Here is a 57,671-nt window from a genome sequence, read left to right as displayed (position 1 = left end):
CTCACCGTCGCCCTGGACTACGACCCGGCGGCCTTCGACGCCGCGACGGTCGAGCGGCTGGGCGGGTGCCTGCACGTCCTGCTGACCGAGATGGCGGCCGATCCGGACCGCCGCCTGGGGGACCTGCCGCTGCTCACCGCGGACGAGCGCGGGCGCATCCTGCGGGAGTTCGGCGGAGCGACCGCCGCACCGCCGCGGCGCGTACTGCCCGAGGTGTTCGAGGACCAGGCGGCCCGCACCCCGCACGCCACCGCCGTACTGGCCGGGTCCGACCGGCTCACCTACCGGGAGCTGAACGAGCGCGCCAACCGGCTGGCCCGGCTGCTGATCGCCTCGGGCGCGGGCCCGGAGCGGTTCGTCGCCCTCGCGCTGCCCCGCACGGCCGATCTGATCGTGGCCCTGCTGGCCGTGCTCAAGAGCGGCGCGGGCTATCTGCCGGTCGACCCCAAGTACCCGGCCGAGCGGGTCTCCTTCCTGTTCGACGACATCGGACCGGACATCGTGCTCACCACCGCCGCGTCGGCCGGCCGGCTGCCCGAGGGGCCCGCCGTCCGGATCGCGTTGGACGACCCCGGTACGGCGGACCGGCTCACCGGGCAGTCACCCGCCGACATCGGCGACGGCGAGCGGACCGGTGCGCTGCTGCCCGCCCACCCCGCCTACGTCATCCACACCTCGGGCTCGACGGGACTGCCCAAGGGCGTGGTGGCGACCCACGGGTCGGTGGTGGCACTGGCCGACTGGGCCGCCGGCGAATTCGGCGGCCGGGGCCTGTCCCACGTCGTGGCGTCCACATCGCTCAACTTCGACGTGTCGGTCTTCGAGATCTTCTGCCCGCTGCTGTCCGGCGGCTGCGTCGAGATCGTGAGCGACCTGCTGGCCCTCGCCGAACGCTCCGCCCCCTGGACCGCGAGCCTGCTCAGCGCCGTCCCCTCCGCCCTCGGCCAGCTCCTCGCCGAGGACACCGTCCACGTCACGGCGGACACCGTGGTGCTGGCCGGTGAGGGACTCGCCGCCCGTACCGTACGAGAGGTCCGCGCCGCCGTCCCCGGCTGCCGGGTCGCGAACATCTACGGCCCCACCGAGGCCACCGTCTACGCCACCGCCTGGTACTGCGACCCCGCGGATCCGGACCGCACCCCGCCGATCGGCAGCCCGGTCGCCGGCGCCCGGGCCTACGTCCTCGATCCGTATCTGCGGCCCGTCCCGGTCGGCGTACCTGGCGAGCTCTACCTTGCCGGTACCGGCGTGGCGCGCGGGTACTTCGCGCGGCCCGGACTGACCGCAGGGCGCTTCCTGGCGGATCCGTTCGGCCCCGCGGGGGAGCGGATGTACCGCACCGGCGACCTCGTGCGCTGGGACACCGAGGGGCAGTTGGAGTACCTCGGCCGCAGTGACGACCAGGTCAAGGTGCGCGGCTTCCGCATCGAACTGGGCGAGGTCGAGGCCGCACTGGCCCGGCACCCCGAGGTGGCCGAGGCCGCCGCGCGGGTCGTCGAGACCGACGGCCACAAGCGGCTGGTGGGCTATGCCGTCACCAGGGGCGCGGCGGGCGCCGACCCGGCCGCGCTGCGTGCCTTCCTCGCCCGGAGCCTGCCCGACCACCTGGTCCCCGCGGTCGTCGTCCCCCTGGAGAAGCTGCCGCTGGGAGCGACCGGCAAACTCGACCGGCGTGCCCTGCCGGCGCCCGACTGGGCCGCCCCGGCCGCCGGTTACGTCCCGCCGCGCACGGACACCGAGAAGGCGCTCGCCGGGATCTGGGCCGATGTGCTGGGCGTGGACCACGTGGGCGCCGAGGACAACTACTTCGCGCTCGGCGGGGACTCGATCCTCAGCATCCAGATCGTCTCCGCGGCCCGCCGCGCCGGCCTCGCGCTGACCCCGCGCCATCTGTTCGTCCACCAGACCGTCGCCGCCCTGGCCGCGGCCGCCGGGGAACTGCCTGCCACGGTGTCCACCGCCGAACAGGGCCCGGTGGTGGGCGAGGTGCCGCTCACGCCCGTCCAGCACTGGCTGTTCGACAGCGTCCCGGACAGCCCCGGGCACTTCACCCAGTCGCTCTCCTTCCAGCTGGCCGCCGAGGTCGACGAGGGCGCGTTGCGAGCCGCCCTGGCCGCGGTGCTGGAGCATCATGACGCCCTGCGCACGGTGTACGAGACCACCGGCGACGGCCGCCGGCGCCAGTACAGCGCGGCGCCCGGTGCGGCACCCGCCCTGGCGGTGCACGACCTGTCCCGCCGGGCGCCGCAGGACCGCGCCGCGGAGCTGCGCGCGCTGACCCGGGAACTCTGCGCGGGCTTCGACCTGGCCGAGGGGCCGTTGCTGAAGACCGCGCTGTGCCATCTGGGCGACCAGGACCGCCCCGTCCTGCTGCTGGCGGCCCACCACCTCGTCGTCGACGCGGTGTCCTGGCGCATCATCCTGGAGGACCTCGACACCGCCTACCGCCGGGTGCGCGCCGGGGACCGGGCCGGGCTCGGCCCCAAGACCACCTCGTTCCGCGCCTGGGCGCAGCGGCTGCACGACCACACCGCCGCCGGCGGCTTCGACGACGAACTCGCCCACTGGAACGGGCCGGACGGCCTGACGGACCTGCCCACCGACCACGCGGGCCGCAACTCCGCGGACTCCGAGGACACCGTGACCGTCCGCCTGGAGGCCGAGGAGACCCGCCGGCTGCTCCAGGACGTGCCGGACGTCTACCGGACCCGGGTCAATGACGTCCTGCTGTGTGCTCTGGGCCGGGTGCTGGCCCGCTGGACCGGGCACGACCGGGTACGGATCGGGCTGGAGGGCCACGGCCGCGAGGAGATCTTCGACGATGTCGACCTCTCCCGCACCGTCGGCTGGTTCACCACCATGTTCCCGGTCGCGCTGGATCTGCCGCCGCACGCCGATCTCGCGACGGCGCTGAAGTCCGCCAAGGAAGGCCTGCGGGCGCTGCCCCGGCACGGCCTGGGACACGGCGCGCTGCGCCATCTGCGTACCCCGGCGCCCACCGGACTCCCGGCCGACCCGCAGATCTCCTTCAACTACCTCGGCCAGCAGGACTGGAGCGCGTCCGGGGGCGACGGCCTGCTGCACGCACCGTACGGCGCGCTGGAGGGCGACATGGACCGGGCGGCCGACCGGCCGCAGCTGATCGATGTCGTCGGCCTGGTGGCGGACAAACGGCTGGAGTTCACCTGGTCGTACTCGACGAACCTGCACCTGCGGTCCACCGTGGCCGCGCTGGCCGAGGAGATGACCGCGGAGCTGCGGGAGATCGTGCGGCACTGCGCGGAACCGGACGCCGGGGGCCGCACGCCCTCCGACTTCCCGCTGGTCCGGCTCGACCAGGAGACCGTCGACCGGCTCGTCGGCGACGGCCGGGACGTCACGGACGTCTATCCGCTCACCCCCACCCAGACAGGACTCGTCTTCCACGGGCTCGACGAACCCGGCCAGGGGCTCTACGTGGAACAGGCCACCTTCGTCCTGGACGGCATAGCCGACCCCCGGCTGCTGGCCGCCGCCTGGCAGCAGGTCGTCGACCGCACCCCCGTGCTGCGCAGCGCGGTGGTCCTGCACGAGGTGCCGGTACCCCTCCAGACCGTCCGCCGCTCCGTCTCCCTGCCCGTCACCGAGCTCGACTGGAGCGCCTTGACGCAGGAGCGGCGCGACGCCGAACTGGCCCGGCTGCTCGCCGACGACCGGGACCGCGGGCTCGCCCTCGACCGGGCGCCGCTGCTGCGGCTCACCCTCATCCGGCTCTCCCCGGCCGAGGTACGGGTCGTCTGGACCTTCCACCACGTGCTGCTCGACGGGTGGAGCGTCTTCCAGGTCCTCTCGGACGTCTTCTCCTGCCACGCGGCCCTGACGCAGGGCGCCGACCCACAGCTGCCGGACCGCAGGCCGTTCGCGGACTACGCCGCCTGGCTCGCCGCCCATGACACGGCCCCGGCCGAACAGCACTGGCGCGAGGCGCTGGCCGGTCTGTCCGCACCCACCCCGCTGCCCTACGACCGGCGACCGGCGCCGGGTGCCGCCACCCGCGCCGGCACCTGGCTCTCGCAGCGGCTCGGCGCACCGGCGAGCGCCGCGCTCCAGGACTTCGCCCGGCGCCACCACCTCACCCTCAACACCGTCGTCCAGGGGGTCTGGGGCCTGCTGCTGTCGCGCTGGAGCGGAGCGCGCGAGGTGTGCTTCGGCACGACGGTCTCCGGCCGGCCCGCCGACCTGCCCGGCGCCGACTCCATCACCGGCCTGTTCATCAACACCCTGCCGGTGCGGTGCGACGTGGACGGCGGTGCGGCCCCGGCCGACTGGCTGCGCGGTCTGCAGTCCGTGCAGGCGAACGCCCGCGGTTTTGAGCACGTCCCGCTGTCCGACCTGCGCAACTGGAGCGAACTGCCCACGGGAGCAGCGCTGTTCGAGAGCCTGGTGGTCTTCGAGAACTACCCGATCAACGACACCGCGGCCACCGCACACGGCGTGCGCGTCCGTGATCTGCACGCCCTGGAGGCCACCAACTACCCGCTCACCGTGGTGGTCTCGCCCGACACCCGGCTGAGCGTCGAACTCGGCTATGACCCCCGGTACTTCGAGGAGTCCACCGCCCGGTCCCTGGCCGCGCAGCTGATGCACACCCTGGGCGCCCTGGCGGCACCCGGCGGCGCGACGACCGTGGACGGGATCGACATCTTGCCGCCGGACGAGCGCGAGCGGCTGACCGGGCGCTCCGCGCCGACGGCCGGCGACGCGGTGCAGGCGGCCACCCTGGCCGCGCTCGTCGAGGCCGCGGTCGACCGGTGGCCGCACGCCCCCGCGCTGACCGCACCGGACCTGCAGCTCTCCTTCGCACAGCTGGAGGCGCGGGCCAACCGCCTCGCGCATCATCTCCTCACCCGGGGGACCGGCCCCGGCGACCTCGTCGCCCTGGTCCTGCCGAGGTCGGCCGACATGGTCGTCGCCCAGCTCGCGACCGCCAAGGCGGGCGCCGCCTACCTGCCGGTGGACCCCGGGTACCCGGCCGAGCGGATCGCGCTGATGCTGCGCGATGCGGCCCCGGCCGTCACCCTGAAGGCCGCCGAGGTCCAGGACCTCCTGGCCGGGGACGACGCCACACCCGGACACCGTCCCACCGACCGGGACCGGGTCCGCCCGCTCGACCTCGACGACCCGGCCTATGTGATCTACACCTCCGGCTCCACCGGCACCCCCAAGGGCGTGGTCGTCACCCACCGCGGCCTGGCGGACTTCGCCGCCGCCGAGGCCGACCACTACCAAGTGCGGCCGGGTGACCGTGTGCTGGCCTTCGCCACCCCCAGTTTCGACGCCTCGGTGCTGGAGCTGTGCATGGCCCTGCCGGCCGGTGCCTGCCTCGTGGTGCCGCCGCCCGGTCCGCTGCTCGGCACGCACCTGGCCGAGGTGCTGCGCGGGGAGCGCATCACCCACACCCTGCTGCCGCCCGCCGCGCTCGCCACGGTGCCGCCCGCCACCGCGGGGACGCTGCCGGACCTGCGCACGCTCATCGTGGGCGCGGATGCCTGCGGCGCCGACCTGGTCGGCCGCTGGGCCCCGCACCACCGGATGATCAACTCCTATGGGCCCACCGAGACCACGGTGGTCGCCACCTGGTCAGGACCGCTCCTGCCCGACGGCGCCGCGCCCCCCATCGGACGCTCGCGGCCGGGCAGCCGCAGCTATGTGCTCGACGGGCGGCTGCGACCGGTCGCCGACGGCATCCCCGGCGAACTGTGGGTCGGCGGACCCTCCCTGGCCCGCGGCTACCTCCACCGCCCGGGGCTGACCGCCACGCGGTTCACCGCCGACCCGTACGGCGCACCGGGCGACCGGATGTACCGCACCGGCGACCTGGTCCGCCGCGACGCCCGCGGCGAGCTGCACTACCTCGGCCGCACCGACCACCAGATGAAGCTGCACGGCCACCGGATCGAGGCGGGCGAGGTCGAGGCCACCTTGGTGCGCCACCCGGCCGTGCGGGACGCCGTGGTGGCCGTACGGGAGGACGAGCCCGGAGCACCGCGCCTGGTGGCCCATCTGCTCGCCGCACTCGACACCGACGTCCCGGCCGGCGCGGAGCTGCGCGCGTTCGCCGCCCGGACGCTGCCCGGCCACATGGTCCCCTCGGCCTTCGTCGTCCTGGAGCGCTTCCCGCTCACCGAGAACGGCAAGACCGACCGCGCGGCCCTGCCCGCACCCGGGCCGGACCTGCCCGAGCCCACCGCACACGTCGCCCCGCGCACCCCCACCGAACAATTCCTCGCGGACGTCTGGGCACAGGCCCTGGAGACGGCCGTGGGCGCCGAGGACGACTTCTTCGCCCTCGGCGGTGATTCGCTGCGCAGCCTGCTCATCGCCTCCCGGGTCAACGAGACCTTCGGCGTGGACCTCACACCCCGCGACGTGCTGACCGCCCGCACGGTCGCCGCCCTCGCCGAACTGGTGGAGGAGCACGTCCTGCGCGAACTCGAAGACGCCGCCCGCGGCAACAGCGACCACAACGAACGGTGAGGAACGACGACATGACGTCTTCGCATTCGAAGAAGGACCGTGCCGCGGCCCTGCCGCAGGAGTTGCAGGAGGCGCTGCGCCGCCGCCTGGCGGGGCAGGCCCCGCCGGCCGCCAGGGCCCGGCAGCAGATCCCGCGCGCGGACCGGTCACAGCCCCTGCCGCTCGCCTTCGCCCAGCAGCGCCTGTGGTTCCTGGACCAGCTCCGGCCCGGCGACTCCCGCTACAACAGCGCGGTCGCCCTGCGGCTGACCGGCACCCTGGACGGGGCCGCGCTGTCCCGGGCGCTCGACGCCGCCCTGGAGCGCCACGAGTCGCTGCGGACCACGTTCGACGACATCGACGGCCGGCCCGTGCAGACCGTGCACCCGGCCGCCCCCGTGCCGCTGCCGGTACGCGACCTGAGGGAGGAACCCGCACCCGACGCGGGGGAGGGGACCGGGCCGGGCCCCTCGGCGCTGGACGACCTGCTGCTGGCGGAGTACTCCCGCCCGTTCGACCTGCGGACCGGTCCGCTGCTGCGGGCCCTGCTGGTACGCCTGGCCGAGGACGAGCACGTCCTGCTGCTCACCGCGCACCACATCGTCACCGACGGCTGGTCCATGGGCGTGCTGCTGGACGAACTGTGCACGCTGTACGACGCCCTGGCCCACGGCGAGACGCCCGCGCTCGCCCCGGTGGCGACGCAGTACCCGGACTTCGCCGTATGGCAGCGCGAGCGGCTGTCCGGCGCCCTGCTGGAGGAGCAGCTCTCCTACTGGACCAAGCAGCTGGACGGGACCGTGCCGTTGGAGCTGCCGCTCGACCGGCCCCGCAGCGGTGAGGAGTCGGGGGACGGCGCGGTCCACGAGTTCCGTGTCCCGGCGGCCACGGCGGCCCGGCTGCGGGAGGTGGCGGCGCAGCAGCACACCACCCTGTTCGCGGCGCTGATCGCCGCGTGCCAGGCGCTGTTCGCCCGCTGGTCGGGACAGGACGACATCGCCGTCGGGTCGCTGACCCCCGGGCGCGGACGCACCGAACTGGAGCGCGCGGTCGGCCTCTTCGTCAACACGGTCGTGCTGCGCGCCCCCGTCGACACCGCACGCTCCTACCGCGAGCTGCTCGATGCCTCCGCCACCGCCGTCCTCGATGCCTTCGCCCACGACGACACCCCCTTCGAGCGGCTCGTGGAGGCCGCGGGGGCGGTACGCGAAGCGGGCCGCAACCCGCTCTTCGATGTCATGGTCCTGCTCCACCCCGCCCCGCCCGCGGCCCCCGGCCTGCGGGGGATGGCGGCCGGGACCGTCACCGTGCCCCGCCGCGCGGCCACCTTCGATCTGAGCGTCGAGTTCGTGCCCGACGGGGACGGGCTGACGGGCCTGCTGGAGTACCGCACCGACCTCTTCGACGCCTCGACCGCCGTGCGGATGGCCGAGCAACTGGTCATCCTGCTCGGGGGAGTTGCGGCCGAACCGGACCGGCCGCTGGGTGAACTGTCCCTGCTGTCGGAGCGGGAGCGGCGGCGCCTGACCACCGAATGGAACGACACCGCACTGCCCGTCGCACCCACCACCTATCCCGCCGCCTTCGAGGCGCAGACGGCCCGCACCCCGCACGCGACGGCACTGGTGGCCGGGGACACCACACTGGACTACGCCGCGCTCAACGCCCGCGCCAACCGGCTCGCCCACCACCTCATCGACCGGGGGGCGGGCCCCGAACGGCTGGTCGCGCTGCATCTGCCGCGCACCGCCGACATGCTCGTGGCGATCCTCGCCGTCCTCAAATCCGGCGCCGCCTACCTGCCGCTCGACCCCGAACTGCCCGAGGAGCGACTGCGGTTCCTGATCGAGGACGCGCGGCCGATGCTGGTGCTCGACGAGGCGGCCCTGCACGCGGTACCGGCATCGGCCCGCGCGAGCGACCCCACCGACGCCGACCGGCGCGCGCCGCTGCACCCCGGCCACACCGCCTACGTCATCTACACCTCAGGGTCCACCGGCCGCCCCAAGGGGGTGTCCGTGGAGCACCGGTCGCTGATGAACCTGCTGGCCGGCCACCGGCACGGCTTCGTCGCCGCGGCGGGCGGCGGTCCCCTGCGGGTGGCCCTGACCGCGTCGTTCTCCTTCGACACCTCCCTGGAGGGCGTGCTGCTGATGGCCGACGGCCACCGGCTGCACCTGGTCGACGAGGCGACCCGGCTCGATCCGGCCGCCCTGGTCGAGTACGTCGTCGAGCACCGCGTCGACTTCCTCGACCTGACCCCCTCCTATCTGCGCCAGCTCCTGCCCGCCGGGCTGCTCACCGACCCGCGCCACCACCCGCGGCTGCTGATGCTGGGCGGCGAGGCCGTCGGCACCGCGCTGTGGCGGGAGCTCGCCGGGCTGCCCGACGTCGCCGCGTACAACTTCTACGGGCCCACCGAGTGCACGGTCGACGCCCTGGCCTGCCGTATCGACGGGACCGGGCGGCCGGTGGTGGGCCGGCCGCTGGCCAATGTGCGCGCCCATGTCCTCGACCACCGCCTCCGGCCGGTCCCGCCCGGCGTCGGCGGCGAACTGTACCTGGCGGGCGACCAGGTCGCCCGCGGCTATCTGCACCGCCCCGGCCTGACCGCCGCACGGTTCGTGGCGGACCCGTTCGGGCCGCCGGGCAGCCGGATGTACCGCACCGGAGACCTGGCCCGGTGGACCGCCGACGGACGGCTCGACTACCTCGGCCGCGCCGACGACCAGGTCAAGATCCGCGGCCACCGCATCGAGCCCGGAGAGGTCGAGGCGGCACTGCTGGCCCTGCCTGCCGTCGCCGAGGCGGCCGTCCTCGCCGTCGCCGACGAGCGCGGCCACGCCCGGCTCGCCGCCTACCTGGTGCCCGCCGCCGGGACCGGGCATCCCGCCGCCTCCGAGCTGCGGGCGGCCCTGCAGCGCACCCTGCCCGGCCATATGGTGCCCGCCGCCTTCGTCGTCCTGGACGCCCTGCCGCTCACCACCAGCGGCAAGCTGGACCGCCGCGCGCTGCCCGCCCCCGACCTCGACGCGGCCCCGCGCGAGCGGGAGTTCGTGGCGCCGCGCACCCCGGCCGAGCGGGACCTGGCCGGGATCTGGTCCGCGGTGCTCGGCATCGCGCAGGTGGGGGTCACCGACAACTTCTTCGAGCTGGGCGGCGACTCGATCCTCAGCATCCAGGCGGTCTCCCGGGCCCGCGCCGCCGGACTGCGCCTGACCTCCCGCGACGTCTTCCTGCACCAGACCGTCGCCGAGCTGGCCGCCGCCGTGGACCTGCGCACCGCCCCGGCACCTGCGGCGCAGCAGTCGGACGACGCGGGCCCTGCCCCGCTCACCCCCATCCAGGAGTGGTTCTTCGCCACCCACGGACCGCTGCGGCACTTCAGCATGTCGATGCTGCTCGACCTGCCGCACGACCTCGACCCGGACGCCCTGGAGCGGGCCCTGCACGCGGTGGCCGCCCATCATCCGGCGCTGCGCACCCGCTTCGTCCGCAGCGGCGACACCTGGCGCCAGCTCCCCGGAGCCGCCGTGGCGCCCGGCCTCCTGGCCACGCACGACCTGTCCGGGACCACCGGCCCCGCCCGGGACGCCGCGCTCACCGAGGCGGCCGACGCCGCCCGCGCGGACCTCGACCCCGCCACCGGCACCCTGCTGCGCGCCGCCCTGCTCCTGGCGGAGCCGGGCAGCCGGCCGCAGCTGTTCCTGACGGCCCACCACCTGGCCGTCGACAGCGTCTCCTGGCGCATCCTGCTCGCCGACCTGGAGCGCGCCTACCGCCGGGCCGCCGCGGACGAGCCGGTCCAACTGGAGCCCACCACCACGCCGTTCACCACCTGGGCGGCGCAGCTGGCCCGGCACGTACAGGACGGCGGACTCGACGACGACCTGGCGTACTGGAGAGCCGAGAGCGAAGCGGCGCGCACCCCGCTGCCGGTGGACCGCCCGGGCAGCGCACTCGCCGGCTCGGTCCGCACCGTACGCGCACGACTCGATCGCGACACCACCGAGGCCCTGCTGCGCCGGGTGCCCGGCGTCTACCGGACTCAGGTGAACGACGTACTGCTCAGCGCGCTGGGCCGGGTGCTCGCCGACTGGGCGGACACGGACCGCGTGACGGTGGCCCTGGAGGGGCACGGCCGGGAGGACATCGACGACCACGACGACAGCGAGGCGGCCGGCGCCGGTGACGCCGCCGATCTGTCCCGGACCGTCGGCTGGTTCACCACCCAGTACCCCGTCACGCTCACCCTGGAGGGCCCGTCGCGGGAGCCGGACTGGGGCGCGACGCTCAAAGCGGTGAAGGAACAGCTGCGGGCCGTCCCCCGCCGCGGCCTCGGTTACGAGGCGCTGGCCCGCCTGGGCTCACCGGACCCGGCCGCCCGCACTCTGCGCGAACTCCCGCTGCCGCAGGTCTGCTTCAACTACCACGGCCAGTGGGAGAGCGCGCACGGCCGGGACTTCGCGCCCGCCGGCGAGGCCCCCGGACGCGATATGGCCGCCGGTGCGGCGCTCGATCACCTGCTGGACGTCTCGGCCGTGGTGGCCGACGGCGTGCTGGAGCTGACCTGGCACTACAGCGACCAGGTGCACGACGAGAGCACGGTTCGGGAGCTGGCGGACGGTACGGCCCGCGCGCTGGCCGCGATCGCCGCCCACTGCGCGCGGCCGGACGCGGGCGGCCGCACGCCCTCCGACTTCCCTCTCGCCCGGCTGGACCAGGCCGGGGTGGACCGCCTGGCCGGGGACGGGCGCGCCGTCGAGGACATCCTCCCGCTGACCCCGCTCCAGGAAGGCATGCTCTTCCACCGCCTGGTGGGCGGGGCGGACGACGTCTACCTCGACCAGGCCACCCTGCTGCTGGACGGCGTGGCGGACCCGCGGGCGTTCGCCCGGGCCTGGCAGCGGGTCGTCGACCGGACGCCGGCGCTGCGCACCTCGGTGGTCTGGGAGCAGGTGCCCGTACCGCTCCAGATCGTGCACCGGCGCGCGACGGTGCCGACCGTCCACGTCGACTGGCGTGAGCTGGACGACGAACGGGGTACGGCCGAACTCGCCCGGCTCCAGGCGGAGGACCTCGCGCGGGGACTGGACCTCGGCACCCCACCGCTGATGCGGCTCACCCTGATCCGGCTGCCCGGTGGCAGGCTGCGGCTGCTGTGGACCTCGCACCACCTGATCCTGGACGGCTGGAGCCTGGCACAGGTCCTGACCGAGGTGTGCGAGGAGTACGCCGCACTCGTCGCGGACCGCGCGCAGACGCCACCCGTGCGCCGGCCGTTCGGCGATTATGTGCGCTGGCTGTCCGGCCGGGACGGACGCGAGGCCGAGGAGCACTGGCGCACCGTCCTCGCGGACTTCGCCACCCCGACGCCGCTGCCCTGCGACCGCCCGCCCCGCGAGGCCCACCGGGCCCGCTCCGCCGCGGTGCTGACGGCGAGCCTGCCCGTCGAGCTGTCCCGGGAGCTGCTGCACACCGCCCGGCGCAGCGGACTCACCCTCAACACGGTCGTACAAGGCGCGTGGGCGCTGCTGCTGGCGCGCTACAGCGGAGAGCCGGACGTGGTGTTCGGCACCACCGTGTCCGGCCGCCCCGACGAACTCCACGGCGTCGAGTCCATGGTGGGGATGTTCATCAACACCCTGCCCACCCGGGTACGGGTCGACGGACACCGCACCGCCGCCGACTGGCTGCGCGACCTCCAGGACGCCCAGTCCGAATCCCGGCGCTTCGAGGCCGTGTCGCTGGCGCAGCTGACCTCGCTCAGCGAGGTACCGGCGGGCACTGCGCTGTTCGACAGCATGGTCGCCTTCGAGAACTACCCGTTCGACGACGCCCGGACCTCCGGTGCCGGAATCCGCATCCTGGACGTCGCCTCGCGGGACGCGACCAACTTCCCGCTGGTCCTGCGCGCCCACCACAGCGACCGCCTCGGCTTCGACCTCGCCCACGACCCGGATCTCTTCGACGCCGGCACCGTCCGCGCGCTCGCCGACCGGCTGTGCCTGCTGCTCGCGGAGATCGCCGCCGGCCCGGACCGGCCGCTGCGCGAACTGGCGTGGACGACCGCCGAGGAACGCCGGCGGATGCTGGTGGACTGGAACGGCACGGAGCAGGGGCGGCCCGAGCAGACCCTGGTGGACCTGTTCGAGGCCCAAGCGGTCCGCACGCCCGACGCCACCGCGGTGACCTGCGCGGGCACCACGCTGTCCTACGCCGAACTCGACGCGCGGGCAGGCCGGCTGGCCCACCGGCTGGCCGAGAGCGGCGCCGGCCCCGAGCGCTTCGTGGCCCTCGCCCTGCCCCGCTCCCCGGACATGATCGTGGCACTCGTGGCGGTGCTGAAGACCGGCGCCGCCTACCTGCCCGTCGACCCGGAACTGCCCGGCGGCCGCATCGCCCACCTGCTCACCGACGCCGCGCCGGCCCTGCTGGTGACCACCGCAGCCGTCGCCGGGCGGCTCGGCGACGCCGCCTGTCCGCGGCTGCTCCTGGACGATCCCGAGGTCCGCGCCGACCTCGCCCGGCGCCCCGCCACCGGCCCGGCACCGGCCCGACGCCCGCTGCCTGAGCACCCCGCCTACGTCATCTACACCTCGGGCTCCACCGGCCTGCCCAAGGGCGTCGTCGTCCCGCACGCCAACGTGGTGCGGCTGTTCTCCCGCACCCGCGACTGGTTCGCCTTCGACGAGCACGACGTGTGGACGCTGTTCCACTCCTACGCCTTCGACTTCTCCGTGTGGGAGATCTGGGGCGCGCTGCTGCACGGCGGGCGGCTCGTCGTCGTCCCGCACGAGGTCGCCCGTTCCCCCGAGGAGTTCCTGCGCCTGCTGGTGGACGAGCGGGTCACGGTGCTCAACCAGACGCCCTCGGCGTTCCACCCCCTGATGCGCGCGGACGCCGAACACCCGGAGCTCGGGGCGCGGCTGGCCCTGCGGCGGGTGGTCTTCGGCGGGGAGGCGCTGGACCTGGGACGGCTCACCGACTGGTATGAGCGGCACCCGGACACCGCGCCCGTCCTGGTCAACATGTACGGGATCACCGAAACCACCGTGCATGTCTCCTACGCGCCCCTCGACCGCGCCACCGTGACCGGGGCCACCGGCAGCGCCATCGGCCGCGGCATTCCCGACCTGCGGGTCCGGGTGCTCGACGCCGGGCTCGCCCCGGTGCCGCCCGGCGCCGTCGGTGAGCTGTACGTGGCCGGGGAGGGCCTGGCCCGCGGCTATCTGAACCGGCCGGGCCTGACCGCCGCGCGCTTCGTGGCGGACCCGTTCGGGCCGCCCGGTACCCGGATGTACCGCACCGGCGACCGGGCCCGGTGGCGGCCCGACGGCACCCTGGAGTACCTCGGCCGGGCCGACCAGCAGGTCAAGATCCGCGGGTTCCGGATCGAACCCGGCGAGATCGAGGCCGCCCTGACCGCGCACCCGGACGTCGCCGAGGCCGTGGTCGGGGTGCGCGAGGACACCCCCGGGGTGCGGCGGCTGGTGGCCCATGTCGTGGGCACCGGCCAGGGCGCCCCGCCGTCCGCCGCCGCGCTGCGCGCCCACCTGACGGACACCCTGCCCGCACACATGGTGCCCGCCGCCTATGTCGCCCTCGACGCGCTGCCGTTGACCGTCAACGGCAAGCTCGACCACCGGGCCCTGCCCGCCCCCGGCCCGGACGGCTTCGCCGCCGACGGCGACCGCACCGCGCCGCGGACCGAGGCGGAGCGCCTCGTCGCCCGGGCGTGGGCCGAGGTCCTGGACACCGCAGAACCGGGCGCGGAGGACAGCTTCTTCGCTCTGGGCGGCGACTCGATCCTCGCCATCCGCGTCACCTCCCGGCTCCGCGCCGTCTTCGGCACCGAGGTCTCTCCCCGGTTGCTGTTCACCCACCCCACCGTCGCCGCCCTGGCCGCCGCCCTCCCGGACCCGGCCGAGGCCCACCGGGCACCGGACGACACGATCCCGCCGGCGGACCGCGCCGCCGCACTGCCGTTGTCGTTCGCCCAGCAGCGCCTGTGGTTCCTGGACACCTTCGAGCCGGACAGCACCGAGTACCTGACCTTCTTCGTGCTGCGTCTGCGCGGTCCCCTCGACGAAGCGGCGCTGCACACCGCCCTGGACGCCCTGGTGGCCCGGCACGAACCGCTGCGCACCACCTTCGCCGAGCAGGACGGCCACGCCCGCCAGCACGTCCACGCCCCCCAAGCGGTGGATCTGCCGCTGCACGATCTGTCGGACACACCGCCGGAAGACCGCGACGGCGCACTCGACGCGCTGCTGGCCCGCGAGGGCGCCACCCCCTTCGACCTGGGCACCGGGCCGCTGCTGCGGACCCGGCTGGTCCGGCTCACCGCTGACGAGCACGTCCTGACCCTGGCCATGCACCACATCGTCACCGACGGCTGGTCCACCGCGGTGCTCGGCCGGGACCTGGGCGAGCTGTACGCGGCGGCCCTGCACGACCGACGCCCGGACCTGCCCCGGCTCCCGCTGCAGTACGCCGACTACGCGGCCTGGCAGCGCACCCGGGCGGCCGAGGCCGACGCCGCCCAACTCGCTTACTGGCAGCAGAAGTTGTCGGACCTGGCACCGCTGGAGCTGCCGACCGACCGCCCGCGGCCCGCCGTGCGGACCAAGAACGGCGCGCTGCTGGAGTTCTCCCTGCCCGCCCCGTTGACCGAACGACTGCGGGAGACCGGCCGCCGCGCCGACGCCACCCTCTACATGACACTGCTCGCGGCCTGCAAGGTGCTGCTGGCCCGCTGGGCCGGCCAGGAGGACGTCGCGGTCGGCACCGTGGCCTCCGGACGGGAGCGCCCCGAACTGGAGCACCTGGTCGGGATGTTCGTGAACACCCTGGTGCTGCGCAGCCGGGTACGGGCCGACCTCCCGTTCACCGCGCTGCTGTCCGAGGTGCGCGCGACCGTGCTGGACGCGTTCGCCCACCAGGACGTGCCCTTCGAACGGCTCGTCGACGTGCTCCAGCCGGAGCGGGACACCAGCCGCACCCCCCTCTTCCAGGTCATGGTGGCCCTGCACAACCTGGGCGGCGAGGCACCGCACCTGCCGGGACTCGACGTCGAAACCCTCCAGCCGCCGGGCCGGCACGCCGCCTTCGACCTCGGCTTCGACTTCGTGGCGCGCGACGGCGGGCTCACCTGCTTCGTCGAGTACAACACCGACCTGTTCGACGCGGACACCGTCGAGCGGGCGACCGCACGGCTGCGCCTGCTGCTGGCGGCGGTCGCTGACGAGCCCGGACGGACGGTGGGCGAACTGCCGCTGCTGTCCGACGCGGAACGGCGGCGGGTACTGGAGGAGTGGCAGGGCGCACCCCTGCCTGTCCCGGACAGCACCTTCGTGGACCTGTTCGAGGCCCAGGCGGCCCGTACCCCGCACGCCACGGCGCTGGTGGCACGGGACGCCACGCTCGACTTCGCCGCCCTGAACGACCGTGCCAACCGGCTGGCCCACCACCTCATCTCGCTGGGCGTCGGTCCCGAGCGGGTGGTCGCCGTCCAGCTGCCGCGGACCTCGGACATGCTGGTGGCGCTCCTCGCCGTCCTCAAGGCGGGCGGCACCCAGCTGTCCATCGACCCCGAACTGCCCGCCGAACGCGTCGCGTTCCTGCTCTCGGACGCCGCGCCGCAGACCGTCCTGACGGCCGAGTCGCTGCGCGACGCCCCCCTGGGCCGGCAGCCCGGCCACAACCCCACCGACGCCGACCGGGCCTCGGCCCTGTGCGGGGCCCACACGGCGTACATCAACTACACCTCCGGCTCCACCGGCCGGCCCAAGGGCGTCGCCGTCGAACACCGCCAGCTGGTCAATCTCTGCCACGACCACCTGGCCGGGCTCATCACCCCGCACGCCACGGACGGACGGCCGCTCCGCTTCGCGATGAGCGCCGCCTTCTCGTTCGACACCTCATGGGAAGGCCCGCTGCTGCTGGCGCTGGGCCAGGAGGTCCACCTCGTCGACGAGGACGTACGCCTGGACCCGGCCGCCTTCGTCGGTCAGATCGCCGGAAGCCGCCTGGACTGCGTCAATGTGACACCGTCGTTCCTGCACGAGCTGATGGCCGCCGGTCTGTTCACCGGCGACCACCACCGCCCCCGGATCGTCATGGTGGGCGGCGAGGCCGTCGGCACCCCGCTGTGGCGGGAGCTGCGGGAGACCGAGGGCGTCACCGCCTACAACGTCTACGGCCCCACCGAATGCACCGTCGACGCCGTGTACGGCCGCTTCGCCGACCACGCGGAACGTCCCGTGATCGGCCGGCCGGGCCGCAACCTGCGTGCCTATGTGCTCGACGACGCTCTGCGGCCGCTACCGGTCGGGGTGCCGGGGGAGCTGTACCTCGGCGGCGCCCAGGTCGCCCGCGGTTACCTGGGACGGCCCGGGCTCACCGCCGCGCGCTTCGTCGCCGACCCCTTCGGCCCGCCCGGCGCCCGCATGTACCGCACCGGCGACCGCGCGCGCTGGGACCGGCAGGGGCTGCTGGAGTACCTGGGGCGCACCGACGAACAGGTCAAGGTCCGGGGCTTCCGGATCGAGCCCGGCGAGATCGAGGCCGCCCTGCTCGGCGACCCCGCGGTGGGTGACGCCGTGGTGGTGGCCGTCGAACACGGCGGCCGGCCACGGCTGGTGGCCTACGTGGTGCCCGCCGGGTCGCTGACGCCCCCGGCGGAGGAGCTGCGGGTCCGGCTGCGCCGGACCCTGCCGGACTACATGGTCCCCTCGGTGTTCGTCCCCCTGGAGCGGATACCGACGACCAGCAGCGGCAAGACCGACCGGCGCGCCCTGCCCGCGCCCCCCGCCCAGCCCGACACCGCGACCCGGTACGTGGCCCCGCGCACCGAAACCGAGACCTGCCTCGCCGGCATCTGGGCGGAGGTGCTCGGCGTCCCCCGGGCCGGCGTCGAGGACAACTTCTTCGCCCTGGGCGGCGACTCGATCCTCAGCATCCAGATCGTCTCCCGGGCCCGCCGGGCCGGACTCGGACTCACCTCCAAGGACGTCTTCCGCCACCAGACGATCGCCGAACTCGCACTGCGCACGGCCTCCGTGAACCCGCCGCCCGCCGACGGCGCCGGGGCTCCGGACGGACCGGCGCCGCTCACCCCCATCCAGCACTGGTACCTCGACGGCCGACGGCCCTCCGACGCGCTGCGCTTCACCATGACCAACCGGCTGGAGCTGGCCCCACAGAGCGACGAGCCGTCGCTGCGGCACGCCGTCGACGCGCTGGTGGCCCACCACGAGGCGCTGCGCACCCGGTTTTGCCGCACCGACGGCACCTGGCACCAGGAGGTGCTGCCGACCGCTCCCGGGGACGTCTTCTCGCGCCACGACCTGACCGGTCTCGACGCCCCCGGGCGGGAGGAGACCGTCCAGCGCGCGACCGCCGCCGCACAGACCTCCCTCGATGTCACCGAGGGCCGGGTCGTGCGGGCCCTGTTCTTCGACTGCGGACCCGCTCTTCCCGCGCAACTCGTGCTCACCGTCCACCACTTGGCCGTCGACGGGGTGTCCTGGCGCATCCTGCTGGGCGACCTGGAGGCCGCCTACCGCAACGCCGCCGCCGGGCGGCCGCCCGCCCTGGCCCCGGCGAGCAGCGGCTACGGACACTGGGCGGCCCGTCTGGAGCGGCACACCCGCTCCGGCGCCCTCGACGGCGACCTGGCGTACTGGACCCGGACCTGCCAGGCCCCGGCCGACCTCCCCGTCGACCGCGCGGGTGCCAACTCCCACGGCACCGCCGCCACCGTCACCGTCAGCCTGGGCCGGGCCGAGACCGACGCCCTGCTGCGCCAGGTCCCGGACGTCTACCGCACCCAGGTCAACGACGTCCTGCTCAGCGCCCTCGGCCGCACCCTGACCCGCTGGAGCGGCCGGGACACCGTACTCATCGGCGTGGAGGGCCACGGCCGCGAGGACCTCTTCGATGAACTCGATCTGTCACGCACCGTCGGCTGGTTCACCGCCGAGTTCCCGCTCGCCCTGTCCGTCGCCCCGGAAGCGGACTGGCGCGACACCGTCCGGTCCGTCAAGGAGCAGCTGCGCGCCGTGCCGCTGCGGGGCCTGAGCTACGGCGCGCTGCGCCACCTCGTGCCGCAGAGCCCGCTGCCCGACGCGCCGCAGCCACGCGTCGGCTTCAACTACCACGGGCAGTGGGACATCGCGTCCGGCGAACACCCGGACGGCCAGGGGCTCTACCGGGCCGCCCTGCCGCCGGCCGGGCAGGACACCGACCCGGACGAGCCCCGCACCTACCTGCTCGACGTGACGGGTGTGGTCCAGGACGGCCGGCTCGAACTCGGCTGGACCTACCCGCCCGCGGTGTACGACGAGTCCACCGTCCGCCGCCTCGCCGAGGACACCCTCGCCGCGCTGACCGAAATCGTCGCGCACTGCGCCCGGCCGGACACCGGCGGCCGCACCCCGTCCGACTTCCCGCTCGCCCGCCTCGACCAGCGCCAGGTGGACCTGGTCGCGGGGGACGGACGGGAGGTGGCGGACATCCATCCGCTCACCCCGCTGCAGGCCGGCATGCTCTTCCACGGGCTGGTCGACTCGGCGGGCGCCTACTTCGACCAGATGGCGGTCCGGATCGCCGGGGTCGCCGACCCACGCGCCTTCGCCGCCGCCTGGCAGACGGTCGCCGGCCACACCCCGGCGCTGCGCAGCAGCGTCCGATGGCAGGGCCTGCCCCACCCCGTGCAGGTCGTGCACCGCCGCGCCGTCCTGCCCGTCGGCCACCACGACTGGCGGACCCTGACACCCGCCGAGCGCGACGGCGCCCTGGACCGGCTGCTCGCCGAGGACCGCGCGGCCGGCATGGACGTGACCACCGCACCGCTGAGCCGGCTCGCGGTGGCCGCGCTGCCCGGCGACGAGATCGTGCTGGTGTGGTCCTCGCACCACCTGATGCTCGACGGCTGGAGCACCGGACAGCTCTTCGCCGATGTGTGTGCGCAGTACGCGGCAACGGTCGGGGGAGGCACCGTCCGCCCGCCGGCCCGCCGCCCGTTCCGCGATTTCCTGCAGTGGCTGGCGGAGCAGGACGAGGAGGAGGCCGAGCGGCACTGGACCGGCACCCTCACCGGGTTCACCGCCCGCACCCCGCTGCCCTACGACCGGCCGCCCGTCGAGGCGCACCGCGCCCGGTCGAACGCGCTGGTGCACATGGAGCTCACCCCCGAGGTCTCCGACCGGCTGCGCGCGACGGCCGGACAGAGCGGACTGACCGTCAACACGGTCGTGCAGGGCGCCTGGGCACTGCTGCTGGCGCGCTACAGCGGCCGCCAGGACGTGGTGTTCGGCACCACGGTCTCGGGCCGCCCGGCCGAACTGCCGGGCGTGGAGTCCATGGTCGGCATGTTCATCAACACCGTTCCGACCCGCGCCCGGACCGACGGCGACCGGGCCGTACTGCCCTGGCTGCGCGACCTCCAGGCGCAGCAGAGCGACTCCCGGCGCTTCGACTTCGTCTCGCTCGCCCGCATCCAGGCCCTCAGCGAACTCCCCCCGGGCGAGGCGCTGTTCGACAGCATGGTGGTGTTCGAGAACTATCCCTTCGACGAGGCTGCCGCCACCGGGGCGGGCATCCGCATCCAGGACGTACGCGCCGAGGACGCCACCAACTTCCCGCTGTGCCTGCGCGCCTACCTCGCCGACCGCCTCGGCTTCGACCTCGCCTATGACGGGGCGTTGTTCGACCGTACGACGGTGGAGCGGGCCGCGGCCCACCTGGAGACCCTGCTGACCGCGGTCGCCGACGGCGCCGCCCGGTCCCTGGACGATCTGGGCCTGCTCACCGCCGCCGACCGCGCGGTGCTGCACCGGTGGAACACCACCGCACGCCCCGCCCCGGGCGGCTCGCCGGTGGACCTGTTCGCCGAGCAGGTCCACCGCACCCCGGACGCCGTCGCGCTCGTCGGCGAGGACGGTCGCGAGGTGACCTACCGGCAACTGGCCGACTGGTCGGAGCGGGTGGCCCGCCGGCTGGTCGCGGACGGCCTGGCCGCCGAGGGCCGGGTGGCGCTGCTCATGGACCGCTCGGCCGCACTCGTGGTGGCCCAGCTGGCGGTGCTCAAGGCGGGTGGCGCCTATGTGCCCGTGGACGGCCGCGCGCCCGAGGAGCGCCGCCGGATGCTGCTCGACGCGGCGGGAGTGACGGCACAGCTGACCGCCGAGGAGGTGGCTGCCGCACGGACCGCCGAACCGGCCGAACCGGCCGGGGCGCCCGCGCTGCCGCCCACCGACCCGGACCGGCTGGCGTACGTGATGTTCACCTCCGGGTCGACCGGCACCCCGAAGGCGGTGGGGGTGCGCCACCGCGACGTGGCGGCACTCGCCACCGACAGCCGCTTCACCGGCCCCGTCTGCGAACGGGTGCTGCTGCACTCGCCGGTGGCCTTCGACGCCGCCACCTTCGAGGTCTGGTCGCCGCTGCTCAACGGCGGACGCGTCGTGGTGGCCCCGCCGGGGGCGGTGGACGCGGCCCTGCTGCGGCGGCTGGCCACCGGGGGAGAGGTCACGGCACTGTGGCTGACGGCCGGACTCTTCCGGCTGCTGTCCCAGGACGCGCCGGACTGCTTCGCGGGGCTGCGCCAGGTGTGGACCGGCGGCGATGTCGTCCCGGCCGCCGCCGTGCGCCGGGTGCTGACCGCCTGCCCCGGCCTGACCGTCGTGGACGGCTACGGACCGACCGAGGCCACGACCTTCGCGACGTCCTTCGCCATGACCGACGCCGCGGCGGTCCCCGACACCGTGCCCATCGGCCCCCCGCTGGACGACATGCGCGTACATGTGCTCGACGCCCGGATGCGGCCCGTGCCGCCGGGCACCGCGGGTGAACTCTTCCTGGCGGGCGAGGGCGTGGCCCGCGGCTACCTCGGCCGCCCCGGGGCGACCGCGGACCGGTTCGTCGCGGACCCGTCCGGGCCGCCCGGCGCCCGGATGTACCGCACCGGGGACCTGGCCCGCCGAAGGCTCGACGGCACGGTGGAATTCCTCGGCCGCGCCGACGACCAGGTCAAGATCCGGGGCTTCCGTGTCGAACCCGGCGAGGTGGAGGGAGTCCTGGCCGCCCACCCCGGCGTCGCGGATGTAGCGGTGCTGGCCCGCGAGGAACGGCCCGGGACGAAGCGACTGGTCGCCTACGTGGTGGGGCACGACGGCCTCGACACCGAGGCGATGCGCGCATACGCCCGGCAGACGCTGCCCGACTACCTGGTTCCCACGGCGTTCGTGCCGCTGGCGGCGCTGCCGCTCAGCGCCAACGGCAAGGTGGACCGAGCGGCCCTGCCCGCACCCGGCAGCCCGGACCGGCCGGAGCCGGTCGCCCCGCGCACCGAGGCCGAACGCCGTACGACACAGGTCTGGGCCGAGGTGCTCGGCGTGGAACGGGTCGGAGTGGAGGACGACTTCTTCGCGCTCGGCGGCGACTCGATCCTCAGCATCCGGCTGACCTCCCGGCTGGCGGAGGCGTTCGGGACCGAACTGACCCCGCGGGCGGTGTTCACCCACCCCACCCCGGCCGCGCTCGCCGCGCTGCTCGCGCAGGGGGAGACCGCCCCCGCGGGCTGCGGCGCCATCGTCCCGGTCTCCCGGGACACCGCACTGCCACTGTCCTTCGCACAGCAACGCCTCTGGTTCCTCGACGCATTCGCGCCCGGCAGCACCGAATACCTCACCCCGCTGGCGCTGCGTCTGCACGGCCGGCTCGACACCGCCGCGCTCGGCGCCGCCCTGACGGCGCTGGCCGCCCGGCACGAGTCGCTGCGCACCACCTTCGACACCGTGGACGGCCAGGGCGTCCAGCTCATCCACCCGCCCCAGGACGTGCCGCTGCCGCTGCGCGATCTCTCGGCGCTGCCCGCCGGCGACCGCACGGCGCAGCTGGAACGACAGCTGACCGAGGACCGCACCCGCCCCTTCGACCTGCGCCACGGACCCCTGCTGCGAGCCGGACTGGTCCGGCTGGCGGACGACGACCACGTCCTGACGCTGACGCTCCATCACATCATCACCGACGGCTGGTCGACCGCGGTGCTCACCGGCGACCTGGCCCACCTCTACCGGGCGGCGCTCGGCGACACCACGGCCGAACTGCCGCCGCTGCCCGTGCAGTACGCCGACGTCGCGCACTGGCAGCGCACCGCGCACGGGGCGGCCGCCGAGGAGCAGCTGCGGTACTGGCAGGAACGCCTCGTCGGCGTCGAGCCCCTGCACCTGCCCACCGACCGGCCGCGCCCGGCCGTACAGACCAGGAACGGCGCGAGCGCCCCGCTCGTCCTCCCGCCGGAGACGGCCCGCAGGCTGGCGGAGTTCGGCCGGGCCCGGCAGACCACCCTGTTCACCACGCTGATCGCCGCGGCGCAGACCCTCTTCGCGCGGCTGTCAGGACAGCGGGACGTCGCCGTCGGAACCGTCACCTCGGGCCGCGACCGCGCCGAGACCCAGCGGCTGATCGGCTTCTTCGTCAACACGCTGGTCCTGCGCTCGACCGTCGATCCGGACGAGGCCTTCCCCGCGTTCCTGGCGCAGGTGCGGGAGACGGTTCTGGACGCCTTCGCGCACCAGGACGTGCCGTTCGAGCAGGTGGTGGACGCGGTCCAGCCGGTCCGGGACACCAGCCGCACCCCGCTCTTCCAGGCCATGGTCGTGCTCCAGAACGCGCCCGGAGCGGCGCTGGACCTGCCCGGTCTGCACGTGAGCGACATCGAGCCGGACACGCACCACGCCGGCTTCGACATCACCCTGGAGTTCGCCGAAACCGACTCCGGGGCACTGCACGGGCTGATCACCTACAACACCGATCTGTTCGACACCGTCACCGCCGAGCGGATGGCCGACCAGCTCACCACCCTGCTGACCGCCATCGCCGAGAACCCGCACCGCCCCCTCGGCGCCCTGCCGCTGGCCCCGGACGACGCACTGCGGCGACTGCTGGCCCACGGGAGCGGCACCGCTCGCCCGGTGCGCCCAACCACCCTGCCCGAGCTGTTCCAGCGGCAGGCGGCCCGGACGCCCGACGCGGTGGCGCTCGTCGACGGCGCCCGCGAGCTGACCTTCGCGGAGCTGGAGAGCGCGGCCAACCGGCTGGCATACCACCTCATCGGCCGCGGTGTCGGCCCCGAACGCGTGGTGGCGCTGGCGCTGCCCCGCTCGGCGGAGACGGTGGTGGCCCAACTGGCCGTTGCCAAGGCCGGCGGCGCCTTCCTGCCCGTGGACCCGGCGTATCCGGCCGGGCGGCGGGACTTCATGGTGCGCGACTCCGGGGCTGCCGTGGTCCTCGACGACCCGGCCGCCATCTGGCATACGGACGGCTCCGACTCCGCGCCCACCGACGAGGACCGTCGCGCCCCGCTGACGGACGCGCACCCCGCCTACGTCATCTACACCTCCGGATCGACCGGCACCCCCAAGGCCGTGGTGGTCACGCACACCGGACTCGCCGGCTTCGCCTCGGCCGCCGCCGCACGGTACGCGGTACACCAGGGCGACCGGGTCCTCCAGTTCGCCTCACCCAGCTTCGACGCCTCCGTCCTGGAGCTGTGCATCTCCCTGCTCTCCGGAGCAACGCTGGTGGCGGGCGAGGAGGGACCGCTGCTCGGCGAACGACTCGCCCAGGTGCTCACCGAACAGCGGATCACCCACACCCTGATCCCGCCCGCCGCACTGGCCACCGTGCCGCCCGAGACGGCAGACGGCCTGCCCCACCTGCGCACCCTGATCGTCGGCGCCGAGGCGTGCCCCGCCGATCTGGTGGAGCGCTGGGCCCCCGGCCGCCGCATGATCAATTCCTATGGCCCGACCGAGGCGACGGTGGTGTCCACGTGGACCGGCCCGCTGGCGCCGGGAGCGGGCGCCCCGCCCATCGGCCGCCCCATCGGCACCACCAGGGCGTACGTCCTGGACGCCGCCCTGCGACCCGTACCGGTCGGTGTGACCGGTGAGCTGTACGTGTCCGGCGCCGGACTCGCCCGCGGCTACCTGGCACGCCCGGGGCTGACCGCGGCGCGGTTCGTCGCCGACCCGTTCGGCGCTCCGGGGGAGCGGATGTACCGCACCGGCGACCTGGTGCGGTGGGGCGCCGACGGCGATCTGCGCTACGCCGGACGCGCCGACGACCAGGTCAAGGTGCGCGGATTCCGGATCGAGCCGGGCGAGATCGAGAGCGCGCTGCGGCGCAGTCCGCAGGTGCGTGACGCGGTGGTCGTCGCACGCGCCGCGGCCGCACAACGCCCGGCCGGCCCCCGCCGGTTGGTCGCCTACGTCGTCCCGGTCGACGGCACCCCGGAGCCGCTGCCCGTCCCGGAACTGCGCGACCACCTGGCCCGCCTCCTGCCGCCGCACATGGTGCCCTCGGTGTTCGTCCCCCTGCCGCGGCTGCCGCTCACCCCGAACGGCAAGACCGACCGGCTCGCCCTGCCCGATCCCGACCCGGCATCCGGTGCCACCGGCCCGCACCTCGCGCCGCGCACCGACACCGAACGCCGGATCGCGCAGATCTGGGCCGACGTCCTCGGCCTCGACACGGTCGGTGCCGACGACAACTTCTTCGACCTCGGCGGCGACTCGATCCTGAGCATGCAAGTGGTGTCGCGGCTGCGCCGCGCCGGACTGCACCTGGCCACCAAGGACCTGTTCACCCATCAGACGGTGGCGGCACTGGCCACGATCGTCACCACCGGACCGGACCGGGCCGACAGCGGGCCGGTGACCGGCGACCTGCCGCTCACCCCCATCCAGGAGTGGTTCTTCGCCACCCCCCGGGCCAACCGCCACCACTTCAACCAGTCGGCGCTGCTCGAACTGGACGCGACCCCCGACCCGGCCGCCCTCCAGGAAGCGCTGGCCGCCCTGCTGGAGCACCACGACGCGCTGCGTATGCGGTTCACCGAGGACGGCGGCCGCTGGCACCAGCACAACCCGCCGCCCTCGGAGCCGCACGGCGTCCTCATCCGGCACGACCTGACCGGACTGTCGCCCGACGAGGCCGACACCACCATGGAGAAGGCGGCCGACGACCTGCACTCCGGCTTCGACATCGGCCGAGGCCCGCTGCTCCGGGCGGCGCTGTTCACCGGCGACCCGGACCGCCCCGCCTTCCTGCTCCTGGTGGCCCACCACCTGGTCGTCGACGCGGTGTCCTGGCGCATCCTGCTGGACGACCTGGAGAACGCCTACCAACAGGCCGCAGCAGGGCAGGCCATCACACTCGACGAGCGGACCACCGCCTTCCGGGACTGGGCCAGGGACCTGGCCGCACATGTCACCGACGGCGGGCTGGACCACGAACTCCCGTACTGGGAGGAGGCAGTGGCCTCCGCACCGCTTCCGGTGGGCCACGAGGCCGACGCGCCCTCCGGCGCGTCGCGCACGGTGACCGTGATGCTCGACGAGCCGGACACCACGGCGCTGTTGCGTGCGGCCCCCACCGCCTATCGCACCCGCATCAACGACGTCCTGCTGGCCGCCCTGGCCCTGGCCCTGGCGCGCTGGACCGGTCATGACCGGGTCTGCATCGACCTCGAAGGGCACGGCCGCGAGGACGTCCTGGAGGGGGTGGACCTCTCCCGCACGGTCGGTTGGTTCACCACCGTCTACCCGGTCGGCCTCCAGGTGTCCGATCCCACGGACCTCGATCCCTCCCGGGACTGGCGGGCCCTGGTCAAATCGGTGCGGCGCCAGCTGCGCGCCGTCCCCGGCAACGGTCTCGGCTTCGGTGCCCTGCGCACCCACGGCCCCGCCGAGGTGCGCGAGCGCCTGGACCGCACCGGTCGTGGGCAGATCGTGTTCAACTACCTGGGCCAGTGGGACGCCCGGCCCGGCGGGCCCGCGGGTGGTGCACTCGTCCGTACCGAGCACGGTTCCTTCGGCCAGGACCACGACCCCCGCGACGGTGGCTCCCACCTGCTGGAAGCCGTCGGCGCGGTGCAGGACGGCCGGCTCGCCTTCACCTGGCACTACCGCCCCGACGTGCACGAGCAGACGACCGTACGGGCGGTGGCCGAGGACTTCGCCGAGGCCCTCCGCCGGATCGCCCAGCACGCCCGGGAGGACGCATGAGCGGCCTGGCGGCCGACGTGTCCACGTCCTGCACCCGAACTCCGTCCGCCGGTGCCGCCGACTACCTGCCGCGACGGATTGCCGAAGAGGCCCGCGCACTACGGCCGTTGAGGGCAGCCCGACCCGGATCGACCGCCCGCCCGCCCGGCCTCCCCGACCGCACACCCTGACCCCACCGCCCGGCCCCTGCCGCCACCCGACGAACCGCCCGATGACCCACCCGCCCGATCAACAAGAACAAGTCAACCCATGATGGGAGAGCGTGACATGGACGAGAACGCCCGCTACCAGGTGCTGCGCAACGACGAGGACCAGTACTCGCTGTGGCTGGCCGACCTGGAGGTCCCCGACGGATGGCACGCCGTGGGCAAGGAGGGCACACAGGACGAGTGCTCCGCCTACGTCGACGAGGTCTGGACCGACATGCGGCCCCGCAGCCTGCGCGAGCGCATGGACCGCGCCGGCTCCTGACCGGACCCGCCCCGCAGGCCCACGGCTGACCGCCACGCCTGCCCCTCCCGCACCACCCTCCGTGCGGGCCGCGACCACCGGCCACCGGCCGGCGCGGCCCGCACGGGGCGCCCAACTGCCTTACCACCAAACCCGGTTCCCCCCACCGCCTTGAAGGATGCCGCGCCGCGGACGAGCGGTCCGACGCGCGCAAGGCGAGCGCACACGGGCGCAGGGTAGACGAACCCGGAGGGCGCGCTTGCCCCGTCGCGCGTCCGACAGCACGACAGCACGACAGTGCGTGGGCCACACCCCACGCCCCGGCCGCCTCGCCGGCCGAACCTCTCCCTCCCCCCTCGTGTCAGCGACGAACCATGGTCGCCATGCCGCTGGAGAGCCGGAGATCCGCCGCCGCTGCCCGAAGCCCTCTTCCGGCCTCGGGACCGCCGCTCCCTTCCCTGAGGCCGGTGGCCGGTGCCCCTCGTACGACCCGCATACGACAACCGGTGTAAATGACGGAGTACGCCGTAATTACCTGTCATATCGGTTTTGGTGCCAGGTAGTGACGATAGGCGATTATTACGCTATACCAGTGACATGCACCGCACAGGCCGGATGCCTGAGTGCGGAGTTCAGGACTTTTACGGGGTGAGGGAACTGCGGATCGCGGGGGATTTTCTCAGTGGCCGGTCCATGACCTGGCGCCGTTGTGCGGGGCCGGACGGCCTGGCACCGCTCCGTTCCCTCGGCGGGCCGCCGCGTTCGACGGCCTGACCGGTAAGTCCGGCCTCATGGGCCGGAGTTCCACCGAGTTCACGTGAGATCACGCTCGCCTGTGCCTGCCCCGGAAGCCTCCGCGGGTCCACCTCGGGACCGCGCACACCCGGAAGCCGGCCCTCCTGCTCGGGACCGGCGCGGCCATTCACCCCACCGACATCACTTGGCGTTCACGATGAGAAGGGACCCTCGAATGACCCCGATCCTGCGCACCGACAGACTGATCCTGTCGCCCTACCGGCCCGAGGACGAGGATGTCTTCGTGGCTCTGCTCGGTGACGAAGAGGTCTGCCGCTGGATGGGCCAAGAGCGGTCGCCCGAAGAAGAGATCCGGGGCGTATTCAAAGCGATTCTGAATGAGATCTACACCAAAAACCTCTTCGATGTGTGGGCGGTGTGGGCCGAGGGCGTCTACGTGGGCCACGCGGAGATCAAGAAGACGGGCAACGTCGACGGCTACGAGATGGTCGCCGCACTGGTCAAGGACAGCCGGGGGAGGGGCGTGGGCAACGAGTTGGTACGTGGTCTGCTGCACTACGCCGCTCACACACTGAAGCTCAACGAGGTCTACGGAATGGTGGGCGCGGAAAATGCCGCCAGTCTGGCGCTGGGCAAAAAGCTGGGATTCGCACACGTCCGTGACGTCGTCGCGGACGACGGCACGGTAACGAAGATGCTGGTCATGTCAACCGGCAACACAGTGGAGACGGGCACCGACCCCGCCACCGTCGCAGCGCGCTGAGCGGGCCACTGCCGCGCGGCTGGTCTGCACACGGTGAACGGGGTCGCGAGGTTCCACGAGTACCTCGGTGGCGATCGCCGCGAAGCCCGGCTGCCGGTCCGCTCGTGGTGTCAGAGGCGGCGCCCGAAGAGTTCCAGCAGGTTGCGCCAATGACGCGCGTCCGCCTCGGAGTTGTACGCGGCGGTGTCGGCCTGGGTGTAGCCGTGGTGGGCGCCTTCGTACAGCTCGCTGCGGTAGCGGACGCCCGCGGTGTCCAGGGCCTGCTCAAGGCTCTTGATCTGCTCGGCGGACATCGAACGATCCTGGTCGGCATGGCCGAAGTACAGCTCCGCCGTGATGCGGTCGGCGAGCAGGTGCGGGCTGTCCAGGCTGCCGGCGTGAAAGGAGGCCGCGGCGCCGATACGGTCGGGATGGGCCGCGGCGGTGCGGATCGCGAGGATGCCGCCCATGCAGTAGCCGGTCGTGCCTACGGGGCCGTCAGTGACCAGAGGCGACGCGGCCAGCCAGTCGAGATAGGCGCCGGCATCCCGCATCGCCAGGTCGGGGGTGAGGGCCCGCATGATCGGGAAGAGCTGCTCGAAGATCTCCGGCCGCAGGGAGGGGTCGATGAAGTCGGGCAGCTCCACCACCGGGGCGCGCCCGGAGCGGTAGAGGACATTGGGCACCAGCACCGTGTAGCCGTGCCCGGCCAAGCGCCTGGCCATCTCCTCCAACGAAGGCCGCAGTCCGAAGGCGTCCATGTACAGCAGCACACCGGGGTGCGGCTCGCCGTCGTCGGGGTGGGCGAGATAGGCGTCGGCGATGCCGTCCGGGGTGGGGATGTCCACGGGGGTACCGTGCACGTTCGTCATGTCCGCACCTTTCATCGGGTTCCGGGGCGGCGCATGTGGGGCGGGCCACCCGTCCGCCGGTCAGCACGCCGACGGCTTCCCCCACAGTAGTCAGCGGCGCGAAGAGAGGCGTCCGTCAAGGCGACCTCACCGCACGCTCCGGCGAGACGCTCGTAGGCCGGGAGGGGGGTCGGCTTTCGCGTCGGCCCTGCCGTGGTCGATCTGTCAGGAGCCCACCACGGACGCCCCGTAAGACTGTGCATGCCCGTACAAGTCCCTTGCGTTTCACCTGTGTTGGAATCCAGGCATGGCCACTACCTCTCCCGGGTCCCAGCCCGTTTCCCGGAACGAGCCCTTGAGCCGGCCGCGCGCCGAGGTCGAGCGGTTACGTGACGAAGCGACGCGACAGAAGGACCTCGCTCACCGCAGGGCCGAATTCTGGGCCAAGGTCGATATCGCTCTGGGCTTTCCCGCGGCCCTCCTCGCCGGCATATCCGGAGCCGCGGGGCTGGCGTCGGCGGACGCCCGCGTTCCTGCGGCGCTGGTGGCTCTGCTCGCCGCGGGGTTCGCGGCGGGGGCGGGCTTCCTCCGGAGTGACAGCAGGCGGCTGGGCAACAAACGCGCCCGGCAGGCATGGGCGTTCGTGGAGGCCAGAGCCCGAATGAAGCTGGCGAAGGACCGAGTGGACCCCGAGGATCTCGGCGAGGTACTGGAGAGCCGCCAAGCCGCGCTGGCGGCCTACGAGGGGGAAGACCCCCAGCCCGCCCCGACACCGGTGATTCCGGGCTGATCCCACGAAGCCCTGCGCGAACCGGTACGCACCAGAGCTCAGCCCGGCCCTCGTGCCGCGATGCGCCGGTGGCCTCGCACGCGACCCATGACCCACGGGACCGGTTCCAGTGCCGCGCCGGGCAACGTTCGCCCTGTCAACGACACTTGCACAGACGTGGGTGAGCCCTCCGTGGTACCTTCTGCGTCGCTGTACGCCGCTGCGAACCGAGGAGGTGAGACCGATCAACGCTGTGACAGGTCGGGGCTCCCTCTCTCACATGGCTTAGGGAGTGCCCGCAGAAGGCATCCCGAAAGGCATGAAACGCTATGCGCTTCAGCTCTGAGACGTCGGTCGACGGCGTCTGCGAACAGCTCTTCACCCTCGGCGAGATTCCCGGCGTCCTGTGGACGCCGGCAGGTGCCGCCGGTACTAGGCCCCTCATCCTGATGGGACACGGCGGCGGCCGGCACAAGAAGGCTCCCGACATGGTGGCCCGCGCGCGCCGCTTCGTGGCCGAGTGCGGTTTCGCGGTGGCGGCGGTGGACGTGCCTGGCCATGGCGACCGACCGGTGGATGAGGAGTACAACAGGATCGCGACCGAGAACCAGGCTCGCGTGGCTGCCGGGGAGGAGCTGGCTCCGTTGGTCGCCGGTTTCCAGGCACTCGTGGCGCGCCAGACCGTCCCGGAATGGCAGGCGGTTCTGGACGGGGTCCAGGGTCTCGACTACGTCGGCGCTGGTCCGGTGGGCTATTGGGGGGTGTCGTTGGGGTGCGGACTCGGCGTTCCGTTCGTTGCCGACGAACCCCGGGTCCGTGCGGCGGTGCTGGGGTTGGGCGGGGCGTTGGCATCAGCGGAGTCCGCCGCGCGGATCACGGTCCCGGTGGAGTTCCTGGTGCAGTGGGACGATGAGCGGGTGCCGCGGGCCCACGGCTTGGCGCTGTTCGACGCCTTGGCCTCAGCCGAGAAGACCCTGCATGCCAACCCTGGCAAGCACGGGGAGATCCCGGCATGCGAACTGGACAGCACGCTACGGTTCTTCACCCGGCACTTCGGCTGACAGTTACGCCTGCAGTCCGCGACGCGCCGATCGGGATCCTCCGATCGGCGCGTTCAGCGAAGACTGGCGGCGTGGCCGACGGAGTCCGGGTTCGGGAGCACTAGGAGTCCCATGGCTGTGGCAGGGCAACGGCATCCCGCTCGGCCAGCTTCTTGAGGGTCAGGAGCTGCTTGCGCATCATGACGAGGTCGCCCCAGGCGAGCAGCCTGCGGCGCAGTCTGTCGGGGAGTGAGCCCCTGACCTCGGCAACGACCTTCACCACCAGGCGGGAGCCGTCTTCGCGCGGGCTCAGGGCGTAGCTCACCGCCATCCGTCCGTGCCGCTCGGCGAGCCGGGCCGGGAGCACGCCGGTGATGTGCGTGTCCGCCTCGAAGTCCGCGATCTCGAACACGAGGAACGGCTGCCCCAGGGCCAGTTCGGGTAGCCCCGGGACCAGCCTGCGCGGACTCTTGTGCCCGCGGAAGTCGATCCAGTCGTAGCTGTACGGCGCGATGGTCAACTGCCGTAGCCAGCGGAAGAGGAGACCGGGCGGCGCCGCCACGTCCACGGCCCGGAGCCACCCCTCGGCAGCCGCCTCCACCAAAGGATCACAGGGATAGGGCACTTCCTGCTCCGCACGGGTGGCGCCCCAGACTTTCCCGGTCACATCCATGCCGCGACCCTACGTGAACGCTCTCGCCGGCACCGCACCGCCGGTCACCTGTGCCCGGACCCGTCAACGGGCACGGTGCGGTCTTCTCGGCCAAAATTAAGTCAGTTGCTTGACTTGGTCCGGCGGGACGGGTTGCCTGAGCGTTCGGAGACGGCGGAGCGGAGGAGACGGTGAGGGAGCGGAGCGAGGGGCAGGAGCAACAGGCGCTGAGCTACCCGATTTCCGGCGCGACGGCCTTGGAGCCGCCGGCGGAGTGGGCGCGGCTGCGCCGGCAGTGCTCGGTGGCGACGGTGACACTGCCCAGCGGCGACAGCGCGTCGCTGCTGACGCGGTACGACGACGTCAAACAGGTACTGTCCGATCCCCGCTTCACCCGGCTGCTGAACGCCGACGACGCGGCCCGGATCTCGTCCGGCGACTCCGGGGGTGTGTTCAGCGACTCGCTGGCGACGGCCCTTCCCCAGGCGGGCGAAGAACATCAGCGATGGCGTCGGGCAGTGGTCAAGCGGTTCACCGCCAGGCGCATGGCCGCCCTCCGGCCCGGGATCGAAGCGATGGCCGAGCAGCTCATCGACGACATGCTCGGGCGCGGACATCCCGCGGACCTCAAGGCTGCGCTGGCCTTCCCGCTGCCCGTGTGGGTGATCTGCGACCTGCTGGGTGTCCCGGACTCGGACCGGGACTCCTTCGCGTACTGGTCCGACACCATGCTCAACCTGACCCGCTACCCGCACGAAGAAGTCGCCGCGGCGCAGGCCGAGTTCGCGGCCTACATGAGCGGCCACGTCGCCGCGAAGCGAGCCCGGCCCAGCGATGATCTGCTCAGTTCTCTGCTGGACCCGGGTGATGCCCAGGGCGGTGGGTTGTCCGATCGGGAGGTGGTGGCCACCGGGCAGGCACTGCTCGTTGCCGGGCACGAGACGACAGCCAACATGATCGGCAAAATGGTGGCGATGCTGCTGGCCGACCGGCGGCGCTGGGAGCAACTGGTGCAGGACCGGTCACTGGTACGTCCGGCGGTGGAGGAGGCGCTGCGCTTCGACGCCAACCCGGGATTCGGTATGCCGCACTATATCGGCGAAGAGGCCGCGGTGGCGGGGACCGTCCTGCCGCGCGGAACCACCGTGGTGTGCAGCATGGCTGCGGCCAACCGGGACGAGAAGGCGTTCGGCGGTGCCGAGGACATGGTGCTCGGCCGCAGTCCGAACGCGCATCTGGCGTTCGGTGCCGGGGCTCATTCCTGCCTGGGCCAAGCGCTGGCCCGCACCGAACTGCAGGCCGTTCTGGAGGTGCTGCTGCGACGGCTTCCCACACTGGAACTCGCCGTCGCGGCGGAAGAACTGCGGCGGCTGGAGGGACTGGTCGTCGGCGGATTGCGGGAAGTCCCGGTCAGGTGGTGAACATGGCAGGCAGGTCGGTGCGGGCCGAGCAGGTCGGTGAGACGAAGGAGCGGATCTTGTGTGCCGCGGAGCGGCTGTTCGCCGAGCGCGGTGTCTACGCGGTGTCCAACCGCCAGGTCAGCGAAGCGGCGGAGCAGGGCAACAACGCCGCGGTCGGCTACCACTTCGGCACCAAAGCCGACTTGGTGCGGGCGATCACCCGGAAACACACCGAGCGGATCGAGCAGACGCGCGTGCGGATGCTGGCCGGGACCCGCGACTCGGCGGACATCGGAGACTGGGTGGCCTGTCTGGTGCGGCCCACCACCGAACACCTGGCATCGGTGGGCAGCCCCTCCTGGTTCGCCCGGTTCTGTGCCCAGGTGATGACCGACCCGGCGCTGCAGGACATCGTGGCCGAGGAGTCGCTCACCTCCCCGGCGCTGCGGCAGACGCTGGAAGGCCTGAACCGGTGCCTGCCCGAGCTGCCGGCCGACGTCCATATCGAGCGGGGTGCGATGGCCCGCCAGCTGATCGTGCACACCTGCGCCGAGCGTGAACGCGCCCTTGCCGAGAACACCTCCACCCCACGCTCCAGCTGGCACGACGCCGCCACGGGCTTGATCGACGCCATCGTCGGACTGTGGCGGGCGCCGGTCACACCTTGCAGGTGACGGCCGTCGCCCGGCCCCGGCCGGTCGTGGCGGTCAGCGTTGGTGGCGCTGGGCCTGGGCGATCTGCTGTACGAGGGAGGCCGGTGAACCTCTGCGCTGGGCAGCGGCTGCCAGGGCGGGGAAGAGCCCCCCGATGGCGCTGCCCAGGCGTAGTTCGAGTGGTGCAACATTGACCTCGGCGCGATTGCGCTCGATCGCGCTGAGGGTGCCGGCCGCGACCTGTTCGGGGCTGACGGTACGTATGCCGGCCGGTGGCGTGGCACCGGTGTCGGCGAACATCCCCGCTTCACGGACGAAGCCCGGTTGCACGATGGACACGCCTACGCCCGTGCCGTGCAGATCCTGGCGCAAGGCGTGGGCGAAGCCGCGCAGCCCGAACTTCGCGGCGCTGTAGAGCGAGGTGGCGGGGGAGGACGTCCGGCCCGAGAGCGAGCCGATCATGACCAGGTGGCCGCGGCCGGCGGCCACCATGTGCGGGGCCAGGAGCCGGGACAGCAAGAGCGGGGCACGCAGGTTCACGTCCAGCGACCTGTCGATCTGGTCGGGCGTGTAGTCGAGCAGGTTGCCGCTGGCGGGCAGGGCGGCGTTGGCAACCAAGATGTCCACGGGCCCGGCTCGTTGGGCAAGATCCTCGACCGCCTCACGGTCGCTCAGATCCGCGACCAGGGCGCGGGCGCCCAAAGACGTTTCGAGTCGCTTGAGCGCATCTGCGCGTCGGCCGGTAACCACCAGATGGGCACCTCTGGCCGCGAGCGTCCGGGCCAGCGCGTTGCCGATGCCTCCGCTGGCGCCGGTCAGCAGAACGGTCGATCCCTTGATGTGCGGCAAGTCGTCCTCCGTTACTGTTCGTTCGAACGAACAGTAACGGAGGACGGCGGGATCCGCGATGCCCTGAGGGGAGTTGCACGCCTTCGCGGCGGTGGGGGAGCCGTGGCCGCGGACGCGGCGTCCACGCGTCGGCACGCCGTCAAGGCCGGCCGGCGCACCCCGATTCACGGATCATCCCGGACGCGTGCACCTGGGCCCATGTGTCCGCCGACGATGCCGACAATGCCGCTCGTGCCGACAATGCCGTTCATGCCGACAACGCCGGCGGCCCCGGCCCCCACTTGGCCGCCCGCCACCCGCCGGTGCCTCCCGCGCCCGCCTCCGCTCCTCGTCAAGACAAGGTGGATGACGCCCGGACCGGCCATGGGACGATGACGAGATGCCGAACACCTCCCAGGCCCGCGCACGCATCATTGCGGCCACGCTCCGGATCATCGGCGACGACGGGATCGCAGCGGTCACCAATCGTCGCATCGCCAAGGAGGCCGGCGTCTCTCTCGGCTCGATCACCTACCACTTCGCGACCCAACACGACCTGCTGCGCGAGAGCTTGCGCTCCTTCGTCGACCAGGAGACCCGCCGCTTCACCGACCTGGCCGCACGCTATTGCGCGGGCCGGACCTCCCCGGAGCAGGCCGCCACCCTGATCGGCCAGGTCGCCGCCGACACCGCCTTCGACAGCGAGCACATCGCACCCTTCGAGCTCTACCTCCAGGCCGGCCGAGACCCCCAGCTCCGTGCTGCAGCCGAGGAGTGCTTCGCGGCCTATGACCGCTTGGCCGCCTCTCTCCTGGGCGCGATCGGCACACCCGACGCCGAACGCCTCGCCGGTCCCACCGTCGCCCTCATCATCGGCCTGCAGCTGCGCCGCCTGGCCACCGGCACCAGTACCGACGACCTCGTCGATGCGCTGCTCCTGCTCGCGGGCGCTCCGTCACAGACGGCCGCTGTCAGTGCGCCTCCGGGACCTCCGGCCCGGGGCTGAGCAGGTCGGCCGGCCGTTTGAGCTCGCAGGCCGCGTATGCGCGACACCTGCTCACTCTCCTATGCGTGTTGCCTCGCGTTCACCAGCCCGGCAACAAGGTTCGCCCGCTCGGCCATGGCGTCGATCAGCAGGTACTCGTGGTCGGCGTGGGCACCGCCTCCGACCGCTCCAAGGCCGTCGAGTGTGGGCACCCCCAGTGCAGCCGTGAAGTTGCCGTCACTTCCGCCGCCGACCGCCTTGCCTTCGAGGTCAGGAAGCAGCCGCTGTGCCACCACGAAGAGCTCGGCCGACGCCGACTCCGGCATCGGGGGTCGGCCGACAGCTCCCTGAACCGCGATCTCCGCCTCATCGAGATGCGGAGTCAGCGCGGCGAAGGCGGATTCGATGCGCTCTTTCTCGTCGGCCGACTCGACCCGGACGTCGACGATGACCATCGCCTCTGCGGGAACGACGTTGTCCAGAGTTCCCGCGGACGCCACGGTCGGGGTGACGGTCGTGCCGAGCTCGGGTCGGCCGAGCGCTGCGATCTCCAGTACCTGGTGTGCTGCTTCGATCAGGGCGTTGACCCCGGCTGCGGGCTCAAGGCCCGCATGCGACGCCCGGCCGGCGATGGAGACTTGGAACGTGCCGCAGCCTTTACGGCCGGTCTTCAGGGCTCCGCCGTCGGCGGCGCCCTCCAGCACAAGGACAGCGCCGCAAGCAAGGGCGCGCTCTTCGATGAGCGTGCGCGAGGAGCGGGAGCCGACCTCTTCGTCGGCGGTCACCAGGATCTCGACGCCTGACCGGTCATCGAGTGTCGCCAGGCCATGAACGGCCTGTACCAGACCGCCGAGCATGTCGAAGACGCCGGGGCCGGTTGCCTGCCCGTCCTCGACCATGAACGGGCGGCGTTCAAGAGTGCCGAGCGGAAACACCGTGTCGTGGTGACCGAGGATCAGTACTTTGGGATCGCCGCCGGCTGACCAGTGGACGTGCGGCCCGGCTTCGCTTTCCACGAGGACGGCCTTCCCGCCAAGACGGCTCTCGATGACAGCGGCGACAGTCTTGGCCGATGCCGTCAAGGCGTCGAGGTCGCGCGAGGGAGACTCGATTTCGACAAGTGTCCTGAGGTCCTCCACCATCGCGCCAACACTCACAGGGACGGGCTTGTGCATCGTCATGTGGCAAAGGTAACCGGCACGCCGCGCCGGAAGGGACTGCCCCCGGTTCGGTCGGCTCCCGCTGCCTGGCCGGTCACAAGGACGCCCCGCCGGCGGACGTGGAGAAGTCCTGACGGGCGGCGTCACGGCCGATCACCGAGGCGGGCGACCACCGAGCCGGCCCCCGCGCCCAGCTCATGGCGCTCGGCCGCAGCTACCTCGACTTCGCACTGAACCACCGGGGCATACATGCTGCGCGCCCCTCACCCCCGGGACCAGCTCGGTATGCCGATCGCCCTGCGCACCAGCGCCATCGGGCTGTCCGCCGCCGCCGGCCCCGTCATCCGCGGGGCACTCGTCGCCGACCTGGGCTGGCGAGCCGTCTTCTTCCTCACGGTGCATCCCGCGCTCGTGACCGGCGTACTCCCATTGCGGGCGAGATCGCCAGGTGAAGCGCCGGCATGACCGAGGCAGTAACCGGTGATCGCTGGTCCTCGATGACGCCGTTGATCACCGGCGTGGAGTGGAGGAGCTCCAGCAGTGCGTCCTGCTGCTCTCGATCGGCCGCCATTGCGGTCGGCGGACGCCCGATCGGACTCGGGGCGGGCGGCTGCGGTGGCTCAGGACCGTTCGCGGACGGAGGCTTGAGGCAGGCCGACCGCCTGCTGCCCGGCACGGTGACGCCGCCCCGAATCCCTTCGCCCGCTAACCACTAAAAATATCTTGACAGGTTAGGTTGGCTGTGTTCGACTGGCCATATAACCACTCAGGCTCAAAAGGAGGGTTAGAGGCATGATCCCCGAAGTCCACCACCGCACCGCCACCGTCAACGGCCTCGACGTCTTCTACCGGGAGGCCGGCGACCCCCAGGCGCCCGCCGTCGTGCTCCTCCACGGCTTCCCGACCAGCTCGCACATGTTCCGCCACCTGATCCCGGCGCTCGCCGACCGCTACCACGTGATCGCCCCCGACCACATCGGGTTCGGCCAGTCGGCGATGCCGACCCTGCAGGACTTCCCCTACACCTTCGATGCCCTCACCGAGGTCACCTCCGGCCTGCTCCAGCAGTTGGGCATCGACCGCTTCGCGATGTATGTGCACGACTACGGAGCGCCCATCGGCTGGCGGCTCGCGCTCCAGGCCCCGGACCGCATCACGGCGATCATCACCCAGAACGGCAACGCCTACGAAGAGGGCTTCGTCAAGCCCTTCTGGGACGGCGTGTTCGCCTACGCCCAGGCCCCTGGACCGGACACCGAAGCCCCCCTGCGTGGCGCCCTGACCGCCGAGATCACCCGCTGGCAGTACGTCAACGGAGTCGCCGATCCCAGCCTCGTCAGCCCCGACAACTGGGTCCACGACCAGGCCCTGCTGGACCGGCCCGGCAACGACGAGATCCAGCTCAAGCTCTTCCGCGACTACCCCACCAACGTGGACCTCTATCCGCAGGTCCACCAGTACTTCCGGGACTCCCAGGTCCCGCTGCTGGCGGTCTGGGGCGCAGGCGACGAGATCTTCGGCCCCGCGGGCGCGGAGGCGTTCAGCGAGGACCTGCCAGGTGCCGAGATCCATCTGCTCGAGTCCGGGCACTTCGCCCTGGAGAGCCACCTCGGCACCATCACCGAGCACATCCGCGACTTCCTCGGCCGCGTCCTGGCCTGATGCCGTCCGGCACGGAACCCGGGACGGCCGGAACTGCCTGGTCCGTCTCGTCCGGCACGCCTACCTTCTCCACCTCGAAGCCCACGACAGCGCGCGCCGGTCCTACGGCCGTCTCCCGGCTCCCTCCGCGAGCGGGGAGTCAGGACGCGGCATCCCCACACCCCGGGGTGCCGCCTCCCGCCCACCCCGCACCCGGAAGGAACACGTCATGGGACTGTCCTGGCAGCAAGGGCCCCTTTCCGCAGGCGCCATCGGACACTTCCTCACCCCCGAACCCCTGCCGCAGCGCCTGCTGTTCGCTGAGCGGCTGCGCCGACGCATGCGCGTGAAGTTCAACGACACCTGGATCGCGGACAGCGAGGACGTGATCGTGCTGCACGAGCCGGGCCGCTACCCCGTCGCCTACTTCCCCCGCGCGGACATCGACGAACAGGTGCTGGTCGCGAGCGGCAAGGTCACCCGGCACAAGGACCTCGGCGACACCGCCTGGTACACGGTGCGGGCCGGCGACCGCAGCACCGAACGCGCCGCCTGGGAGTTCACCGCGCTCCCCGAGCACGCCGCCGGACTCCAGGGCCGCATCGCCTTCGCGTGGCGCGCGATGGACGCCTTCTACGAGGAGGACGAGCGCATCCTGGGACACGCCGCGGACCCCTACCACCGCATCGACATCCGCAACACCTCTCGCACCCTGGAAGTCCGCCTGGGCGACACCGTGGTGGCCCGCTCCGAGCACCCCGTCGTGCTGTTCGAGTCCGGATTCGCCCCGCGCTGGTACGTCCCGCGCGCCGACATCGACGAGACGCAACTGCGCCCCGTCGAAGGCCAGACCTTCTGCCCCTACAAGGGTCTGTGCGACTACTTCGACATCGGCGACGCGCGCCGTGCCGCCTGGTCGTACGGCAACGCCTACCGGGAGGTGGACCGGATCGGCGACATGGTGTCGTTCGAGCCGGACCAAGTCGAGGTCACTCTCGACGGCAAGCGCCTGGAACCCGAGCCCGGACAGAGGGTCATGCCCACGGCGTCGACCGCGGTCTGGACGTCGACGAGCTCAGGACCCGCTGACCGTGCACGGCCGGAGGCATCGAGGAGGGGCGGGGCCGTGATGAAGTCCCTGCATGGTTCTGTCGCCGGTCGCTTTTCGTCAACCAGCCATTGCGCACGGGTCGAGGAGAGCGTGACGAAGACCCACTGACCCCGTGACGGGCGCCCGGCTGAACGGGTGAATATCCGTCAGCCTTCCTTGTGCGCAGGTCACTCGGGTGGGTTACTGGCTGTACTTACCAGGTGGGCCGCCCATCCCTCCGCTGGGAGATGCGGTGGTCGGCTCATAGGTGCTCGGTGCATCGGCTCGGCTTCCATAGACATGGCGTCGCCTGACGGAGGGTTCTACCAGCTGTCGCCCTGAGGGGCGTTGGCCGGCGGAGCTGGCTCAACCACGTCCTAGGAGGCGTCTTGCGAGCCCTTCATGTTCTGCGAACGCTGGTGGCGGCGGGTGTGGTTCCGCTGGCATTGGTCTCCGCCCCCGACGCCCACGCAGCGTTGCCGATTTCGGTGACGTGCGGTGAATCGGCGTTGGTCGATGCGGTCAACACGGCCAACGCCGCCGGGGGCGGCAGCTTGGCTCTCGCTCCCCTGTGTACGTACACCCTCACCAGCGCCCACAGTTCGGGTGGAGCCGGGCAACCGGCGGGGTTGCCGAACATCACCACTGCAATCTTCATGTCCGGCCTGGGCACGCAGATCACCCGGGCCCCGGGAGCACCGGCTTTCCGGATCTTCGAGGTCGACGGGCCGTCACAAGTCCCGGGCGCCAGCGGTCAGTTGTCCCTGTCCGCAGTGACTGTCAGCGGTGGTGACGCCGGTTTCGGCGTGGGAGGCGGTATCGCCAACCTCGGCGGCGCGGTAGTCCTCAGCGGCAGCACCGTCCGCGACAGCAAGGCGTCATACGGCGGCGGTATCTACACCGACGGTGCATTGACGCTCACCGGCAGCAGGGTCACCGCGAACACCGCCGGCGTCAACGGCGGCGGCATCTTCACCAACGCCGGTGGGGTGGCCTTGATCGGCAGTCTGGTGGTCGGCAACACCCCGAGCAATTGCGGTGCCCTGCCTCCCGTTTCCCCCGCCTGCTGAAGACGGCATACCCGGGCACCGACGCCACGACGAACCGGGCCGCCCGCCCCCGCGCCCCCACCGCGGAGCGAACGGCGGCCCGTCCGCGCCCTGACCGACGACCCGTCAGCGGGGCGCGGTCGATTCAACGGCAGGAGAACCAGTGGGGCGCGGTCGAACAACGGCAGGAGAAGGAGAGCATCATGGCTCCGGCAGGGACCAGCGCCGGCCCCACCCAAGACGTTCCGGCGGGGGCACTTCCGTCACCCGTCCAAACTGGCGATATCCCGGGTCGGGTGGAAGTCGTGGACACCGTTGAGCCGCGGGTGGTGAACGAGATCCCGGTGGGGCACGCCCCCATCTGGGCGGCGATCACCCCGGACGGCCGGCACGTCTATGTGACCAACTTCGGGGCCAGCAGCATCAGCGTCATCGACACCTCCACCCGGAACGTCGTCACCACGATCGGTGTGACCAGCGGACCGTGGGAGATCGAGGTCACCCCGGACGGGCTGCGCGCCTACGCGGCCTGCTTCGGGACCGACAGTGTGGCGGTCATCGACACCGCCACCAACACCGTCACCGCCACCATCCCGGGGCTGGACAAGCCCCTCGGCCTCGCGGTGACACCCGACGGCTCCCGGCTCTACGTGGCCAGCCTGGGCGGGAACCGGGTGGATGTGATCAGCACGGCCACCGATACCCTCATCGCCTCGGTTCCGGTGAGCAGCGGGCCACGCGGTGTGGCGGTCACTCCCGACGGGGCGCAGGTCTACGTCACCGAAGAGGGCGCGAACGCGGTCGAGGTCATCGACACCGCCACCGACACCGTCATCGAGACCATCACCGGGTTCCTCTTCCCCCGGGGAGTGGCGGTTTCGCCCGACGGACAGCGTGCCTATGTGTCGGAGTACGGCGGCAACCGGCTGGGCGTCATCGACACGGTCACGCATTCCGTGGTGTCCACCCTCACCGGGCTGCCCATCCCCTTCGGCGTGGCGGTCAGCCACGACGGGCTGCTCGCGTACGTCACCTGCGACGGAAATGACAGCGTCGCCGTCATCGACCTCGTCAGCAACACGGTCATCGATACGGTGCCTGGCTTCCACGCGCCGTCCTGGCTGGTGATCGCGCCGGACGACCTCGAGGTCTACGTGGTCAACAACGGCAATGAGACGGTGAGTGTGCTGCGCGCGCCGGAGGGTGGGTACCCCAACGTGGGGCCCATGTCGGGCGGAACGCCGGTGACCATCTTCGGGGAGGGGCTGAGCAACACCACCGCTGTCCGCTTCGGATGCTATCCGGCCGCCTCGTTCACGATCGTCAACGACCGTGAGATCCGGGCCGTTTCGCCGCTCCTCGTCAGCGATGTCAAGGTCGGCGTCACCCTCGGGCAGCAAACCACCCGGACCGTCGGCCGGTTCTACTACCTCCCGGACTCGGTGCTGACCCTGATCAGCCCGAAGTCGGGCCCGCTGGGCGGGGGCGGCACGCTGACCGTGACCGGCCGGGGCCTGATCACCACCGTCTCGGTGCACTTCGGCGACGTGGCCGTCACCCCGTCGTCCGTCCTGGACGACCAGGTCATCGTGGCGGTGCCGCCCGCGCGGACGGCCGGCCCCGTGCCGCTTACCGTGGTCACGCGGAGCAACTCGTATGGGCGGGCCACCTACACCTACGTGGGGCCGCCGCACATCACCTCGGTGGCCCCCTCCACCGGCTCGACGGCGGGCGGCAGTCCCGTCCTGATCGAGGGCGCCGAGCTCGCGTTCACCCAGACGGTGACGATCGGCGGGGCCGCGTCCGCCTTCGGGATCATCTCCAACACCCGGATCGCCGCCGTCACTCCTCCCGCGGGCGCCCCGGGTCCGGCGAATGTCGTGGTGGCGACGACAGGCGGCACCGCCACCGCGGTCGGGGCCTTCGTCTACATCTGACCGCCGGGCCCGGCCGCCGGGCCCCACCGGGTCGTGCGCGAAATGCTCAACACCTGAGCCGTGATCGCCTCATGACCCGCTGCCTCACCCGGAACCGCCACCCAAGGCCGCTTGCGGCGTCCTCGTGCGCGCAGACGGTGTGAATTGCCGGGCCGTCGACCGGCGCTCTTTCTCACGCCTCAGCGCGCGGCGCACAACCAGCACTTGACCTTCGCGGCCGGCGCCGAACCTCGCAGACCGTCCCCGCAGGGAAACGTGCGACGGACCGGAATCAGAAACACCTTCTGACGAGCGCGCATACCGCCGGCCGATGCACGGCTGAAGCCATCTGCCCGTTTTTTCAAGCTCCTTGGCGCTGGATCGAACCGCATCCGCCGGGGCGCGCAACGGCGGAAAGAGTCGAATGGCGAGCTCTTAACCGATTTACATATGGACCCCTCGATGCCCCAATTCCACCTATCGCCTCCTTCACCCCTTGGCTTTAATCAATGCAAGCGAGATTGACGGCGCCCGTGATGCGGCGCCGCGTCGCTTCACATAGGACGGCCCGCCCAGGCGCCCTGAGGCAACGGTCTCCACCATCCCCTTCCCGCCCCACGGGGGACATCCCATGCGGTTGCGGGCCGCGTCAGCTCACCGCCTGCTCCTGCGCACCCCGGCAGAGCGGCACGTTCGAAGGAGAAAGATCATGGCAACCATCACGTCATTGGTGGACACAACAACCACTACCAACCAGGGCAAGCCAGGCGACACCGTCCAAATCAATGGAACCGCTCTGGGTACCACGACGAGGGTGAACTTCGGTTCGGCGGCGGTCACCCCGGTCAGCGTCACCGCCACCCTGGTCACCTTCGTGGTGCCCAATACAGCGCCGTGCTCCGGTCAGGTCTCGGTCAGCGTCACCAGCAGTGCCGGCGCCACCAGCAACGCGCTGCCGTTTTTCGTCATCGCCACACCGACCACCACAGGACTGAGCGTCACCTGTGTAGCGGCCGCCACAGGTGGCTCGGTGACGCTGTTCGGCACCAACTTCCTCTCCGGAACCCAGGTCGGAGTGGGCACCGTCGGCAACGTGGCGGTCACCCCCACCCAGCCGAGCCAGGTCACCTTCACCGCGCCGGCCAACCCGGGTCAGGTCGGTACGGTGTCGACCCAGTCGGTGAGCATCACCACCGCCGGCGGGACCAGCGCCGCGGGCACCACCCTGATCGACTACTACCTCGCGCCGGCCATCACCTCGGTGTTCCCCACGTCGGGTACGGCGGGGGACCAGATCACCGTCAACGGAACCGGTTTCGTCGGCGTCGACACCGTCACCTTCACCGACATCGGCGCCGGCACCGCCACCGCGGTCTTCACCCCCGTGAGCGACACCCAGCTCGTCGCCACCGTGCCCGGCGGACTCGCCACCGGCGCCGGGACCATCACGGTCCACACCTGCGGCGGCAACTCCAACGCCCAGGCCTTCACCGTCACCTGATCGTCGGCACGACCGGGGACCAATGGCACGACCACCGAGTCGCCGCCCGTCCGCAGCGCGTGGCGCGGGCGGGCGGCGACGCCCCGCGCCCTGGCCGACAACCGCCGGCCGGGGCGCGACTGCCCAGGCGGTACGAGAAGGAGACGAGGATCATGGCCCCCGTAGTGACCAGTGTCAGCCCCACCCAAGGTGCTCCAGCGGGGGGTACCAACGTCATCATCACCGGCTCCGGCTTCACCGGCGCCACCATGGTCAGGTTCGGCCCCAACGGCACCAATTTTCTCATCGTGAGCGATACGCAGATCACGGCCAAGACACCCGCAGGGACCGGCACGGTCCAGGTCACGGTCACGGCACCGACGGGGACCAGCACCCAGAACGTGTTCTTCACCTACGCCCCGGCCCCCGTACTCACCACACTCGGCCCGACCTCGGGCCCCACCTCGGGCGGCAATGTGGTCATCATCAACGGCACCAATCTGTCCGGTGCGACCTTGGTGAAGTTCGGGAGTAATTCGGCGGTCATTCTGACCAATACGGCTACTCAGCTCACGGTCATTGCGCCTGCGGGTGTGGGTACGGTCAATGTCACGGTCACTACGGCGGGTGGCGTGAGCAATGCTCTTGCCTACACCTATGCCGCTGTTCCCGTTCCGGCTATCAGCAGCCTCAGTCCGACGTCGGGACCTACGGCGGGTGGCAATGTGGTGACCATCAACGGCACCAACCTCGCCGGTGCGACCTCGGTGTTCTTCGGTGTCGGCGCCGCCACCATCCTCACCAATAGCGCCACCCAGATCACCGTGAGCGCCCCGGCAGGCACCGGCACCGTCAATGTCACGGTCACCACGGCGGGCGGCACGAGCAACGCCCTCCCCTACACCTATGCCGCCGCTCCCGTCCCGGTCATCAGCAGCCTCAGTCCGACGTCGGGTCCGACCTCGGGCGGCAATGTGGTCACGGTCAACGGCACCAACCTCGCCGGTGCGACCTCGGTGAAGTTCGGGAGCAACTCGGCAACCATCCTCACCAACACCGCCGGCCAGATCACCGTCATCGCGCCCGCCGGGCCGCCTTCCTCGGTCAATGTCACGGTCACCACGGCCGGCGGCACCAGTAACCCTCTGCCGTACTTCTATCTCGCCGCGCCCACCCTCAGCGATCTGTCCCCGCACCTCGGCCCGGACACCGGAGGCAACACCGTCACCGTCTTCGGCACCAGTCTGACGCTCACCAACGCCGTGAACTTCGGGGGGAATCCGGCCACCGCCATCAATGTGGTCTCCGACAACCAACTGACCGTGACCGCACCGGCCGGGTCCGGCACGGTCGTCGTCACCGTCACCACACCGGGCGGAACCAGCACGGCAGCCACCGGGAATCCCTACTACACGTATCTCGGGGCGCCTGTCCTGACCAGCCTCAACCCCTCCGATGGCGCTGATCTCGGGGGCGACGCGATCGTGCTGGGCGGCAGCAACCTCACCTACACCGACGCGGTGTCCTTCGGCGGTGTCCCCGCCTCGTTCTCGGCGATCTCCGACACCCAGGTCGTCGCGACCTCCCCGGGCGGAGCGCCCGGCACGGTGAATGTCATGGTGCACACCCCGGCCGGTAACAGCAACGCCCTGCCTTATGTCTACGACCCGTCGTAGGGCGTGGGATGCCGAGGCTCGTCGCTCGGCCGGCGTCCGGCGTCCGGCGTCCGGCGAGGTTGGGCCCGGGAGCACGCAGTCCCGGGCCGGACAGGACGCCTGGCCCGTTCGTGTCCTGTCCGGCCTCAGGCTTCCCTGCCGGCGAGTGCGTACGTCGTGATTCGGGGGGTAGGCGGAGCACAGACATCACAGGTGCAACAAGGCGGGTCGTATGGATCAAACAGTGGGGGGCGAGGATCAGCAGTCGCTGGTCAACGATCCAATTTCGGCATGTACCGCCTATGACGGCTCCGCAGGAAGCATCGGGGACGCTCGCGCCTTTGCCCGTGATTTCCTGGCCCAGCTGCAGGCCCTGCACGGTCTTCCGGTCTCCGGTCGGGCCATGGACACGGTCCAGCTGGTGGTCAGCGAGCTGGTGACGAACACCTGCAAGTACGCCCCTGGCCCGTGTCTCCTGGACCTGCAGCTCAACGGGGACTACATCGAGGTGACCGTCTGGGACAGCGAACCGGTGCTGCCGGTGGCCCGGTCGGTCGACCCGGGCAGGGTCGGCCAGCACGGGCTGGAGATCATCGTGGCCGTCTGCGAGGGCTTCGAGGTCCGGCGGGAGCCCGTCGGTAAACGGACCAGAGCGACGATCGCCCTCGCCGACGCGGCCGGCCGCCTCCTCTGATGCCCACCGCAGGCTGACAGCAGTCATGCGGCGGCACACCGTGCTCGCGTAACTCCTTTGCCCGTAAGGTCGTTGAGCCGGTATCGCGTGCATGACCGTCTCCCTGCCGGAGCGCGAATGAGGGACCTGAGATCGTCGGCTCGGGTCCCTCACCCCTGCGCGGACCGAAGGCCCCGCCCCTTGGCTCAGCTCGGCTGAATCGCGCGCAGCATGTTCAGGCGGGCCGCCCGGCGAGCCGGCCAGATCGCGGCCAGCACCCCGATCGTCGGCGCCAGAGCCAGGAAGATCCCCAGCCTCCCCCAGGGCAGGACCAGTTCGTACTCCTGCATCGAGGACGTGGTCAGGCTGCCTCCGGCCCAGGCCAGGAAGATGCCCGTGCCGATCCCGAGCACCGCACCGAACAGCGAGATCACCACCGACTCCAGCCGGACCATCCGCTTGACCCCGGAGCGGTCGAGGCCGACGGCCCGCAGCATCCCGATCTCCCGGGTGCGCTCGAAGACCGACATGGCCAAGGTGTTGACGACGCCGAGCACCGCGATGATGACGGCCATGCCGAGCAGCCCGTACATCATGTTGAGGACCGTGGTGATGGACCCGTTGTTCTCCTCGATGAGCTGCTCCTGGCTTCGGACCCTCAGCAGCGGGCTGTCGCCGAGCGCGGCGCGGATCTTCCGCTCAAGGCCGGCGGCCCTGCCGGGCTCGGCCTTGACCAGCACGTTTTCGAGCTCCTTGGAGCCGGAGTACGGGAGCACGTCGGTCAGGGTGCCCAGCGCGTCGTCGGCGGCGCGGATCTTGGCGTAGACGGCGACGACCGCCAGCTTCTTCTTCCGAGCCTTGCCGGTGTCCACGCCGGTGCCCATCGCTGCGTCGATGGTGTCGCCGACTTCGAGGCCGGCCTTCCGGGCGAACTCGTCGGAGACCGCGATTTTTCCGCGGCCGAGGTCGTGCAGCGAGCCGGACTGGACGTCGAGCTGCGCGGTCTTGACGAACGCCTCCGGGTCCGTGCCGGTGATGACGGCGTATTGGCCCTGGGTGTCGAGCTCTGCCGAGGTGACAGGGGTGGCAGCGGCGACTCCGGGCACCCGGGCGGCCTTCCCGGCCGCATCCGGGTCGAGTCCGCGTGCGGTGCTGTTGGTGACCTTGTAGTCGGCGGTCAGGCCCTGGGTGGCCTCCTTGGCCATGGCGTGCTGCGCAGAGTGCGCGCCGACGGTCAGACCGGTGATCAGGGCGAGCCCGATCATCAGGGCGGATGCCGTGGCGGCGGTGCGGCGCGGGTTGCGCAGCGCGTTCTCGTGGGCGAGCTTGCCGCTGATGCCGAAGAGGCGGGTGGTGACGTTACCGGCCAGGGTGATCAGCGGCCGGGAGAGCAGCGGGGCCAGCACGATCACGCCACCGAGGGTCAGTACGGAGCCGAGCATCGCGATCATCAGGTTCGACTCCTTGCTCGTCGTGAGCGTGGAGACATACAGCATCACCAGTACCCCGGCACCGGTGAGCAGGGTGCCGAGCACATTGCGGACTCTCAGGGCGCGGGCGGGCGGCGCCTGGTCGACGCTGCTGAGCGCCGCCACGGGGGCGATCTTCGCGGCCTTGCGGGACGGCAGCCAGGCGGCCAGGACGGTGACGACGACGCCGACCGCGAGCGCGGACAGCGGGGACGCGGGAGTGATGACCAGCGGTCCGTCGGGCAGTCCGGCACCAGTCGTGTTGAGCAGCGGGCGCATGGCAGTGGCGATGCCGAGGCCGAGCGCGAATCCGGCGGCGGAGGCAATGAGGCCGACGAGGGCGGCCTCGATGAGGACGGAGCGGACGACCTGGCGGCGCGAGGCGCCCACGGCCCGCATCAGTGCGATGTCGCGGCTGCGCTGGGCGATGAGCATGGTGAAGGTGTTGGCGATGATGAACGCGCCGACGAACAGGGCGATTCCGGCGAAGACCAGCAGCGTCTTGGTGAGGGACTGGGTGTTCTTGGTGATCTGGGCGGACTGCTCGACGGCCAGGTCGGCGCCGCTGGTGGCCTGGGCGCCCTTCTCCGGGAGCAGCGCCCGCACCTGTTCGGTCAGCGCGCGCTCGTCGGTACCGTCTTTGGCCGCGACGGCGATTTCGTCGAACTGGCCGGGGTGGAGGAACAGCTTCTGTGCGGTCGGGGTGTCGAAGAGCGTGAGGGTGCCGCCGGCGGTGACCCGCGGATCGTCGGTGGAGACGATGCCGACCAGCTTCTTGGTCAGCGCGGGCCCGTCGGTGGCGAAGCGGACCGTGTCACCGATCCGGTAGCCGGCCCTCTCGGCGGTCTTGGCGTCCACCGCCAGTTCGCCCTCGGCAGCCGGGCCGCGGCCTTCCTTCAGCGGGAAGTGGCTGTCCTTGCCGTCCTTGCCCGGCAGGTAGTTGGTGGCGAGGTTCTGCCAGGTGTTGCCCGCGTTGACCGGGCGGCCGTCCTTGCCGGCCAGGGTGCTCTCGCCGTTGACGGCGGGACGTACCGAGGCGACGTCGGGCAGTCGGCCGATCTTCCGCGCCAGCGCGGTGTCGGGGGCGGTGGTCCGTTTGCCGTCCGCGCTGCCTGACGTATCGGTGGCAGCGGCTTCCGCGCCGCCTCCCGCATCGGTGGCGGTGCCGGCCCCCGACGCCCGTACGGAGACGGCCACTCCCTTGAGGCTTTCGGCGGAGGCCTCGCGGAAGGAGTGGGCGACGGTGTCGCCGAAGACGAGGGTGCCGGAGACGAAGGCGACACCGAGCAGGACCGCGAGGGCGGTCATGATCAAGCGGGCTTTGTGCGCAAGGACGTTGCGCAGAGCGGTACGCAGCATGGTCGAAGTCAGTCCTGGAGGTACGAGGGGGCGGTGTGCGGATGCGGGATACGGGGCGCTGGATGGCGGCCCCGGGCGCGTCAGCTCGTCCGTCCCCTGGTGTCGAAGAGCCGCACACGGTCGAGCACGGCCTCGGGGGTGGGGGCGGGCAGATCGTCGGTGAGCCGCCCGTCGGCGAGGAAGACCACCCGGTCCGCGTAGGAGGCGGCCACCGGGTCGTGGGTGACCATCACGACCGTCTGTCCCAGCTCGCGTACGGAATCCCGCAGAAAGCCCAGGACCTCCGCGCCGGAACGGGAGTCGAGGTTGCCGGTCGGCTCGTCCGCGAAGATGATCTCCGGTCGCCCGGCCAGCGCCCGGGCCACGGCGACGCGTTGCTGCTGGCCGCCGGAGAGCTGCGAGGGGCGGTGCCGCAGCCGCCCGGAGAGGCCGAGGGTCCCCACGATCAGCTCCAGCCACTCCTGGTCGGGCCTGCGGCCGGCGATATCCATGGGGAGCGTGATGTTCTCGACGGCGTTCAGCGTGGGCAGCAGGTTGAAGCTCTGGAAGACGAAGCCGATCTTCTCCCTGCGGAGCCTGGTGAGCTGCCGGTCGCCCAGGCGGGAGAGCTCGGTGTCAGCGATGCAGGACGAGCCCGCGGAGAGGGTGTCGAGCCCCGCCATGCAGTGCATCAGCGTCGACTTACCGGAGCCGGACGGCCCCATGATCGCGGTGAACCGGCCGCGCCCGAACTCCACGGAGACCGAGTCGAGGGCGACGACGCGGGTATCGCCCTCGCCGTAGACCTTGGTCAGCTCCGTCGCGCGGGCGGCGATTCCGGAAGGGGCCCGGAGGCCGGTGGTCAGGGTTGCGGGCTGCGACATGGGTACTCCTGGAAGGGGTCCGAAACTCCCGACCATCGTGGCCGCGACGCACCCCCGAATCCGTCGCACTCAGGTCGGGGATGCGCCACCTGCCCAAGGGCAGAACCGCCACCGCCACCTCGCCCTCACGGACCACGACTCCTCTGTCCGAAGAGAGAGCCGGACGGCCCGGCCCCGAGCTCAGCGCATGAGCCCGGCCTGGTGCGCCAGCAGCGCCGCGTGCACCCGGCTGCCGCACCCTGTCTTCCCCAGGATCGAGCCGACGTGGGTCTTGACCGTCCCCACACCGATGTGGAGCCGACTGCCGATCTCCAGGTTCGAGAGCCCCTCACCCAGCATGACCAGCACCTCCCGCTCCCGGCCCGTCAGCCCCGCCACCCTCAGGTCGGCTGCGGTGGCACCGGCGCCGGCCCCACCGCAGCTCAGCATCCGACGGACGACGGTCCCGGTGACGCCGGGCGAGAGCACCGCGTCCCCCGCGGCAGCGGCCCGTACCGCGCTGATCAGCTCCTGCGGCCCGTCGTCCTTGAGCAGGAAGCCGGTGGCACCTGCCCGCAGGGCCCGGACGACGTTCTCCTCGTCGCCGAAAGTGGTGAGCATGACCACCTGCGGAGCGGGCTCGAGGGCGACCAGTGATTCGACGGCCGCGAGCCCGTCGACCACGGGCATGCGGACGTCGAGGAGCACCACATCGGGCCGCTGCTCGGCGCCGAGCCGGACGGCCTCGACGCCGTTGGCTGCCTCGCCCACCACCTCGATGCCGTCGGCGTGCCGGAGGATCAGCCGGACGCCGTGCCGGACCATCTCCTCGTCGTCGGCGAGCAGCACCCGGATCGCGGAACTCGCCCGGGAGCCCGTGGAGTTGGCCTGGTCAGTCATGCGTCCTGCTCCCACCGTGCGGTTCGGTCACCATCGGAACGGTAAAACGGTCGATCGCGATCAACGTGTCGGAGCGGAAGCAGTAGCGGACGATCTCCAGCCGCCCGCCCTCGGGCTTCCCGCCGGCGTACGGATACAGGCAGTCCGTGGCGGACCCCGGCCGCGGTGGTTCGTGCCCGGCGGCTGCCGCGCGCGACGCATCGTCGTCCGGTGCCACGGCCCGCATCACCTGCTCCCTGGTCATCCCCACCCGGGGCTGTTCCGGGCTCCGGTACGCGAGGTCATATCGTGAATGGTCCACCAGCAAGACCCCGAACAGCATCATCGCGCCCACCCCCACCAGGCCGAGCAGCCCGGTGACGGCGCCGGCAACGCGCCGCTGGAGGACGGAGAGCCAACTGCCGGGCTCGTCGAGGGCGACCGATCCACTGTCGTCCGGTACCGCGTCCACCGTCTCTGCGCCGGACCCGGGGGCGGTGGGGATCTCGGCCGCAACGGCGAAGCCGCCACCGGGCGTCCGCCCGGCCTCCAGGCCGCCACCGAGCAGTGCCACCCGCTCCCGCAGCCCGGTCAGCCCGCGCCCGGAGCCCAGCCCGGTCACGACAGCGGACCGGATGGGCGGAACGCCGTTGCACACCCGCACCTCCACCCGCTCGCCGGTGTGGCGGACGGTGACGGTCACATGTGCTCCGGCCGCGTACCGGTGCACGTTGGTGAGCGACTCGCGCACCACCCGGTGCACCGCCCGCCGCACCCGGGACGGCCGAGTGTCGAGATCCGGCCCCTCCCAGAGCAGTTCCACGGGAATGCCGCCGCCGCGCGACTCCTCGACCAGCGCCTCGACGTCCGCTCGGGTGCCCGTGGCGTCGGTCAGCGCGCCGGTGCCGGTGTCCTGCCCCAACGGCCCGAGGACCCCCAGCGCCTCCCGCAGTTCCTGCATCGCATTACGGGTGGCACGGCGCACCACGGCGGCTTCGTCCCGCAGTTCGGGCGCCTCCTTCCGCAGCGCCATCTCCAGCCCGCCCGCGTGCAGAGAGACCAGGCTCAGCCGGTGCCCGACCAGATCGTGCATCTCCGCAGCGATACGCGACCGCTCGCGCATACGAGACTCGCTGTCCGCCAGCCGCCGCACCTCCTCGGCGGCGACGGCGCGCTCTCGCAACGCCCGTAGCAGCCGGCCTTGCTGCCCCGCGGCGGTACCGACCAATCCAGGAACCACGATCGTGGTAACGGCGAGCACCGCACCCAGCGCAAGGCCGAACAGACTGCTGCCCACCTCCAGAGCGGGCGCGAACGCCGCGCAGGTCAGCATCGCCGAGGCGGCCGCCCCGAGCAGCACCCCGACGCGCCGCCGTGGCGTCCTCATCCGCCGGGTCGCGGTGTAGGCGGCCACCGCGGTCAGCAGCGCCACGGAGGGCACCACCCCCATCAGCGCGGCCAGCCCGACCACACTGGCCACCGGAAACCGGCGCCGCACCAGCACCAGCGCGACACCGATGGCTCCCAGAGCCGCTGCCCCATTCACCAGCCTGGCGTCGATCTCCGACTCACCCAGGTAGATGAGCAGCACAAGCGCCCCGGCCAGAACCGCCTCGCCCGCCGCTCGCCACAGCTGCCGCCCCCGCTCCCCAGGCCCCGCAAACGGGCTTCGGGTAGCGCGATTCTCGGTCACAGGCGGGGCGCTGGATGACATAACGACGATTATCAGGGGACACGTACGGCGTTCCCGTGCTTCTTGAGGGCGACCCGCCTCTACCCAAAGACAGAGGCCTCCGATACCCAAAGACCGAGGCCTCCGATACCCAAAGACCGAGGCCCCCGATACCCAAAGACCGAGGCCCCCGAAAAGCAGGAACGGGTACGGGCAAGATGCGGGCCAGAGCGGCCCGCCGCGGCAGCAGGACCCTTCGGAGGACCACCGGAGCGTGGTCGGGCTGAACCCAAGGAGTATCTAAGGCGGTACGGAAGGCCGTGAGATGAGTTTCCGCACCGCCTCACACAGACGCCGGCTCACGCACCATGAACACGTCCACCGGATCCTCGGTCTCGAGTGTGAATCCGTGCCGCTCATACAGCCGCCGGGCCGGACTGCCCTGCAGCACGTTCAGCCGGAGCAGGGTGCCCTCGCGGTCGCACTGCTCCAGCAGCCCGCGCAGCACGGCCGCACCGATGCCGCTGCCCTGCAGGTGCGGGGCCAGGTAAAAGTGCTCCAGCCAGTGGGCTTCCTCGGCCGGCCGCAGTGACACGCAGCCGGCGAACGCACCGCCCACCTCGATCACCCAGGTGTGCGCCGGCGCGAACCCGTCCCGCAGCCGCTGGCGCACCCGCTGCTCCTCGTACCGCCCGAGCCGCTCCAGATCCGCCCGCAGCACCACGGCCCGCAACTCGGCCACGGCCTCGACGTCCGCCACCAGAGCCGGCCGAATCTTCCAGTCCGCCATGATCGGCAGGCTAGCGCGCCAAGCTCCTCCCGCCCTAGTTGATCCTCTGGCTCAGCGCACCGACCAGGTGATCATTTGTCAACCAGGCCCTGAGTTCTGTCTCTTTGGTCAGTGTCGGGTCCAGATGAGGATGGCGGTGAGTGGAGGAGCGCGGCGGCTTGGTGGGCAATGGCGGGTTTGTCGGTTCGCCTGGCCAGGCTGTGCCACTGCTTGAGTCGGTTGATGCAGCGTTCAACGGTGTTCGTTGCTTGCGGGTCTGCGGGTCTGCGGGTCTGCGGGTCTGCGGGTCTGCGGGGCGAAGCCGGCCGGCCGGCCGCCGTTGCGGCTGCGCCGCAGGCGGTGGCCGGCTCGATCGGAGGGCTACCCCTTGGCCGGGTCGGCGCCCGGCTGCTTGACGATCCGGTCGCCGACCGCGAGCGACTTCCAGAGCTGGCGGCCGATCCGGACCTTCACGGATTCGCCGTCGGCAAGGCGAACTTCGACGAAGTGGTACATGTTCGAGCCGTCGAGCATGCCTCGGGACTTATCGATGACGACGCCTTCCCAGGAGTCATCTCGTCCGGCTTTGAGTGATTTCACCATGATATGGAGTCTACGAGGATCGGCAGCCGGCCATGCAGGGCCGTGAGTCACCTTCTGAGGATGACTTATGTCATGAGAGGGTCAGCCGGGCATGACGGTGGACCGACCACCAATACCTCGTGCGGTGAAGCGTACAAACCCCCACTGAGGCCTTCGCCATTGGCCAAACCGAGACGCCGTCAACCACGCTCCGGGGCAATACGCCGGTTCTGTCTCTTTGGTCAGCGTCAGGTCCAGATGAGGATGGCGGCCAGGTGGAGTGCGACCTGGTAGGCATGGCGAGTTTGCCCGTTCGTATGGCCAGTCCGCGCCACTGTTGAGAGTGGCTCCGTCTCGGGGGCAGCTGATCTGGGGCGTGCGACGACCGTTGACCAGCCCGGGGGTGTGGTGATGGGCGGTGCCCGGTCGGGATATTCGATGGTCGCCGCTTGTTCATGGTGGTCATACTGCCGCGATGGATCCAGTGACGCTTGAGACCGACCGTCTGGTGCTGCGGGCCTTCACACCTGCCGACGTGGATGCGGTGTACGAAGCCTGCCAGGACGAGGACATCCAGTTCTACACGCCGGTGCCGGTGCCGTACCGGCGTGCGGACGCGGAGAAGCTGGTCGGCGAGAAGCTGCCCGCTCAGTGGGCCGAGGACAGGGACTACACCCTCGGCGCGTTCCGCAAGGACACCGGCGCCCTGGTCGGCTCGTACTGCCTGACCCTCGTCAGCCGCGGCGTCTGGGAGCTCGGTTACTGGGCGAACAAGGAACAGCGCGGACGCGGGTACTCGGTGGAGGCCGGTCGGGCCCTGTGTGACTGGGGCTGGGACACCCTCGACGTCCACCGCATCGAGTGGTGGGCCATGGCCGGGAACACCGGCTCGCGCGCCGTCGCCGAGAAACTCGGCTTCACCGTCGAAGGGACACTGCGCAATCGCGGCATCGCCAACGATGGCAAGCCGCACGACTGGTGGGTGGGCGGACTGCTGAGGCCCTGATGCTCGGGGGAGATTCGCCCGTTGCTGGCCGTGCGTGGCTTCGCCAGGGCCGCCTGCTGTGGTCGGGTGCGGACCGTCCGGGCCGTATACACGACCAGACCGCGATGCGCACCGAGGGAATCGCCGAGCAGTTCCGGCTCCACCCGAAGGTGACGGCTGAGATCGACGAGGGCTACGGAGGGCCGGCCAACGAGTTCCCCGACCAGATCAGCGCCCCGCCACGTCAGCCGGCCCGGCCGGCCGCCCGCAGTGGGCATCCGGTGCCGACGCGCGCGTTGAGGTCGGCCCGCAGGTCGGCAAGCTCGGCCATACGCGCGTCAATGACCCGGATCTTGTCCTCGAACAGCGCGGACAACGCCTCAGCGGAGTCCGGCGCGTCGCGTAGTTCCTCGCCGTGCTGTGCGATCTCGGCCAGTGAGAAGCCGAGCGTTTGCGCGGTGCGGACGTAATGCAGCCAGGTCACCGTCTCCGGCGGGAAATCGCGATAACCATTGGTCAGCCGTCGACCTGTGACGAGGCCGATCTTCTCGTAGAAGCGAATGGTGTCCCTGGACATCGCCGCTTGCGCGGCCAGCTCGCCGATACGCATGACCCTCCGCCGGACCGTGGACTTGACCTTGGAGCGTACTCCACTGTTTACCGTGAGGCGTCGCTGCCAAGAGACCCACAGGAGCCTCGCCGTGATCCGTCTTATCGCCCCTTCCCGCCCCGACTATCTTCGCGTCATACGTGCCGGCGCCTGGTACGACCTCGTCGTCACAGCGGGATTTGCGACGCCGTGGACCTATGCGCTGGTGCACGGCGCGCTGTCGTCACTGGGGGGCACGCTCGGGCTGGGCGTCTTTCCTCCCCTCGACCCGATACAGACCTTGTACGCGAATCTGATGGGTTCGGTTGTGCTGGTCTGGGCACTCCTGCGGATCGTCAAGCCGCTGCCGGTACACGGACTGTTCGACGGTGTCGGGCGCACGCTGTTCGCCATGTGGCAGGCGTACGCACTGGCCCAAGGTGCCACGCGGCTGCTGTGGGTCTTCTTCGTTCTGGAGGTGTCGTTCGGTGTCGTTCAGCTTCTGCCGTGGTGGCGGGCTCGCGCCAACCTCATGGACGCCCCCGCGGGCCGGGCCGACGGACGCCCGCTCAGCGTCCAGAGTCAGTGATGCCCCGATCGGCGCAGGGGCGGAATGCGGGGCGGTCCCCGTGGATAAGGGGTTGTCCGGTGGGGCCGCGGTGGGCCACCGGACACGCCCTACCGGATTGTCAGGCCAAGGCGCTCCGTCAGTGCCTTCGCCTGCTCGGGCGTGGCGAGGACCATGATGCTGTCGTAGCCGTGGTTCGTCTTGCGTGCGAAGTCGACGTCGCGGAATTCGCGTGGGTCGTTCTCGGGGGAGAGTGCGGCGATGGCCTCGCAGGCTGCCCCTTGGTCGAAGTAGTCATAGCCATCCCCGAAGTGTTCGGCCGAGATGGAGACGAGCCGGCCGTTGCGCTCGAACTCCAGGATGTCGTCGCGAGATCCGCCTATTTCTTCGCCCTCGCGCAGCCTGACGTTGGTGAGGGTGACCGCGCCGTCGGTGAGTGCGGCCGCGTGGTCAAGGAGGCTTGCGTAGTCCTGCTCCAGGAAGTCGATGTCGTCGGCGTGAACCGAGACCGCCACGCCGAACTCTTCGAGGGCGCGGGCGACCTCGTAGGAGTTCAGTACGTCGTGCGCATAGTTGGCACATTCCTCAAGGACGCTCTGCACCTTCTCGGGCGGCACCATGCCGATCTCCTGAAGGACCGCTCCGACACCTACGTATGTAATCGATGAAACGTTCGGCATGGGGGGCATCTTGCCAGCCGAGCGGCTCTCACATGGCCGTATCCGAGGGATCACCACCCGCCCACATGGACCGGAATGCTTCGGGCGCGCCCCAGCCACGAAGCCCTCGGGAACTGCCGAGGGGACCGTCCCATGGACCATCACCGCATGAGGTAATTGGCCGTATGAGTTACTTCATGCGCGACGTCATGGGCGGGACGCTCGACGACCCTGATACGGCGACGATGGCGCAAGTCCTGGAGGGTCTTGCGGATGCTGATGACGAGCATCCCGACGTGTCGTTGTCCCATGAGAGCGGGTGGTGCCTCAGCGTATTCGCCGGCGGCTTGGTGCTCTGGGAGAACACTGAGGACGACTCGGTGGTCCCCGGCGAGATGCGTGTGAGTGGGCGCGAGGAGGCCTTGCGGCTGTTCGGCCTTCTCGCGGCCGGCGACGTCACCGCGCTCGAAGAACTGCCCTGGCGCAGATAACCGGCTTCGTAGTGCGGGTGTTTGGACCGTTTCGGCAAGGGCAGGCGATCTTGCGTCAGGGAAACACACCAACGCAAGAAGGAGTGCGACCATGACCGCCACCGACAAGATGACGGCCAAGACCAAGCAGGCCAAGGGTGCCGCCAAGGAAACCCTGGGCCGTGCCGTGGGCAACGAGCGGATGACCGCCGAAGGCCGCGCCGAGCGAGCCACGAGCGATCTGCGCCAGGCCGCCTCAAAGGCCAACGAGGCGCTTCACCGGTGACGACGCCACACAGTCCCCCGGACAGAGGTGGCCCTGCCATCAGAGACTCAGGCGGGGGGCCCGCACAGTTGACGACGGCCCCCCCCCCCCTTTTTGGGGCCCGTTTAACTCACAACACGGCGCGAAAAAAGGCACATTGTCCCCCACCCGGCGCAAACGCAAACGCTGGGACACCAACG

The 57,671-nt window shown here is 71.6% G+C and carries 33 protein-coding genes and 2 pseudogenes (1 of these 35 cut by a window edge); 21 read left to right on the top strand and 14 right to left on the bottom strand.

The window, feature by feature from the left end:
• The 4 genes from ACWGI6_RS05505 to ACWGI6_RS05490 form a co-directional block, all read left to right on the top strand.
• On the top strand, positions 1-6,516 hold the 3' end of the coding sequence (locus ACWGI6_RS05505) for a non-ribosomal peptide synthase/polyketide synthase (protein WP_453266260.1). Its footprint begins 12,129 nt before the window's first position; the window shows 6,516 of its 18,645 coding nt (coding positions 12,130-18,645); its start codon lies off the left edge, out of view; its stop codon occupies positions 6,514-6,516.
• An 11-nt stretch (positions 6,517-6,527) separates the two neighbouring features.
• On the top strand, positions 6,528-26,573 hold the full coding sequence (locus ACWGI6_RS05500) for a non-ribosomal peptide synthase/polyketide synthase (protein ID WP_453266259.1): 20,046 nt from the start codon (positions 6,528-6,530) through the stop codon (positions 26,571-26,573).
• 267 nt (positions 26,574-26,840) lie between these two features.
• Positions 26,841-27,044, top strand: a complete 204-nt coding sequence (locus tag ACWGI6_RS05495) for an MbtH family protein (protein WP_393904547.1) — start codon at positions 26,841-26,843, stop codon at positions 27,042-27,044.
• Positions 27,045-27,993: 949 nt separating this feature from the next.
• On the top strand, positions 27,994-28,542 hold the full coding sequence (locus tag ACWGI6_RS05490) for a GNAT family N-acetyltransferase (protein WP_453266258.1): 549 nt from the start codon (positions 27,994-27,996) through the stop codon (positions 28,540-28,542).
• Positions 28,543-28,652: 110 nt separating this feature from the next.
• Here the strand turns inward: ACWGI6_RS05490 and ACWGI6_RS05485 are convergent, their stop codons facing one another.
• Entirely contained in the window at positions 28,653-29,393 is a 741-nt protein-coding gene (locus ACWGI6_RS05485; protein WP_453266257.1) for a dienelactone hydrolase family protein, read from the bottom strand.
• Positions 29,394-29,679: 286 nt separating this feature from the next.
• On the opposite strand from ACWGI6_RS05485, the gene ACWGI6_RS05480 reads away from it, so the two are divergent.
• Together ACWGI6_RS05480 and ACWGI6_RS05475 are read left to right on the top strand one after the other, a co-directional pair.
• Complete coding sequence (locus tag ACWGI6_RS05480; RefSeq protein WP_393904550.1) at positions 29,680-30,162, top strand: hypothetical protein; 483 nt, start codon at positions 29,680-29,682, stop codon at positions 30,160-30,162.
• Positions 30,163-30,470: 308 nt separating this feature from the next.
• On the top strand, positions 30,471-31,202 hold the full coding sequence (locus tag ACWGI6_RS05475) for a dienelactone hydrolase family protein (protein ID WP_453266256.1): 732 nt from the start codon (positions 30,471-30,473) through the stop codon (positions 31,200-31,202).
• Positions 31,203-31,302: 100 nt separating this feature from the next.
• On the opposite strand, the gene ACWGI6_RS05470 is transcribed toward ACWGI6_RS05475, so the two are convergent.
• Positions 31,303-31,854, bottom strand: coding sequence for a hypothetical protein (locus ACWGI6_RS05470; RefSeq protein WP_453266255.1), 552 nt, complete (start codon positions 31,852-31,854; stop codon positions 31,303-31,305).
• Between the two features lie 170 nt (positions 31,855-32,024).
• On the opposite strand from ACWGI6_RS05470, the gene ACWGI6_RS05465 reads away from it, so the two are divergent.
• The gene (locus tag ACWGI6_RS05465; RefSeq protein ID WP_453266254.1) at positions 32,025-33,254 is read left to right on the top strand and encodes a cytochrome P450; all 1,230 of its coding nucleotides are present in this window, start codon (positions 32,025-32,027) and stop codon (positions 33,252-33,254) included.
• 2 nt (positions 33,255-33,256) lie between these two features.
• A complete protein-coding gene (locus tag ACWGI6_RS05460; RefSeq protein WP_453266253.1) occupies positions 33,257-33,907 on the top strand; it encodes a TetR/AcrR family transcriptional regulator in 651 nt (216 codons plus the stop codon).
• Positions 33,908-33,940: 33 nt separating this feature from the next.
• Here the strand turns inward: ACWGI6_RS05460 and ACWGI6_RS05455 are convergent, their stop codons facing one another.
• Positions 33,941-34,735 carry an SDR family NAD(P)-dependent oxidoreductase gene (locus ACWGI6_RS05455; RefSeq protein WP_453266252.1) on the bottom strand — a complete coding sequence of 265 codons (795 nt, stop codon included), beginning with the start codon at positions 34,733-34,735 and terminating at the stop codon, positions 33,941-33,943.
• A 379-nt stretch (positions 34,736-35,114) separates the two neighbouring features.
• On the opposite strand from ACWGI6_RS05455, the gene ACWGI6_RS05450 reads away from it, so the two are divergent.
• On the top strand, positions 35,115-35,720 hold the full coding sequence (locus tag ACWGI6_RS05450; protein ID WP_453266251.1) for a TetR/AcrR family transcriptional regulator: 606 nt from the start codon (positions 35,115-35,117) through the stop codon (positions 35,718-35,720).
• Positions 35,721-35,779: 59 nt separating this feature from the next.
• On the opposite strand, the gene ACWGI6_RS05445 is transcribed toward ACWGI6_RS05450, so the two are convergent.
• A complete protein-coding gene (locus tag ACWGI6_RS05445; protein WP_453266250.1) occupies positions 35,780-36,880 on the bottom strand; it encodes a M20 family metallopeptidase in 1,101 nt (366 codons plus the stop codon).
• A gap of 228 nt (positions 36,881-37,108) precedes the next feature.
• Between ACWGI6_RS05445 and ACWGI6_RS05440 the strand changes: the two genes are divergently transcribed.
• The 8 genes from ACWGI6_RS05440 (at position 37,109) to ACWGI6_RS05405 (ending at position 46,384) form a co-directional block, all read left to right on the top strand.
• Complete coding sequence (locus ACWGI6_RS05440) at positions 37,109-37,324, top strand: MFS transporter (protein WP_453266249.1); 216 nt, start codon at positions 37,109-37,111, stop codon at positions 37,322-37,324.
• A gap of 327 nt (positions 37,325-37,651) precedes the next feature.
• Complete coding sequence (locus tag ACWGI6_RS05435; RefSeq protein ID WP_453266248.1) at positions 37,652-38,521, top strand: alpha/beta fold hydrolase; 870 nt, start codon at positions 37,652-37,654, stop codon at positions 38,519-38,521.
• Positions 38,522-38,729: 208 nt separating this feature from the next.
• On the top strand, positions 38,730-39,719 hold the full coding sequence (locus ACWGI6_RS05430; RefSeq protein ID WP_453266247.1) for a DUF427 domain-containing protein: 990 nt from the start codon (positions 38,730-38,732) through the stop codon (positions 39,717-39,719).
• A gap of 260 nt (positions 39,720-39,979) precedes the next feature.
• Positions 39,980-40,660, top strand: a complete 681-nt coding sequence (locus ACWGI6_RS05425) for a hypothetical protein (protein WP_453266246.1) — start codon at positions 39,980-39,982, stop codon at positions 40,658-40,660.
• 284 nt (positions 40,661-40,944) lie between these two features.
• On the top strand, positions 40,945-42,576 hold the full coding sequence (locus ACWGI6_RS05420; protein ID WP_453266245.1) for an IPT/TIG domain-containing protein: 1,632 nt from the start codon (positions 40,945-40,947) through the stop codon (positions 42,574-42,576).
• Positions 42,577-43,264: 688 nt separating this feature from the next.
• On the top strand, positions 43,265-44,056 hold the full coding sequence (locus ACWGI6_RS05415) for an IPT/TIG domain-containing protein (protein ID WP_453266244.1): 792 nt from the start codon (positions 43,265-43,267) through the stop codon (positions 44,054-44,056).
• A 152-nt stretch (positions 44,057-44,208) separates the two neighbouring features.
• Positions 44,209-45,711 (top strand): IPT/TIG domain-containing protein, encoded by a 1,503-nt coding sequence (locus ACWGI6_RS05410; protein WP_453266243.1) that lies wholly within the window; start codon positions 44,209-44,211, stop codon positions 45,709-45,711.
• A gap of 211 nt (positions 45,712-45,922) precedes the next feature.
• The gene (locus ACWGI6_RS05405) at positions 45,923-46,384 is read left to right on the top strand and encodes an ATP-binding protein (protein WP_453266242.1); all 462 of its coding nucleotides are present in this window, start codon (positions 45,923-45,925) and stop codon (positions 46,382-46,384) included.
• A gap of 185 nt (positions 46,385-46,569) precedes the next feature.
• Here ACWGI6_RS05405 and ACWGI6_RS05400 read toward each other — a convergent pair whose 3' ends face one another.
• The 8 genes and pseudogenes from ACWGI6_RS05400 to ACWGI6_RS05365 form a co-directional block, all read right to left on the bottom strand.
• Positions 46,570-49,191, bottom strand: coding sequence for an ABC transporter permease (locus ACWGI6_RS05400; protein WP_453266241.1), 2,622 nt, complete (start codon positions 49,189-49,191; stop codon positions 46,570-46,572).
• An 80-nt stretch (positions 49,192-49,271) separates the two neighbouring features.
• Positions 49,272-50,054, bottom strand: coding sequence for an ABC transporter ATP-binding protein (locus tag ACWGI6_RS05395; protein ID WP_453266240.1), 783 nt, complete (start codon positions 50,052-50,054; stop codon positions 49,272-49,274).
• 180 nt (positions 50,055-50,234) lie between these two features.
• Positions 50,235-50,933 carry a response regulator gene (locus ACWGI6_RS05390; RefSeq protein WP_453266239.1) on the bottom strand — a complete coding sequence of 233 codons (699 nt, stop codon included), beginning with the start codon at positions 50,931-50,933 and terminating at the stop codon, positions 50,235-50,237.
• Positions 50,926-52,626, bottom strand: a complete 1,701-nt coding sequence (locus tag ACWGI6_RS05385) for a sensor histidine kinase (protein ID WP_453266238.1) — start codon at positions 52,624-52,626, stop codon at positions 50,926-50,928. The genes ACWGI6_RS05390 and ACWGI6_RS05385 overlap by 8 nt, the downstream gene beginning before the upstream one ends.
• 301 nt (positions 52,627-52,927) lie before the next feature.
• Positions 52,928-53,374, bottom strand: a complete 447-nt coding sequence (locus ACWGI6_RS05380; RefSeq protein WP_453266237.1) for a GNAT family N-acetyltransferase — start codon at positions 53,372-53,374, stop codon at positions 52,928-52,930.
• 108 nt (positions 53,375-53,482) lie between these two features.
• Positions 53,483-53,734, bottom strand: a pseudogene (locus tag ACWGI6_RS05375) (hypothetical protein); the annotation flags it as partial.
• A complete protein-coding gene (locus tag ACWGI6_RS05370; RefSeq protein WP_453266236.1) occupies positions 53,735-53,956 on the bottom strand; it encodes a DUF7489 domain-containing protein in 222 nt (73 codons plus the stop codon). It abuts the pseudogene before it with no gap.
• 227 nt (positions 53,957-54,183) lie between these two features.
• Positions 54,184-54,275 (bottom strand): annotated as a pseudogene (locus ACWGI6_RS05365) (IS5/IS1182 family transposase); the annotation flags it as partial.
• Positions 54,276-54,410: 135 nt separating this feature from the next.
• Here ACWGI6_RS05365 and ACWGI6_RS05360 point away from each other — a divergent pair.
• Positions 54,411-54,941 (top strand): GNAT family N-acetyltransferase, encoded by a 531-nt coding sequence (locus tag ACWGI6_RS05360; RefSeq protein ID WP_453266235.1) that lies wholly within the window; start codon positions 54,411-54,413, stop codon positions 54,939-54,941.
• Positions 54,942-55,164: 223 nt separating this feature from the next.
• Here the strand turns inward: ACWGI6_RS05360 and ACWGI6_RS05355 are convergent, their stop codons facing one another.
• Positions 55,165-55,530 (bottom strand): MerR family transcriptional regulator, encoded by a 366-nt coding sequence (locus ACWGI6_RS05355; RefSeq protein ID WP_453266234.1) that lies wholly within the window; start codon positions 55,528-55,530, stop codon positions 55,165-55,167.
• A gap of 91 nt (positions 55,531-55,621) precedes the next feature.
• Between ACWGI6_RS05355 and ACWGI6_RS05350 the strand changes: the two genes are divergently transcribed.
• Positions 55,622-56,098 (top strand): hypothetical protein, encoded by a 477-nt coding sequence (locus tag ACWGI6_RS05350; RefSeq protein WP_453266233.1) that lies wholly within the window; start codon positions 55,622-55,624, stop codon positions 56,096-56,098.
• Between the two features lie 89 nt (positions 56,099-56,187).
• Here ACWGI6_RS05350 and ACWGI6_RS05345 read toward each other — a convergent pair whose 3' ends face one another.
• Positions 56,188-56,697, bottom strand: coding sequence for a hypothetical protein (locus ACWGI6_RS05345; RefSeq protein WP_453266232.1), 510 nt, complete (start codon positions 56,695-56,697; stop codon positions 56,188-56,190).
• A gap of 224 nt (positions 56,698-56,921) precedes the next feature.
• Here ACWGI6_RS05345 and ACWGI6_RS05340 point away from each other — a divergent pair, with 224 nt between their 5' ends.
• The gene (locus tag ACWGI6_RS05340; protein WP_453266231.1) at positions 56,922-57,227 is read left to right on the top strand and encodes a hypothetical protein; all 306 of its coding nucleotides are present in this window, start codon (positions 56,922-56,924) and stop codon (positions 57,225-57,227) included.
• Between the two features lie 91 nt (positions 57,228-57,318).
• The gene (locus ACWGI6_RS05335; RefSeq protein ID WP_393904578.1) at positions 57,319-57,492 is read left to right on the top strand and encodes a CsbD family protein; all 174 of its coding nucleotides are present in this window, start codon (positions 57,319-57,321) and stop codon (positions 57,490-57,492) included.
• Positions 57,493-57,671: the final 179 nt, after the last annotated feature.

The sequence above is a fragment of the Streptomyces sp. NPDC054786 genome (assembly GCF_053611685.1).
This window is presented reverse-complemented; position numbering and strand designations above follow the sequence as displayed.

Bases quoted from the DNA above. Each gene is read 5' to 3' on its own strand.
- ACWGI6_RS05400 (WP_453266241.1), bottom strand. From the start codon at position 49,191: ATGCTGCGTACCGCTCTGCGCAACGTCCTTGCGCACAAAGCCCGCTTG.
- ACWGI6_RS05335 (WP_393904578.1), top strand. From the start codon at position 57,319: ATGACCGCCACCGACAAGATGACGGCCAAGACCAAGCAGGCCAAGGGT.
- ACWGI6_RS05355 (WP_453266234.1), bottom strand. From the start codon at position 55,530: ATGCGTATCGGCGAGCTGGCCGCGCAAGCGGCGATGTCCAGGGACACC.
- ACWGI6_RS05500 (WP_453266259.1), top strand. From the start codon at position 6,528: ATGACGTCTTCGCATTCGAAGAAGGACCGTGCCGCGGCCCTGCCGCAG.
- ACWGI6_RS05445 (WP_453266250.1), bottom strand. From the start codon at position 36,880: ATGACGATGCACAAGCCCGTCCCTGTGAGTGTTGGCGCGATGGTGGAG.
- ACWGI6_RS05360 (WP_453266235.1), top strand. From the start codon at position 54,411: ATGGATCCAGTGACGCTTGAGACCGACCGTCTGGTGCTGCGGGCCTTC.
- ACWGI6_RS05430 (WP_453266247.1), top strand. From the start codon at position 38,730: ATGGGACTGTCCTGGCAGCAAGGGCCCCTTTCCGCAGGCGCCATCGGA.
- ACWGI6_RS05345 (WP_453266232.1), bottom strand. From the start codon at position 56,697: ATGGTGCCGCCCGAGAAGGTGCAGAGCGTCCTTGAGGAATGTGCCAAC.
- ACWGI6_RS05440 (WP_453266249.1), top strand. From the start codon at position 37,109: ATGCTGCGCGCCCCTCACCCCCGGGACCAGCTCGGTATGCCGATCGCC.
- ACWGI6_RS05385 (WP_453266238.1), bottom strand. From the start codon at position 52,626: ATGTCATCCAGCGCCCCGCCTGTGACCGAGAATCGCGCTACCCGAAGC.
- ACWGI6_RS05435 (WP_453266248.1), top strand. From the start codon at position 37,652: ATGATCCCCGAAGTCCACCACCGCACCGCCACCGTCAACGGCCTCGAC.
- ACWGI6_RS05395 (WP_453266240.1), bottom strand. From the start codon at position 50,054: ATGTCGCAGCCCGCAACCCTGACCACCGGCCTCCGGGCCCCTTCCGGA.
- ACWGI6_RS05340 (WP_453266231.1), top strand. From the start codon at position 56,922: ATGAGTTACTTCATGCGCGACGTCATGGGCGGGACGCTCGACGACCCT.
- ACWGI6_RS05460 (WP_453266253.1), top strand. From the start codon at position 33,257: ATGGCAGGCAGGTCGGTGCGGGCCGAGCAGGTCGGTGAGACGAAGGAG.
- ACWGI6_RS05480 (WP_393904550.1), top strand. From the start codon at position 29,680: ATGGCCACTACCTCTCCCGGGTCCCAGCCCGTTTCCCGGAACGAGCCC.
- ACWGI6_RS05475 (WP_453266256.1), top strand. From the start codon at position 30,471: ATGCGCTTCAGCTCTGAGACGTCGGTCGACGGCGTCTGCGAACAGCTC.
- ACWGI6_RS05380 (WP_453266237.1), bottom strand. From the start codon at position 53,374: ATGGCGGACTGGAAGATTCGGCCGGCTCTGGTGGCGGACGTCGAGGCC.
- ACWGI6_RS05390 (WP_453266239.1), bottom strand. From the start codon at position 50,933: ATGACTGACCAGGCCAACTCCACGGGCTCCCGGGCGAGTTCCGCGATC.
- ACWGI6_RS05410 (WP_453266243.1), top strand. From the start codon at position 44,209: ATGGCCCCCGTAGTGACCAGTGTCAGCCCCACCCAAGGTGCTCCAGCG.
- ACWGI6_RS05470 (WP_453266255.1), bottom strand. From the start codon at position 31,854: ATGGATGTGACCGGGAAAGTCTGGGGCGCCACCCGTGCGGAGCAGGAA.
- ACWGI6_RS05415 (WP_453266244.1), top strand. From the start codon at position 43,265: ATGGCAACCATCACGTCATTGGTGGACACAACAACCACTACCAACCAG.
- ACWGI6_RS05495 (WP_393904547.1), top strand. From the start codon at position 26,841: ATGGACGAGAACGCCCGCTACCAGGTGCTGCGCAACGACGAGGACCAG.
- ACWGI6_RS05405 (WP_453266242.1), top strand. From the start codon at position 45,923: ATGGATCAAACAGTGGGGGGCGAGGATCAGCAGTCGCTGGTCAACGAT.
- ACWGI6_RS05490 (WP_453266258.1), top strand. From the start codon at position 27,994: ATGACCCCGATCCTGCGCACCGACAGACTGATCCTGTCGCCCTACCGG.
- ACWGI6_RS05485 (WP_453266257.1), bottom strand. From the start codon at position 29,393: ATGACGAACGTGCACGGTACCCCCGTGGACATCCCCACCCCGGACGGC.
- ACWGI6_RS05370 (WP_453266236.1), bottom strand. From the start codon at position 53,956: ATGGTGAAATCACTCAAAGCCGGACGAGATGACTCCTGGGAAGGCGTC.
- ACWGI6_RS05450 (WP_453266251.1), top strand. From the start codon at position 35,115: ATGCCGAACACCTCCCAGGCCCGCGCACGCATCATTGCGGCCACGCTC.